This is a genomic window from Microbacterium sp. MPR-TSA4 (genome assembly GCF_058792815.1).
Genome location: NZ_JBXAFF010000017.1, coordinates 1 through 51,559 on the forward strand (window position 1 = coordinate 1; position 51,559 = coordinate 51,559).

At 66.7% G+C, this 51,559-nt stretch carries 57 protein-coding genes and 1 pseudogene; 34 read left to right on the top strand and 24 right to left on the bottom strand.

Annotated elements, in window-relative coordinates; genetic code table 11:
* The first annotated feature begins 303 nt into the window (after positions 1 to 303).
* The 3 genes from AC1Q49_RS08835 to dprA all read left to right on the top strand — a co-directional run bounded on the left by AC1Q49_RS08835 (position 304) and on the right by dprA (position 1,776).
* Positions 304 to 558 carry a hypothetical protein gene (locus AC1Q49_RS08835; RefSeq protein ID WP_492491687.1) on the top strand — a complete coding sequence of 85 codons (255 nt, stop codon included), beginning with the start codon at positions 304 to 306 and terminating at the stop codon, positions 556 to 558.
* A gap of 67 nt (positions 559 to 625) precedes the next feature.
* Entirely contained in the window at positions 626 to 766 is a 141-nt protein-coding gene (locus AC1Q49_RS08840; RefSeq protein WP_269268545.1) for a hypothetical protein, read from the top strand.
* Between the two features lie 71 nt (positions 767 to 837).
* Positions 838 to 1,776, top strand: a complete 939-nt coding sequence (gene dprA / locus AC1Q49_RS08845) for a DNA-processing protein DprA (protein ID WP_492491689.1) — start codon at positions 838 to 840, stop codon at positions 1,774 to 1,776.
* 977 nt (positions 1,777 to 2,753) lie between these two features.
* Here dprA and AC1Q49_RS08850 read toward each other — a convergent pair.
* The 5 genes from AC1Q49_RS08850 to AC1Q49_RS08870 form a co-directional block, all read right to left on the bottom strand.
* The gene (locus AC1Q49_RS08850; RefSeq protein ID WP_454115807.1) at positions 2,754 to 4,028 is read right to left on the bottom strand and encodes a Y-family DNA polymerase; all 1,275 of its coding nucleotides are present in this window, start codon (positions 4,026 to 4,028) and stop codon (positions 2,754 to 2,756) included.
* A gap of 17 nt (positions 4,029 to 4,045) precedes the next feature.
* Entirely contained in the window at positions 4,046 to 4,495 is a 450-nt protein-coding gene (locus AC1Q49_RS08855) for a LexA family protein (protein ID WP_454115808.1), read from the bottom strand.
* 78 nt (positions 4,496 to 4,573) lie between these two features.
* Positions 4,574 to 4,765 carry a hypothetical protein gene (locus AC1Q49_RS08860; RefSeq protein WP_492491692.1) on the bottom strand — a complete coding sequence of 64 codons (192 nt, stop codon included), beginning with the start codon at positions 4,763 to 4,765 and terminating at the stop codon, positions 4,574 to 4,576.
* Between the two features lie 7 nt (positions 4,766 to 4,772).
* A complete protein-coding gene (locus tag AC1Q49_RS08865) occupies positions 4,773 to 6,470 on the bottom strand; it encodes an ATP-binding protein (RefSeq protein ID WP_492491694.1) in 1,698 nt (565 codons plus the stop codon).
* 46 nt (positions 6,471 to 6,516) lie between these two features.
* Positions 6,517 to 7,053, bottom strand: a complete 537-nt coding sequence (locus AC1Q49_RS08870; protein ID WP_269268548.1) for a hypothetical protein — start codon at positions 7,051 to 7,053, stop codon at positions 6,517 to 6,519.
* Positions 7,054 to 7,104: 51 nt separating this feature from the next.
* On the opposite strand from AC1Q49_RS08870, the gene AC1Q49_RS08875 reads away from it, so the two are divergent.
* Entirely contained in the window at positions 7,105 to 7,584 is a 480-nt protein-coding gene (locus tag AC1Q49_RS08875) for a hypothetical protein (RefSeq protein WP_269268549.1), read from the top strand.
* On the opposite strand, the gene AC1Q49_RS08880 is transcribed toward AC1Q49_RS08875, so the two are convergent.
* The gene (locus tag AC1Q49_RS08880; protein WP_269268550.1) at positions 7,581 to 8,060 is read right to left on the bottom strand and encodes a hypothetical protein; all 480 of its coding nucleotides are present in this window, start codon (positions 8,058 to 8,060) and stop codon (positions 7,581 to 7,583) included. The genes AC1Q49_RS08875 and AC1Q49_RS08880 overlap by 4 nt on opposite strands.
* A 146-nt stretch (positions 8,061 to 8,206) precedes the next feature.
* On the bottom strand, positions 8,207 to 8,737 hold the full coding sequence (locus AC1Q49_RS08885) for a helix-turn-helix transcriptional regulator (protein WP_269268551.1): 531 nt from the start codon (positions 8,735 to 8,737) through the stop codon (positions 8,207 to 8,209).
* A 177-nt stretch (positions 8,738 to 8,914) separates the two neighbouring features.
* Here AC1Q49_RS08885 and AC1Q49_RS08890 point away from each other — a divergent pair, with 177 nt between their 5' ends.
* The 5 genes from AC1Q49_RS08890 (at position 8,915) to AC1Q49_RS08910 (ending at position 12,688) form a co-directional block, all read left to right on the top strand.
* Entirely contained in the window at positions 8,915 to 9,148 is a 234-nt protein-coding gene (locus AC1Q49_RS08890; protein ID WP_242085687.1) for a hypothetical protein, read from the top strand.
* A 77-nt stretch (positions 9,149 to 9,225) separates the two neighbouring features.
* Entirely contained in the window at positions 9,226 to 10,875 is a 1,650-nt protein-coding gene (locus AC1Q49_RS08895) for a hypothetical protein (RefSeq protein ID WP_492491698.1), read from the top strand.
* On the top strand, positions 10,868 to 11,686 hold the full coding sequence (locus AC1Q49_RS08900) for a hypothetical protein (RefSeq protein ID WP_242085691.1): 819 nt from the start codon (positions 10,868 to 10,870) through the stop codon (positions 11,684 to 11,686). The genes AC1Q49_RS08895 and AC1Q49_RS08900 overlap by 8 nt, the downstream gene beginning before the upstream one ends.
* A 13-nt stretch (positions 11,687 to 11,699) precedes the next feature.
* Positions 11,700 to 12,359, top strand: a complete 660-nt coding sequence (locus tag AC1Q49_RS08905; RefSeq protein ID WP_242085693.1) for a ParA family protein — start codon at positions 11,700 to 11,702, stop codon at positions 12,357 to 12,359.
* Entirely contained in the window at positions 12,356 to 12,688 is a 333-nt protein-coding gene (locus AC1Q49_RS08910) for a hypothetical protein (RefSeq protein ID WP_492491701.1), read from the top strand. The genes AC1Q49_RS08905 and AC1Q49_RS08910 overlap by 4 nt, the downstream gene beginning before the upstream one ends.
* 259 nt (positions 12,689 to 12,947) lie before the next feature.
* On the opposite strand, the gene AC1Q49_RS08915 is transcribed toward AC1Q49_RS08910, so the two are convergent.
* From AC1Q49_RS08915 to AC1Q49_RS08980, 14 genes are all read right to left on the bottom strand, one after another.
* Positions 12,948 to 13,691 (bottom strand): SOS response-associated peptidase, encoded by a 744-nt coding sequence (locus AC1Q49_RS08915; protein ID WP_269268555.1) that lies wholly within the window; start codon positions 13,689 to 13,691, stop codon positions 12,948 to 12,950.
* 46 nt (positions 13,692 to 13,737) lie between these two features.
* A complete protein-coding gene (locus tag AC1Q49_RS08920) occupies positions 13,738 to 14,172 on the bottom strand; it encodes a ParB family protein (protein WP_269268556.1) in 435 nt (144 codons plus the stop codon).
* Positions 14,169 to 15,170 carry a ParA family protein gene (locus AC1Q49_RS08925; protein ID WP_492491704.1) on the bottom strand — a complete coding sequence of 334 codons (1,002 nt, stop codon included), beginning with the start codon at positions 15,168 to 15,170 and terminating at the stop codon, positions 14,169 to 14,171. Before AC1Q49_RS08925 ends, AC1Q49_RS08920 begins: the two co-directional genes overlap by 4 nt.
* Before the next feature lie 143 nt (positions 15,171 to 15,313).
* Positions 15,314 to 16,240 carry a hypothetical protein gene (locus AC1Q49_RS08930; RefSeq protein WP_492491706.1) on the bottom strand — a complete coding sequence of 309 codons (927 nt, stop codon included), beginning with the start codon at positions 16,238 to 16,240 and terminating at the stop codon, positions 15,314 to 15,316.
* A 956-nt stretch (positions 16,241 to 17,196) separates the two neighbouring features.
* On the bottom strand, positions 17,197 to 17,457 hold the full coding sequence (locus AC1Q49_RS08935) for a hypothetical protein (RefSeq protein ID WP_269268559.1): 261 nt from the start codon (positions 17,455 to 17,457) through the stop codon (positions 17,197 to 17,199).
* Positions 17,458 to 17,544: 87 nt separating this feature from the next.
* Entirely contained in the window at positions 17,545 to 19,662 is a 2,118-nt protein-coding gene (locus tag AC1Q49_RS08940; protein ID WP_269268560.1) for an FtsK/SpoIIIE domain-containing protein, read from the bottom strand.
* Entirely contained in the window at positions 19,662 to 19,949 is a 288-nt protein-coding gene (locus AC1Q49_RS08945; protein ID WP_234058043.1) for a hypothetical protein, read from the bottom strand. Before AC1Q49_RS08945 ends, AC1Q49_RS08940 begins: the two co-directional genes overlap by 1 nt.
* Before the next feature lie 82 nt (positions 19,950 to 20,031).
* Positions 20,032 to 21,312, bottom strand: coding sequence for a M23 family metallopeptidase (locus AC1Q49_RS08950; protein WP_492491709.1), 1,281 nt, complete (start codon positions 21,310 to 21,312; stop codon positions 20,032 to 20,034).
* Entirely contained in the window at positions 21,309 to 23,186 is a 1,878-nt protein-coding gene (locus tag AC1Q49_RS08955; RefSeq protein ID WP_492491711.1) for a hypothetical protein, read from the bottom strand. The genes AC1Q49_RS08950 and AC1Q49_RS08955 overlap by 4 nt, the downstream gene beginning before the upstream one ends.
* Positions 23,187 to 23,287: 101 nt before the next feature.
* Entirely contained in the window at positions 23,288 to 25,798 is a 2,511-nt protein-coding gene (locus AC1Q49_RS08960; RefSeq protein WP_269268563.1) for an ATP-binding protein, read from the bottom strand.
* Positions 25,799 to 25,807: 9 nt separating this feature from the next.
* Positions 25,808 to 26,398 (bottom strand): single stranded DNA-binding domain-containing protein, encoded by a 591-nt coding sequence (locus AC1Q49_RS08965; RefSeq protein ID WP_298744139.1) that lies wholly within the window; start codon positions 26,396 to 26,398, stop codon positions 25,808 to 25,810.
* Positions 26,395 to 26,706 carry a hypothetical protein gene (locus AC1Q49_RS08970; RefSeq protein WP_269268565.1) on the bottom strand — a complete coding sequence of 104 codons (312 nt, stop codon included), beginning with the start codon at positions 26,704 to 26,706 and terminating at the stop codon, positions 26,395 to 26,397. The genes AC1Q49_RS08965 and AC1Q49_RS08970 overlap by 4 nt, the downstream gene beginning before the upstream one ends.
* 27 nt (positions 26,707 to 26,733) lie before the next feature.
* Positions 26,734 to 27,735 carry a conjugal transfer protein gene (locus AC1Q49_RS08975; RefSeq protein WP_269268566.1) on the bottom strand — a complete coding sequence of 334 codons (1,002 nt, stop codon included), beginning with the start codon at positions 27,733 to 27,735 and terminating at the stop codon, positions 26,734 to 26,736.
* Positions 27,732 to 27,977 (bottom strand): hypothetical protein, encoded by a 246-nt coding sequence (locus AC1Q49_RS08980; protein ID WP_269268567.1) that lies wholly within the window; start codon positions 27,975 to 27,977, stop codon positions 27,732 to 27,734. The genes AC1Q49_RS08975 and AC1Q49_RS08980 overlap by 4 nt, the downstream gene beginning before the upstream one ends.
* Before the next feature lie 296 nt (positions 27,978 to 28,273).
* On the opposite strand from AC1Q49_RS08980, the gene AC1Q49_RS08985 reads away from it, so the two are divergent.
* The 25 genes from AC1Q49_RS08985 (at position 28,274) to AC1Q49_RS09105 (ending at position 47,596) form a co-directional block, all read left to right on the top strand.
* Positions 28,274 to 28,966 carry a hypothetical protein gene (locus tag AC1Q49_RS08985; RefSeq protein ID WP_492491715.1) on the top strand — a complete coding sequence of 231 codons (693 nt, stop codon included), beginning with the start codon at positions 28,274 to 28,276 and terminating at the stop codon, positions 28,964 to 28,966.
* Between the two features lie 70 nt (positions 28,967 to 29,036).
* Entirely contained in the window at positions 29,037 to 29,162 is a 126-nt protein-coding gene (locus AC1Q49_RS08990) for a hypothetical protein (protein ID WP_269268569.1), read from the top strand.
* 47 nt (positions 29,163 to 29,209) lie between these two features.
* A complete protein-coding gene (locus AC1Q49_RS08995; RefSeq protein ID WP_269268570.1) occupies positions 29,210 to 29,527 on the top strand; it encodes a winged helix-turn-helix domain-containing protein in 318 nt (105 codons plus the stop codon).
* 235 nt (positions 29,528 to 29,762) lie between these two features.
* Positions 29,763 to 30,464, top strand: a complete 702-nt coding sequence (locus AC1Q49_RS09000) for an SAF domain-containing protein (RefSeq protein ID WP_269268571.1) — start codon at positions 29,763 to 29,765, stop codon at positions 30,462 to 30,464.
* A gap of 3 nt (positions 30,465 to 30,467) precedes the next feature.
* The gene (locus AC1Q49_RS09005) at positions 30,468 to 31,310 is read left to right on the top strand and encodes a hypothetical protein (RefSeq protein WP_492491718.1); all 843 of its coding nucleotides are present in this window, start codon (positions 30,468 to 30,470) and stop codon (positions 31,308 to 31,310) included.
* A gap of 1 nt (position 31,311) precedes the next feature.
* Complete coding sequence (locus AC1Q49_RS09010; protein ID WP_298744130.1) at positions 31,312 to 32,937, top strand: ATPase, T2SS/T4P/T4SS family; 1,626 nt, start codon at positions 31,312 to 31,314, stop codon at positions 32,935 to 32,937.
* Complete coding sequence (locus AC1Q49_RS09015) at positions 32,937 to 33,812, top strand: type II secretion system F family protein (protein ID WP_454115818.1); 876 nt, start codon at positions 32,937 to 32,939, stop codon at positions 33,810 to 33,812. The genes AC1Q49_RS09010 and AC1Q49_RS09015 overlap by 1 nt, the downstream gene beginning before the upstream one ends.
* Positions 33,809 to 34,693 carry a hypothetical protein gene (locus AC1Q49_RS09020; RefSeq protein WP_492491721.1) on the top strand — a complete coding sequence of 295 codons (885 nt, stop codon included), beginning with the start codon at positions 33,809 to 33,811 and terminating at the stop codon, positions 34,691 to 34,693. Before AC1Q49_RS09015 ends, AC1Q49_RS09020 begins: the two co-directional genes overlap by 4 nt.
* 27 nt (positions 34,694 to 34,720) lie before the next feature.
* Positions 34,721 to 34,942 (top strand): hypothetical protein, encoded by a 222-nt coding sequence (locus tag AC1Q49_RS09025; protein WP_242085723.1) that lies wholly within the window; start codon positions 34,721 to 34,723, stop codon positions 34,940 to 34,942.
* A gap of 58 nt (positions 34,943 to 35,000) precedes the next feature.
* Positions 35,001 to 35,348: a hypothetical protein gene (locus AC1Q49_RS09030; protein WP_269268577.1), complete on the top strand. Its 348-nt coding sequence runs from the start codon at positions 35,001 to 35,003 to the stop codon at positions 35,346 to 35,348.
* The gene (locus AC1Q49_RS09035; RefSeq protein WP_492491724.1) at positions 35,330 to 35,785 is read left to right on the top strand and encodes a hypothetical protein; all 456 of its coding nucleotides are present in this window, start codon (positions 35,330 to 35,332) and stop codon (positions 35,783 to 35,785) included. The genes AC1Q49_RS09030 and AC1Q49_RS09035 overlap by 19 nt, the downstream gene beginning before the upstream one ends.
* A 4-nt stretch (positions 35,786 to 35,789) precedes the next feature.
* On the top strand, positions 35,790 to 36,158 hold the full coding sequence (locus AC1Q49_RS09040) for a DUF3060 domain-containing protein (protein ID WP_269268579.1): 369 nt from the start codon (positions 35,790 to 35,792) through the stop codon (positions 36,156 to 36,158).
* Positions 36,159 to 36,167: 9 nt separating this feature from the next.
* Positions 36,168 to 36,830 (top strand): hypothetical protein, encoded by a 663-nt coding sequence (locus tag AC1Q49_RS09045; RefSeq protein ID WP_269268580.1) that lies wholly within the window; start codon positions 36,168 to 36,170, stop codon positions 36,828 to 36,830.
* On the top strand, positions 36,824 to 37,864 hold the full coding sequence (locus tag AC1Q49_RS09050) for a hypothetical protein (RefSeq protein WP_492491726.1): 1,041 nt from the start codon (positions 36,824 to 36,826) through the stop codon (positions 37,862 to 37,864). The genes AC1Q49_RS09045 and AC1Q49_RS09050 overlap by 7 nt, the downstream gene beginning before the upstream one ends.
* A gap of 28 nt (positions 37,865 to 37,892) precedes the next feature.
* Complete coding sequence (locus AC1Q49_RS09055) at positions 37,893 to 40,973, top strand: LysM peptidoglycan-binding domain-containing protein (protein ID WP_269268583.1); 3,081 nt, start codon at positions 37,893 to 37,895, stop codon at positions 40,971 to 40,973.
* Positions 40,970 to 41,536 carry a prepilin peptidase gene (locus AC1Q49_RS09060; RefSeq protein WP_269268585.1) on the top strand — a complete coding sequence of 189 codons (567 nt, stop codon included), beginning with the start codon at positions 40,970 to 40,972 and terminating at the stop codon, positions 41,534 to 41,536. Before AC1Q49_RS09055 ends, AC1Q49_RS09060 begins: the two co-directional genes overlap by 4 nt.
* 142 nt (positions 41,537 to 41,678) lie before the next feature.
* Positions 41,679 to 41,936 carry a hypothetical protein gene (locus AC1Q49_RS09065; protein WP_269268587.1) on the top strand — a complete coding sequence of 86 codons (258 nt, stop codon included), beginning with the start codon at positions 41,679 to 41,681 and terminating at the stop codon, positions 41,934 to 41,936.
* Positions 41,920 to 43,029: a zeta toxin family protein gene (locus AC1Q49_RS09070; RefSeq protein WP_298744108.1), complete on the top strand. Its 1,110-nt coding sequence runs from the start codon at positions 41,920 to 41,922 to the stop codon at positions 43,027 to 43,029. Before AC1Q49_RS09065 ends, AC1Q49_RS09070 begins: the two co-directional genes overlap by 17 nt.
* A gap of 145 nt (positions 43,030 to 43,174) precedes the next feature.
* Positions 43,175 to 44,113, top strand: coding sequence for a sigma-70 RNA polymerase sigma factor region 4 domain-containing protein (locus AC1Q49_RS09075; RefSeq protein WP_269268589.1), 939 nt, complete (start codon positions 43,175 to 43,177; stop codon positions 44,111 to 44,113).
* Positions 44,113 to 44,394, top strand: coding sequence for a hypothetical protein (locus tag AC1Q49_RS09080; RefSeq protein WP_269268590.1), 282 nt, complete (start codon positions 44,113 to 44,115; stop codon positions 44,392 to 44,394). The genes AC1Q49_RS09075 and AC1Q49_RS09080 overlap by 1 nt, the downstream gene beginning before the upstream one ends.
* A gap of 5 nt (positions 44,395 to 44,399) precedes the next feature.
* A complete protein-coding gene (locus AC1Q49_RS09085) occupies positions 44,400 to 44,720 on the top strand; it encodes a hypothetical protein (RefSeq protein WP_269268591.1) in 321 nt (106 codons plus the stop codon).
* A gap of 521 nt (positions 44,721 to 45,241) precedes the next feature.
* Entirely contained in the window at positions 45,242 to 45,781 is a 540-nt protein-coding gene (locus AC1Q49_RS09090; protein ID WP_239281895.1) for a TetR/AcrR family transcriptional regulator, read from the top strand.
* Positions 45,778 to 46,122, top strand: coding sequence for a DMT family transporter (locus AC1Q49_RS09095; protein WP_239281897.1), 345 nt, complete (start codon positions 45,778 to 45,780; stop codon positions 46,120 to 46,122). Before AC1Q49_RS09090 ends, AC1Q49_RS09095 begins: the two co-directional genes overlap by 4 nt.
* Positions 46,122 to 46,442 carry a DMT family transporter gene (locus AC1Q49_RS09100; protein WP_239281899.1) on the top strand — a complete coding sequence of 107 codons (321 nt, stop codon included), beginning with the start codon at positions 46,122 to 46,124 and terminating at the stop codon, positions 46,440 to 46,442. The genes AC1Q49_RS09095 and AC1Q49_RS09100 overlap by 1 nt, the downstream gene beginning before the upstream one ends.
* A 692-nt stretch (positions 46,443 to 47,134) precedes the next feature.
* Entirely contained in the window at positions 47,135 to 47,596 is a 462-nt protein-coding gene (locus AC1Q49_RS09105; protein ID WP_492491731.1) for a hypothetical protein, read from the top strand.
* 74 nt (positions 47,597 to 47,670) lie between these two features.
* Here the strand turns inward: AC1Q49_RS09105 and AC1Q49_RS09110 are convergent.
* The 3 genes and pseudogenes from AC1Q49_RS09110 to AC1Q49_RS09120 all read right to left on the bottom strand — a co-directional run.
* A pseudogene (locus AC1Q49_RS09110) lies at positions 47,671 to 48,301 on the bottom strand (IS5 family transposase); the annotation flags it as partial.
* A 340-nt stretch (positions 48,302 to 48,641) separates the two neighbouring features.
* Complete coding sequence (locus tag AC1Q49_RS09115) at positions 48,642 to 49,724, bottom strand: IS110 family RNA-guided transposase (protein WP_492491733.1); 1,083 nt, start codon at positions 49,722 to 49,724, stop codon at positions 48,642 to 48,644.
* 102 nt (positions 49,725 to 49,826) lie between these two features.
* A complete protein-coding gene (locus AC1Q49_RS09120) occupies positions 49,827 to 51,377 on the bottom strand; it encodes an amidase (RefSeq protein ID WP_492491735.1) in 1,551 nt (516 codons plus the stop codon).
* Positions 51,378 to 51,559: the final 182 nt, after the last annotated feature.

Sequence of the window (51,559 nt, forward strand, 5' to 3'; positions counted from 1 at the left end):
CCCCCACACGTCCCCTCAATGTCCGACCCCCCTACTAGTTTGTAACTGTCAGGGAAACACACCAACAAAGGAGCAACCACCATGGGGATGGACATCTAAGGCAAAGCACCGGCCTCAACCGAGGGTGAGTACTTCCGCAACTCGGTCTGGTGGTGGCATCCGCTCGCGGAATACATCACCCACGCCCACCCCGATCTCGCCGCGGCCTGCACCCTGTGGCACACCAACGACGGAGACGGGCTCGACGCTGATGACGCCGCGGCGCTTGCCGACGCGCTCACCGAGGATCTCAACAACGGCGCCGTGGCTCTCTACGAGGCGGAACGCAGCGTCCAGATCGCAGCCCTGCCACGCGAGACGTGCCAACTGTGTGCCGGGACAGGAACCCGCTCAGACGACATCGGCGTCCAGATGGGCTTCACCGCGCGCGGATGGTGCAACGGCTGCGACGGCCTCGGCGACCGCGAACCGTGGGCAGCGTCCTATGTCTTCGATGTCGCGAACGTCGCCGAGTTCGCGAAGTTCGCCCGCGCCTCGGGCGGCTTCGAGATCTGCTGATCCCACTTCTCGATGTCGGCGTCAACCGCTATACTGTAACTGTCAGGGATACTAACAAGGAGCTAAGATGGCCACCACCACGCAGGACACGATGAGCCAGCACTACGCCGAGCAGTACGGCATCAGCTTCGATCCTGAGTCCTACGATCCGCTCGCCGACCTGTTCGACGGTTCGTTCGGGCGTGACTGGGCGGACCTGCGCCACTGACCCGCTGGATGCGGGGTGCCCACTCCCCCGCACCCAGCTTCCAACCTCCACCACTCCGAGAGGACATCCAGATGAGCACCCTCCTCACCGACACCGACACCGAGTCGCGCGCCGCCTGGTCCGCCATCACCGAGCCCGCAGACACAGTCGCCGTCGCCTTCACGGCCGCCCTGGGTCACTCGGCCGCTCTCACTGAGCTGGAGAACCCGAAGGCCGCCATCCAATCGTTGATCGAGGTCGGCGCCGTTGCCGACCACACCGAAGCGTCCGCCGCGATCCGACGCTGGCTCCCGAGGCTCCAATCCTCCGCAGTGGATCACGCCCTCACCGACGCTGCCCGGGGCGGCATCCAACTGATAGCCCCATCCCAGATCCCGGGGCTGTCTGATCTCGGCGCTCAGGCACCACACCTGATCTGGCTCCGAGGAGACGCCGACGCTCTCACGGGACCGATCAGCAGCAGCGTCGCCATGGTGGGTGCCCGGGCGAGCACCTCTTACGGAGACACGGTCGCTCACAATCTCAGCGAGCACCTGGTCAACAGCGGCGTGACGATCATCAGCGGCGCCGCCTATGGAATCGACGGGGCATCGCACCGCGGCGCGCTGAGCGCTGGCGGGGTCACTGTCGCCTGGTTGGCCGGCGGCACAGACCGCCCCTACCCGGCGGGACACCGCGACCTGATCGAGCACATCGTCGAACGCGGGGGCGCAGTCGCGAGCGAAATGCCGCCCGGGGCAACACCGACACGCTGGCGTTTCCTCGGCCGCAATCGCCTCATCGCGGCATCATCGGCCGCGACCATCGTCGTCGAGGCGGGATACCGTTCCGGCGCTCTGACCACCGCGACCACCGCGGCGACGCTGGGCAGGACGCTCGGCGCTGTCCCCGGACCTGTTACGAGCGCATCATCAACCGGGTGCCACCACCTGATCCGTGAGCACGGGGCAAGCCTCATCACAGAGGCCTCCGACATCCTTGCGCTGATCAGCGGCGAGGCTCGACGGTGAGCAACGCACGCGGGCTGAACTGGTCACAGCGGGTGACCATGCGGATGATCGCGGATGGTCGTTCCCCATCCGGGGGGTCGAGCTTCCTAGACACGACAGGACTTGGCATCCCGGGGGGGACCATCCGCTCCCTGCATCAGCGAGGGCTGATCGAGCCGTACTCGTGGCTGAGTCCCGGCTGGGTGCTGACGAGGGCCGGCGTCGACGCGATCCGTAGCGGCGCGTGCGACGACGAGCCGGGAGTGGAGTAGCCATGGCCTGGACAGGCGGCGCGTATGACACGGCCGGGAAACGGAACTCCTCCAAGACGCATGCGCGCAAAGCGCACCCGTGCGAGTTCTGCGACGCGATCCCTCACGGCAACGGCGGCAGAGTCGCGCACGCCCGACGCCATGTCCGCGACGGTGAAGCCGTTGAGCTCGTGAAGTGGTACTCGATGTCTCCCAGCCCCTCTCGCATCTTCCTCCCCGCGGACGCGCGCGAGCGGATCGCCTGGTTCCTCCAGCAGGGCTACGAGATTGAACCGGTCAGAGGCGTGGCCCGATGACCGTCACGCGCGACTTCAGAGCACCCCGCAATGCCTCGTTCTGGGGGATCGACGCGGTGAAGATCACTTGCGATGGCGCTCCGTGGCCGGAGCAGCCGTGCGAGGCCAACCGGGTTCCCCTCCGTGCTCCCGCCGCCGCCAACGTCCGGGCGCACGCGCGAGCTCAAGGCTGGCGTGTCAACGTTCCCGGTGAAGTGAGAGCTGACGGGCGGCGGCGACGGTTGGACTTCTGTCCGACACACGCCGGAGCTTCGCGCCGGCCTTCGAACAACGACCGAGCGGGCGGGTCATGATCGAGAGGAAGCGCACCGGCTTCAACCGGTATCGCTGGGAGTGCGACGTTCCTGGCTGCCCGTATTCGGGGTCGACCGACACCCTCACTCGCGCCTCCGTCGCCCCTGCAGTGGCACGTCGAACAGAAGCACCCGGGTCACGCGAGCGCGGTGACGAGCTCGTCCCAGTGAGTCGTCGCCCGAGGTGTGAGCATCTCGCGCTTCATCTGCCAGGCGGGCCCCGGACGCAGTCCGGCGTATCCGAGCCCGAGGAGATCACGGCCTTCTCGACGTTGCACCTTCTCGATCAGCTCCGCGATGCCGAGGTCCTCGTGCGGGTGCCGGAACGGGGCGAGCGGTTCGTACACATGAGCGGGGCGTAGGTCGGTGAGCATGATCCCGGCGCGCGCATAGCGTGTGCCGTCCTCGAGTAGGGGAAGCAGTGTATGCGCGGCACGGGTGAGCTCGACAGGGTCGGCGGTCGGTGCCGGCAGCTTGACGAGCACGGAAGGAAAGCTGCGCTGCTCCGAGTAGTGGGAGGTGCCGGCGAAGGCCGTGAGAAGCTTTGCGACCTGCTGGTGCTTGACCAGACGAGCAGACGCCTGCTGCGCGTAGACAGACAGCGCCTGGCGCATCCCTGCGCGCGTGGTGATCTTCTCCGAGAACGAGCGTGACACGATCAGCTGCTCTTTCTTCCCGGTGCGGTCCTCTTCTGCGGCGATCGAGGGGATTCCTCGCAACTCGAGCGCGATCCTCATCACGACGACGTTGAATGCCTTGCGGATCTGGACTGGGTCCGCGGCCGCGAGATCCGCGATCGTCGTGATCCCCATTGCGACGAGCCGCCGCTCGAGGCGGCTCGCGATTCCCCAGATCTCCGAGACGGGCAGCCGCTTCATGAGCGAGAGTCTCCAGTCTGGGCGCGTGCCGGGCCACACGCACACACCATCGAAGACGGGGAGCTTCTTGGCTGTGCGGTTAGAGAGCTTCGCGAGCACGCGAGTCTCGGCGATGCCCACACACACGGGGACGCCGATCAGCCGGCGCACCGTGTCGCGGATGTCACGGCCGAGATCGGCGAGCGCCTGAACGTCGCCGGCGATGCGCGGGCTCACTCGGAGGAACGCTTCGTCGATGCTGTACACCTCGAGATCGGGCGTGAACCTCGCCAGCACCTCCATGGTTCGCCGGCTCATGTCGCCGTAGAGCTCATAATTGGAGCTCAGTGCGGTCAGCTGCAGCCGCTCGGCGTGAGGCTTGAGCTCGAACCACGGCCTGCCCAGGTCGAGTCCGAGCGCCTTGGCCTCACGGGATGACGCGACGATCATTCCATCGTTGTTGCTCAGCACAGCTACAGCCCGTCCCTCGAGCCGCGGCTGGAAGACGCGCTCCCAGCTCACATACGCGGAGTTGACATCGACGTGGGCGAGCATCTAGCACGTTCCCTGCGTCAGCGGGACCGCGCGCGGTTGAGGTGGTGGATGCAGTAGGTGGCTACCCCCCAGATCGTGAGCTCGGAGAGTTCGTCGACGACAATGTCGGGGTGTTCATTGCTCTCCGCGCGGAGGACGATCGCAGCGTCGTCGACGACGAGCCTCTTGATCGTGAGCTCACCATCCAGGACGGCGATGACGACGTCGCCATCCTGCGGTGTTCTCGAACGGTCGACGAGAAGCTCGTCTCCGTCGCTGATACCCGCGTTCGTCATGGAGTGCCCCGCGGCGCGGACGATGAAGGTCGCCGCGTGATCCTCTACGAGCATCTCTGTCAGGTCGATCGGGCCGTCGTAGTAGTCCTGCGCGGGAGAGGGGAACCCCGCGGCGACGGCGACCGGTGCCGCAAGGAGAGTTCTGCCCGGCGAGACCTCACCGACGCGGAACACTTCTACGACCTTTGACATACCGATTCCCTTGCACATTCGTAGTGCTATTCGGATATCGATTGTATGCGGTGGGGTGAGGCCCGCGTGAGCCGACCGCTACTGTGGTTGCTCCCCGGTCAGCTGATGGAAGTGGAGTTCTTCGAACCGTGCGGCGATCGCGTATTGGCGAGAGGCGAGATCGGCGAGATCGGCCTTCCGTCCGATGTCGTCCGTGGTGACCGCCAAGCCGCACAGGGTGTCCCCTTCCGCGCGTTGCTTGAGAGCTTCTTCCCAGTAGTCGAGTGACATCAGGCGCCTAGCGACCGAGAGTGAGCTGCTCGAGCTCGGGGCCGTGGATGAGGATCTCTGTGGCGATGACTCCGCCGTCAGTCTTGCGAGCCAAGCCGTTGCGGGTGAGGTCGGATAGGTAGGTCGAGAAGGTGCCGCCGGAGGTGGAGATCTCCGCGGCCGCGCCGAGGGCTTCACGACTGAGTGGATCGGGATAGGCGTCGATGAGCGCGTCGAGCATGGTGGCTGCGCCGCGGCGCAGAATGCCGCGGTAATGGTCCTGGAGCTCGCTGGGTGTGAGAGGGGCAGGGCGTGCACCGAGGTAATCGAAGCCCGCGTCGGTGAGGGTGTAGCCGGCGGAGTTCTCGTCAACGAATCCTGCGCGTCGGATGTCCGACAGGTAGGTCGACCAGGTGCCGCCGGAGGTCTTGAGATGTGAGACGGTCCCCCATTGGCTCTTGGTGAGGCGAAGCGGCGCCATCTGCGCGAGTGCGACGACCATGCGATGGGCGCCGCTGCGCAGTTTGGTCGTGGAACCAGCCGACGCTGCGGGGTCAACCGCAGACGGCTGCGCGGGCTCCTCGGGGTGCCGATGCGATACGGCCTCGGGGGCTGCCGGAGCAGTCTGTGCGGGTTGAGGCTCGGCCAGAGAATGAACCACGGCGGCGAGTTCGGCGAGCACGTGGCGCAGACCGTCGACGATCTTGGGATCTACGGAAGCCGGGATCTCCACGATGCGCTCAACGACCTTCTCCCGAGGTGGTGCGTTCTTCGCCACGGCGAGCTCGCGGCGAAGGCGGGTGAGCTCGTCACGCAGCTGAGCAACGACGTCATCTTCGGTGGTGCGAGTTGGCGCGAGCGCGGTCGCGAGCGCGGCAAGGTCGACGTCGGCGAGAGTCGTGCGTGCAGGGATGGAGAGATGCTCCCCTACCTGCGGGGTGGTGCCGGCGTCGAAGGTGTGCCGGCGTCGGAACCGGAACTTGATCGGCTCGCCGCGCTCGGGCTGCCAGAGCCAGCACTCGCCTGTCTGCAGCGTGGGGAGTTCGGCGAGGATCGTCTTTGAGTCGGCGTGGATGTCGATCCATGCCTTGATGGCGTCGCGGTCCTGGGGTGCGGTGGTGCGCAGCACGAACAGGTTGTCGATCTGGGTGAGGACGTCCTTGTTGACGGCGGCGCTGCGTTGGGATGCCATCGTGACGCCGAGGCCTTTGAAGCGGCCCTGCTTGACGATGCGCTGCCATGTCTCGACGAGCGCCGCGTTCTCACCGCGGACCTGCTGCGGAAGGTACTCGTGGCATTCCTCGAGGATGAAGTGGGTCGGAGTGCGGTCGGCGCGGCGGTAGAAGCGATCGCCGAAGGCCCGGAGGAAGCGGCGCTGCTCGGCCTTGGTGAACTCGCTCACGTCGAGGATGGCGGACAGCTGGCGGTCGACGAGGAGATCGGCGACGAGCTCGCCGGCAGTCGCGTCGAGAGGGATGTCGCCATGCCGTCCGCCGAGAATCGGGATGGGGAGACCGGGTGAGCGGCCGTCCGCTGACGTGCGCACGCCGTACCAGTCGCCCTTCGGGTCGACGACGATGACCGGCACGCCCACCTGGTGCATCTCCTCGAGGAGAACCACTGCAGCGCTCGTCTTGCCGGCACCCTTCTTGGCGAGGATGCCGTTGGAGCTCGTGATGATGTCGAGGGGCAGGTAGACATCCTCGGCGACGCGCAACCCAGTCATTGCTGCACGCGGGGGTCCAGCGATCGCTGAGAGCGGTTCGATTCGGTCATGGCGTCGTCTTCTCCTTCACCGCCCGCGGCTTCTTGAGCAGCTTCACCCCGAGGAGTTTCTCGAGGGCTTGAACTTCCTCGTCGCGCCAGCGGACTTCCCCTAGCAGCCGAGCACGGAAGGGGCCGGCGCCGACGCCGACCGAACGCGCTGCCTCGAACGCACTCATCGACTTCTTCGTGAGCTGCGTCTGCACCAGGCCGCTTACCTTCTTGCTGGTATCCCAGTCGAGGCGTCCCACGGTGTTTCGCGCAGGCCTTCCCACTGTCTTGGGCTCTCGGTTCTGCTGCGCGGCGATGTAGGCCTCGATCTCGGCCCGGTGGAACACTGCGGTGCCCCGGAACCCCTCGATGCGCATGGGCTTGGGAAACAGAGGGACGCCGGACGGGTTTCCCTTGGCCTCTAGGGCGCGGGAGCGTGTCTGGTACACGCGGACCGTGTCGTGCCGGACGCCGATCATCTTCGCTGCCTGCATGTAGGTCACGAACTCTGGGCGGACGACGTCCTCCAGCGGGATCGTCAGCTCTGAAACCATTCCTGCTCTCCGCTCGATCATTGGAAGGTTAGTAATGCACGAGGATACCAAATGAGCGCGACGCTGCCGGGTGCGATGATGGTCGGCATGTCGATCCCTCGATACGCGTCTGCCGCCCCCGATGGCGTGGTGACCTACGCCAACCCCTTCGTGTTCCTCGCAGAAGATCCCCGTCGTGAAGCCGCCAACGGGGTGACCGGAGATCTGGGCGGTTGGGATGTCTCGGACGGCTTCCGGCTCGCAGAGGACTTCGGGGAGTCTGAGTGGCGCATCTCCGTTCTGCACGACGAGGTGTACGCGGTGCTGCGGAAGTTCCCGGGTCAACGTGGCTACACATTCGATGGCCCTGTGTGGATGCTCGCGGAGATCCCGGTGTCGCTGCGTGATCCTGTTCAGCAATCCCTCGTTCCACACGAGGCCGTCCAAGAGCTGATGTCCAAGGTTGAGCAGCTGCGACGCACCCCGGACTCGCTTCTCACCGCAGTCGGGGTCATCCGGTCAGGGCTGCAGGTCTTAGCAGCGGGTTCCTAGCCGTCGATACTTTCGGATGCAGCCAGCTTCTTGCGCTGGCTGAGGCTGGGACGGTACATCGCGATGCCGTACGGGAAAGCGGGCCCTACCTCTATCAGCCCGGGTAGCCGCTCTGCGTACTCAGCGGCCAGGACGGGCGCGGAGGCGGTGAGCCTGATCCCGACGTCGACGGAGTCGGCGGCCGCGGCCGCGGATGCCAGCAGCAGCTTCTGGAGCCTCTCCCCCGCACCCTTGGCTCGGGGTGCCCGGTTGTGATCGGTGATAGTCCAGTACTCGCTGGTGGCGTGGATCGTCATGGTCGAGGTGCCGTCCTCGAGTACGTAAGTGAGGCGGTGCGACTGCCCACCACGCGTCCTGAGCAGCAGCGCCACCAGGAGCAGCGCCACGGCGACGCACGCGGCGGCCGCGGCGAAGATGACCGGACCGTACTTCACCCCCACTCCGACGAACGCGACCCCGAGAAGAAGAAGGAGCATCGAGAAGACTCTCTGGCCAGCTGTCGTGCTGGAGGTGAACGCCCTCTGCCAGAGAAGAGACCGCAGCACCCATCCGGACTGTCGGAACAGATCTCGAGCCGTGGCGCGCCGGATGCCGGCGGGCGGTTCGGGCAACGGGGAAGGTGTCATTCTTTGGATCTCCGTGCGGCGCGGCGCTGCGCGCGCATCACCTCTACATGCTCGTTCGCGTCTGAGGTGGAGATGGAGAGCAGATGCTCGATCGCAGCGAGTTCTTCGGGCCTCCAAGCCGTTCGCCCCCGAAGACGTTCACCGAGAGTGACGGTGTTCAGCGACAGCTGAGAGGCGAGTCCGCGCAGGGTGGATACGTCGGGTTCGCCTGCGCCCGCTGCCACGGCCTGGCGAAGGCGTGCGGCGAATGTGGCATCCCTGCTGCCGTCTGTCTGTGCGGTGCGGGGTGGCCGGCCTGCCGTCCCGGATCTTCGCGAGCGAGCCTCGATGTAGGCGTCGATCTCGGCCTCATCGAACAACACTGTGCGCCCGTCATAGCCGACAGGATCGGGGAACCTCGCCGGTCCGGGGAGCTTCGAGCGGTCGTTGCTCCGGTAGACGTAGACGGTATTCAGAGAGACGCCCATCTTCTTGGCGATGTCGTCGCTGCTGATCCGCCGGGAGGATCCACCGTGTTGCTGACTCATCGCCACACCGCTTTGCCGTCACCCATTGACTCTCCTGTGGTCTGGTTGGTTGGCGGAGCGATCGCCGCCCCTTTCATGAATGTAACCACGCGCCGTAGACGCCTCTCAGCAGAATCACTTCGCAGACACGCCTGGACAGTCACCTAGTTGCGCATCCTGGTTCCGTAACATGGTTCTATGTCGAACGAGAACGTTGAGATCATCCGCCGGCAGATCGCTGCGGTCGGAGAAGAGATCGCCCGCACGGACGAGCTGCTTGAGAAGCGTGGTCGTCTCGTAGAGGAGGCGCGAGCCGCCGGCATGACGTACCGAGAAGTCGCTCAGCTGCTTGGTATGACAGAGACCGGTCTGCGCAAGACCCAGAAAGCTTTCCGAGCACGGGCTCTGATGCTCGAGGCGAAGGCATCCTGACCTCGCCTCGACGAGCAGCCCGCGAGAGTCGTGAAATCTGCTTGCAAATTGCAATATTCTTTTACTAATATAAGGTCATGGAGGTGACGGGTATGGAGGAGTACGACTACCGCCCGAAGCCCTGGGTGCCGAAAGACGTTCCCACGATCTGGGTCGACCACACAACCGGCCAGGGAGTGACCCAGGACGGCACCTCTGTGCGTCCGGTCATCGGCGACCGACGCAAGAACCCGAACCTGACCGATCTTCTCGATACAGCTGCCAGCTTCGGCGCCAACCGGATCATGCTGACCGGGAAGCGACCCGAGCCTGAGCCTGGCGTCCGCCACTGGCTGTACGTGCAGACACCTCGATGGAAGTCCGGCACACACTGGATCAACAACGGACCTCCCACTGGGCGCTTCGAGCACGAGACCACCGGCTTCAAGATTGAGGTGCGCACGGCCGAGGAATGGTTCGGGGATATCCCACTCTCCCCCGCCCAGGCCCGCAGTGCCTGGGATACGACCGCCGCGATTCTGAAGGCCGCCGACGAGCGGGCGCGGATGTTCAACTCCCCCGCCGCCACTGGCACCAATCTCTGGGCGCTCTCGCTCCCCAAGAACGTCAACCCTGTGCCGGTCTCGTCCGACATCGCTGAGGAGATCCACGCGACCAGCGGCCAACACCACATCGAGCATCTCGTCGCCGGCCCTGATGCCTCTGCTCACGAGGACTGTGTCCCGCTCGTCGACCCAGCCAAGCAGAAGAAGATCAATGAGTTCGCGTACGTCGATGGCCGCTTCATGTACGCGGCGCTGGGTCGTGAGCTCGGTATCGGGCCCGCGCGCCGACTGAACCGCGCCGCCGCCTACCAGCTGATGGAAGAGGATCCCTACGCACGGGCCCGGTTCTACGTCCGTTTCCAGATTCCCACGACGTGGAACCATGTCGGGATCCTCGGGGTTCGACACCAGCGGGTCGAGGACGGGTGGTACTACCCCAACCGGCCGGGAGCTCGCGGAGAGACCTGGGCCGATGCCGCCGAGATCCAGGTAGCCCGCTCCGCGGGATGGGTCGTGGATCCGCAGGAGGCGATCGTCTTCCGGAAGGCCCGGCCTCTCGACACCTTCTTCGAGCGGATCATGCGGGCCCGAGACCGGGTCAATGAGCACCCCGACATGCACCCGATGCTCCGTCGCGCTGTGATGGCCGCGCTCCGCGCGATCGTCCTTCACAGTGTGGGTGCGTTCGCCTCCTCGGGGCGGGATCAGACCCGTGTCGCTACAAGCGCCCTCGAGGTGCCGGCGCAATATCAGGCTCGGATGCAGCGCCAGGGCAAGCTGTTCGTCTACCACGTGCCCAGCGAACGCAACGCCCGCACCGAGTCGTTCTATCACCCGGAGCTCGCCGCGCAGGTGTGGGGTCGAGCGCGAGCTCGTGTTCTCGATGGGCCCAGTGCGCTCGGCTTGCACACGGCCGGCGCTCTCGCCGTCGACCCGACCACACTGCTCGGCATCCAGGGTGACGCCATCTACACCAGTACCCTTCCGGGTTGGTCGCTGCCGGTCGCCAACGGCGGTGGGGACGACGGCAAGACCGGGCGTCTTCGCCTTCAGGGCTACCTCGGTGGTGGATCCTTCCTCACCCCTGAGCGAATCCAGCAGCGTCTGTCGCTCCGGTCGCGAGCGGAGAAGGCCGGTATCGAGGCTGCGCTCGAACGGGACGAGGTGATGGCCGGTGGCTGACGAGCAGCGTTCGGCTCAGGATCTGGTGCGCTTCCTTCGCGGCCGCGGGGTATCGACGTCGGAGATCGCCGCGGAACTGCACCGCTCCCCCAGGATGGTCCGGAAGATCCTCAACGGTGAGACCAGCGGGGCGTTGTACCGGTCGACGCTCGAGGAGCTCGCGACGACCGGCCGCGCGTCAAGCGTCCCTCCCCGTCGACGACTGAAGTCCGGTGGTCTGGTTCCGGTGCGTGCGAAGGCCGGCGCGAAGGCGAAGACGGTCGTTCCCGAGGATCCGGGCGGCACGTACACCGCTGCGCGCCAGGGTGGCGCGATGCAGGCCTCGACGACCTACATGGCGGAGGGCGGCCGTCAGGTGGAGCTTCGGCTGCCTAAGGGGAAGACCGCGAAGGGGCGAGCGCTGGCGGATGCGGAGATCGTCAAGCAGATCCGCAACGCAGCGAAGGGGCAGGCGAAGGAGAACCAGAAGAAGGTCCGGGCGACTTTGACCTTCGCGAACGGGCGGGTGATGGAGGTCAACACGTACAACGCCTCCACCATGCTGCAGCGTGTGAACGAAGCCGGCGGCAGCGCACTGGAGTGGATGCGGGGCGAGTCGAAGAACCGGTATCTGAACCTGGACGTCTCGAAGGAGCCGATCACCGGGGTGACGCTGACCGTGTTCTCGGACGCCAAGACACCCGAATACGAGACGTTCAAGGCACAGGGGCGGCCCCGCAGAGGCAGGGCTCTGAGCCCTGCCGAGGAAGCGCGCGCCGCACAGAAGGCCCGCCTCGAGCAAGGACAACGACGCGGCCGCCGCAGGTCGTGACGAGGAACGAGACATGATGACTGAGAAGAAGACGCCCTTGGAGAACCCGCTCCGGTTGACGGTGGGAAACCTCAAGGGAGGGGTCGCGCGCTCGACGACGTCGATCATGCTCGCGTTGGCCTTGGTGCAGCGCACCGGCCAGCGGGTCCTGCTCGTCGACGCGGACCGAGCGAACGGCACCAGCTTCGAGTGGTCGGAGTACGCCGGCGAGGTCTGGCCCGCCGAGGTGAACGTCGTCTACCTGCCTTCCCAGCTGCTTGGCAAGCGGGTCCGGGAGATGTGGCCCGACGGTCACCTGATCATCGATACCGGCAACGACTCCACGACGCTGCGGCAGGCGCTGATGGTCACCGACCAGCTGCTGATGCCGATCGGCGCGACCCCGTCTGAGGCGACTCGGTTGACACCGACTCTGCAGGCCGCGGCCGAGGTCGCGAGCATCAAGCCGATCGAGCTGTCGATTCTGTTCACTCGCACCAAGCCGAACACCATTAGCTTCCGGGAGGCGTGGGAGCAGCTCAAGCAAATGGAGGGCGACGTTGAAGGGCTGCACGTGCTCGACGTCAACGTGCCCTTCCAGCTGCTCTACTCGCAGGCCTTCGGCACGGCGCCGACCAACCTCGGCGTCTACCCGGAAGTGCTCGACGAGATCCTGACGGGAGGCTCGCGATGACACAGCCCACGTCGAAGACGAAGACGGACTGGAGCGCCGCGTTCAGTAAGCCCGAGACCGCACCCCGGTCGTTGGAGGCCGTCCCCGACGAGGAGACGGAGACCACACCGACTGCATCGAAGCCGTCCAGGCAGGGGAAGCCCCGGGGCCCGTACAACGTCAAGAAGGTGGACAAGAAGGCGGCCACGTTCCGGCTGCCGCCTGATGTGCTCGAGCTGATCGACAACGCTCGCGAAGAGGCCGCGCAGAGCGGGGTTCGTCTGACCAAGGACGACGCCGTCACCGCCGCGATCCGCCACTACTACGGGTCTAGCCGACGTCGTCGCTGACCTTCACGACGCGCCTGCACCCCCCTCTCCGCAGCGCTCATCCCGCGACACTCGCGCATAGTTTCGTATCGAAATCTGCTTGCAATTTGCGTGTATTTTGCTTGCAGGTTTGGCCGCCCGTGTTAGGCTGAGCCGCAGCGTCGATCCGCGCTATGGCGCGGGAGAGATGCGGAGGCTCAGACCAACAGGCCCTCTCCCCCAGGTGCACGTTCACTGCACGATAGGTGCTCGGTTCGGGGGTGGAGCCTGCTTGCATTTTTCAAGCAGGTTTCACGTCTTCGGTGGCGATTGGGTCGAGGATGCTCGGGTCGTGCTTGTCTACGGTGCGACTGTTGTTCAGTCGTCGGTCCACGAGGTGCGTTCGCATCGTTCGGGCGACGGACTCTGAGCTGTGCTCGAGGAGTGCGAGCAGCTCGTCACGGTTGCTGGCGGAGGCGCGCGTGTCGCCGTCGACGGTGAGCGGGGTGGGATCGAGCCAGGCCTCCCACAGGTCTGGTGTGACGAACGCCGGCATGCGGTCGTGGACTTCGCCGGAGGCGTCTCGCGCTTCTCGGGTGACGACGACGAACACGCGAGCGCGAGCGTTGGAGATCTCCGTCGTCCAGGTGAGGCCGGCTGCCGCCAGCAAGCCGTCACCGGTGATCAGGTGGGGCTGCTTGTCGCCGGCGGCGCCGGTCCACTCGATGTAGCCGGGGGCCATGGGCACGAGGCATCGGCTGTGGGAGAACGCGCCCACCCAGAACCGGCTTGTGAGCTTCTCGATACGCGCGTTGATGATCGGGCCGCCCGCTGGCCGGTTGGGCGGCTTGGGCCAGTCCCATCGCGCGAGCGTGAGCTCGCGCTGCTTCCTGTCCTGCTCGCTCGAGGCGATGCGCACGATCGGCGCCGAGGTGGTCGGGGCGATCGAGTAGGTCGGTCGCCAGTCCTCTGCGCGGCCGCCGGCGGCGACGAAGGCGGTGATCAACTCGTTCGTCGTCGAGCTCAGGGCGAATCTGCCGCACATGCTGCGAGGGTATCCCCCGCCGATACACGCTCGCTGGTGCGTGTATTCAGCCGCGCACGGGTCGACCGCGCTGCAGCTGGCCGCTGGCCGCGAACGGCTCCCCGTCGTTGTGCAGCTGCTCACGTCGGATTGACTCGTTCAGCAGCGCGGTCTCGACGAACGCGCTGAAGGACTCGTCTCCTTCGAGGTGCGCGGTCGCCTTGTACGTCGCAACGGCACGGGAGCGGGCATCGGGGTCGATGTACGTGTTGACGCGTGCCTGCTCGCTCTTGGTGGCCGCTGCGGGCTTCCGTGCGGCTTGGGGGCGCCGTGGTGCCGCGGGAGCCTTTGCAGGGCGCTCAGGGGCTGCAGGAGCCGTTTCGGCGGGTGCGGCGGGGGCTGGATCTGTGGTGGGTGCGGGGCGGTTGCGGGCGATCATGCTCTTCGGGTCGACCTTCCGAGGCGCGAGCCCGGTGATGCCGAGGGGGGCGTCGTCGCTCATGCGTGTGTTCCTTCCAGCTCGGGGTGGGATTCGGCGGCGATGAGCCGGTCGTTGATCTCCTGTGCGATCGCTCGAAGATCGCCGGCGACTGAGCCGGCAGTTGAGCTCGTCAGCTGCTTGTTCTTCAACTCACCGCTGCGGATCTTCCACCAGGCGATGCCTGCCTTGGCTTCGTCCTTGGCGCGCACGTCGAGCTCGTAGGCGAGGAGACCGGCGTTACGTGCCTGGCTCGCGACGGCTTCGCTGTGACGAACCGTCCGGTGGAAGACGATGTCTCGGCCGATACCGTTGTCGTCTCCGACGCCGAACATCTCGTCGAGCGCGTGGCGGGCGTCCTTCTCCGCGTTGCGGATGTGCACGGCGCCGTCCTTGCGCGCCGTGGCGGTGCCGACGTCGGTGAGGACGACGCCCAGCAGGTCGATGTCGCGGTTGACGTCGAGGACCTGGTCGATGCGCTCGGCGACCTTGGCGACGCCCTTGATGCTGGACATGTCGGTCTTGCTGGGCACGAGCACCCATCGCGCGGCGGACAGAGCCGCCAGCTGCAGCACGCCGTCTCCCGGCGGGCAGTCGAGGAAGATGAAGTCGTAGTCGCCGGCGACGGGCTCGAGGATCCGTGCGAGGGCGAGCTTGGCGCCCGTGGGGTTGCGTCCCATCTCCGCGCTCAGCGCGGCGGTGACGTTGTGCAGCGCTCCCCCGCCGGCCCATACGTCGAGGTTGGGCCTGACGTCGGTGATCGCCTGGACGGTGCCTCCGAACATCATGGCCTTGGCGAGCGACTCTCCCCCGTCGTTGCGTTCGTCGTCCGAGTAACCGAGGTCGTCCTCGAGGTTCCCCTGCGGGTCCAGGTCGACGAGGAGTACTCGGGCGCCGGCGAGGGCGAAGTATCCACCGACGTTCGAGACGAGGGTCGTCTTCCCGACTCCCCCCTTCAGGCTCTCGATAGCCAGGACTCTGCTGAGCAAGTCGTGGTCGACCACGCGTCCCTGAGCTGCCACTCGCTCATCCTCCAGCGTTAATGACGGGATTCCCGTTGTTGCACGTAATACACGCATTCGCGTGTTTAACGAACATAACGTGTATCCCGTCGTTGACGCAATATCCGGTATCAGCGTGTATCCCGTTTTTACTGTTATTGCCGTTATTGGCGGTTGGCGACCAGGTGGAGCTGCTCGGCGATGGGTGTGGGGAGCGTGGTGGACGGGCTCGCGACACGCGCGTGCTGGCCCTGGAGCTCGACCGTGAGCACATGGGTGCCGTACTCCCAGCGGGCACACTTGCGGGTCGGATCGTGAGACGGGATCCAGCCGGCCTCGACGAGGAGCCGTTCCAGGATCGTGATGTCGCCGACGAGCCCCTGAAGCTCTCTGGACTGCTGGTGCAGGGGGGAGGGGCCGACGAGCGTGGTGACGAGCGTCTTGATCGCGTGGACGCGTGATGCGGTCGATGAGTTCCTGCGTCGGGTGGGGGAGCGGTGGTGCTCTGCGAAGAAGGCCGCGCGAGCTGCTTCCGCGGCCTTGAGCGCTTCTGCCTCCTCGGCCGCCCTGGTCCGGGCCTCGTCGGCGGCGACGGTGCGCGCCTTGACGCGTTCTTCCTGTTCCCGCAGCTGGCGTTCGTGCCGGGTCTCGCCGTGCGTGAAGGCCTGCAGCTTTCCGAGCATCCAGGCGAAGTGCGCGAGCCGATCGCGCTTGTCGGCGTTGTCGAGCGGACGGATCCGTGCGGCGGCGAGTGCGTCGTCGAGCTCGGCGCGCAGCGTCTCGAGCGTGTAGCGGTCAGGCGTGATCCGGTGACGTTCGAGGATGTTGCACAGCTGCCCGATGTGGCGGGCGCCGTAGAGAGCACCCGGCGTGGTGGCGGGCCCGGGGGAGTGCAGGCCGTAGTTGCGAGCGATTCTCCAAGCGAACTCCTGCAGCGCGATCGGGCGAGGCGGCCTCGGGGGCTGGGGGCGAGATCGACTCTTTCGTCTCAGCTTCGGCCGCGGAGCGGCCGTCGCGAGCGGCCCGGGGCGCGCCCGTCTCGCGCGCTGGGGCGCGCGTTGGTGACCATCTCTGATCGTGAGATTCCTCAAGAACTGAACCGCTGCGCGGTAGGTGGAAAATCTCCACAGGCCGGCTGGGTTCGGGGATGGTCATGGCGCGCACGGATGCTGCGGCCTCCTGGTATCCACCGTGCGCGCGCTTGGCCTGCCGACGCTCGGCGGGGGAGAGGTGCCGACCCATGACGACCGTCACGGCGAGGCCGAGCTTCTCCAGTAGCCGCCTGGCGGTGCCGACGGTGCGATCGGACATGCCCAGCTGCCGGGCGACGGACGCATGGGAGGTGGTGACGCCGCGGCCGGTGAGCCGGTCTGCGCACTGCGCGTCCATCTGCGCGACACGCAGCACCGTGTCGGCCGAGATCTTCACCTTCCCGCGCAGCTGTTCACCGCGCGTCGACGCGAGCATGCGACGGACCAGAGCAAGCCATGACGTCGGCGACTGCCAGGCCACAATCCGGCTGTAGGCACCGTCAGCGACGGGCAGAGACCAGGAACGGGACAAGGGAGGCTCCGGCGAAGCTGCCCCAGCCCCTGTGGCCGGCGTAGGCGAGGCAAGGGGGCGCCTCCACCTGTGCACACCAGCGCCACACGGCGACGGCGGGGCAGCCGTGCTAGAGCGATTGCGTGCGGGCCTGCTCAGGCAGGTGCAGATCCCCTCGGGTGCACTAGAAGAAGCCGTCTGAGGGGTCAGACCAGCGAACGACGGGCTCTCAGGCGAAATCTGCTTGCATTTTTCTTGCAAACTGCTTGCAGATTTCGGCTGTGAATGCTGTGCATATATATGTGCTTGAGCTACGATGGGGTCACCTCCTCCAGCGCGGTTGAGGGCACAACAAAAGTCCGGGTTGCCTCCCGGCGAATACGACAAGAGCTGCGACCGGCAAGTCGCGAATCTTGAAGGACTAGTTCGAACTGGACGTCGGCAAACTGATCAGTTCGGAACCACAGAGACCTGGACCCCTCGCTTCGGCGGGGGGTCCACCTTTTTAAGCCGTGTCGATAGGCAACTCCCCGTCGCGTGAGAGCGGGGGCACCCATGGGGGGATGCCCTGGTCTGTGAGCTCGAGATGCTCCACCACCGATTCGAAGAAGAGAGCGGCGGAGAGACCAGAACGGGCGGCGATCGCCTCGAAACGATCCTTGCTGGCTTCTTCTACGGTGTAGGTGAGGGCGACCGGCTTGATCATCGTGCCGCGCTCTCGACGTCGAACCGCACGCCGCGGTCGGTCGGAAGAAACGTCGGTCATGCGTACAGTAAAGCCCAGTACTGGGATTAACTCCATAGGGCGACACCCGCGTGTCGCAATTCTCCTTGCCAGCGGTAGCCACGTAGGTCACGTCGTTTCCGGTGCACGGACGGTGATGGTGCCGTCGGTGGGGAGGGAGAGGGTCCCGGGTTCGCCGGTCTCGTAGTCGCGGTAGGTGAATGCGATGTATCCCTCGTCGAGCTCGTCGTACTCGGCGGATTCGACGAGGCCCCAGCTGTTGGTGTCGGGGTCGATGAGGGCGAGGAGGCCTTGGCGGGCGAGGGTGCCTTCGTCGTCGAGTACTTCTTCCACGACGAGCTCGTCGGGTTGGGTGTAGCCCTGGAAGAGTTCCTCAGTGTCGTCGAGCTCAGGTTCGGCTTCTTCTCGTTGGATGCGCTCGAGCTCGGCAATGCGCTTCGCGACTGTGTCGTCGTCGAGGCCGGTGAAGACGCCGGCAGCCTTCCGCTGGATCTCGGCCGCGCGGCCGGCTTCGACGATCCGGGCCGCCATGTAGTCGTTGTAGTCCGGGACGCCCTCAACCCCGGTCCCGTCCAGGTCGGCCTGGTCTTCGGGATCGACGACGGCCATCAGCTGGTGGATGGTCTGCTTCGGCGTGATCTGCTCGACCAGTTTCAGGTCGTCAGGGAACACCCAGTTCTCGGGGTGCTCGGCTTCGGTCTGGTAAGGGTCGGGAGTCCAGTACGCCTGGATCTCGACGGGAGTGCCGTGGTCGTCGTACGCGATGCCTCGGCCCTTGGCGTTGACGGGTACGGTGACGCCGATGGAGTACGAGTTCCACATCATCTGAGCACCGTCGGGGGAGAGGCGTCCGAACGAGGCACGGAACCCGAAGTTGTCGCGCATGTCACCGGTCAGGAACTCCGCGTCAGGGCGCTGCAGGCCCAGGAGGGCGTGCATGCGCACCTTTCGGGCGAGGGACATGAAATCGCTGATCTCCTCGAGCACGGGAGGCTGTGTGCCGGGGCCCTTGGGCTTCACGGTGCGATACCAGCGGGTGACGGCGTTCTTGAACGTCTTGAACTCGTCGATGGGGAACAGCACGGGGGTGAAGTCCTCGAGGCGGACGCGCCCGCTCTCGTAGTCCTCGAAGCGCTGCTGCATGGTGCGGAACACCTCGTGGGCAACTCGAGCCTGGTGGTCGATGCGGCCGGCGATGAGGCGCACGTTGGGCCAGGAACGTAGGCCGAGCAGCTCGATGCGCTTGCCGTCGATGCCCCAGATCTCCCACCCCTGTGCGGCGAGGTACTGGATGATGCCGAGCATTGCGACGGTCTTGCCGGCGCCGGTCTTCCCGGTGATCAGGCCGTGCGGGTCGCGCTTGGGCCGCCAGTAGATGGTGTTTCCGTCTTCGTCGACGGCAAACGGTACTTTGAGGTCGTCGTACGTCGCGAGCGGGTCGACCGTGGCCGGTGCGATGTTGGGGTTGAAGATGACCCCAGACAGGTCCGGGCGCACTTCGAAGCGGACGGTGTCGTGTTGCAGGTCCCAGAACGCCCGCCACCGGCCGTCGAGCACCGCGGAGATCTGCGACTCGATGCGCGCACGCAAGGCGCTCGAGGACAGGCGGGGGGTGACTTCGTAGCGGACGGTGATCTCGCGCAGCTTTTCGTCGACGAACTTGGGGTTCGCTTTCGCGTCGCCGCCGAACGTCTTCGCGATCACCGTGTTCACACGCTCGATCTGGGCGTCCTTGCTGGTGTCCTCGACCACGGGGTTCACGCTCAGCTGGAACCACCCTTTGCGGGGCTTGTGCTTGCCGAGCTTGTACCGGGTGTCGAACGCCCGCTCCACGACCCGTTTGGTCTCCCCGAGGATCTCGGGGAACGACTCGTCGGAGACAGGGTTGTAACGCACCAGGACGCGCGTAGGACGCCCGAACCATCCTCCCCGCCATCGAGAGGCCACTAGGTGCTCTCTGGCGGGCGCAGGCCACCCCAGAGCGCCGTAGATCCGCAGCAGGCACAGATCGACCGCCTCCTGTCGCCGAGTGGACCTCACATGCGTGGTGATGACGGCCGCGGCGATCAGTACTGCGGCTGTGCCTGCGAGCACGAGAAGGCCTGTGGGCACCTCGAGGATCACGCCAACACCGACGAGCACGAGCCCGGCGGCCAGCAGCGACCCGACTGCCAGGATGGGCGGGTTGGTGCGGGGGAGTGAGGTGATCGCGGTCCGGGAGGACATCAGCGGCCCCCGGACTTCTCTTCGCGGGCGGCGTGGTGTCTCTTGATAGCCCACGCGCCGAGGGTGAGCAGCCCCACCAGGAGCCCGGCCAGGATCACGACTCGGGCGAGATCCAGACCGATGCCGTCGGCGATCGGGATCAGCACGTTCTCGTCGACGAGCAGGTGAGCCTGCAGGAGCGCACCGCGCACGTCGGGGAGAAAGGAAGCGAGGATCCCCGGACCCAGCAGGAACAACAGGATGGGGAGGGTGAGGATCAGCATCGTGCGGTCATCGTCGGTGTTCATGTGGTGCTCCCTGCTGCGCGTATGCGCGTTCACTCCATAAGGGGTCTGGTCTGGGTCGAGGAGTCGACAAACCTGTTGGCGCTCATAGCCGTTTGCACCAGTCGTCCGGGCACACTTCGATTCCCCACAGGCGCATGAACTGCTCGGGGTCGACGAAGTTCTGATGCTCGGGTCGGGTCGCCGGAGCCATCCGTGTCTCGTTCTGGGAGAGGGTGAGCTGCGCGACCTGCGGGTTGGTGTTGTCGGCGACGTTGATGCGCAGGTCGAGGTGACACCCTCCGCTGGGAGGGACGTTCCCGACCTTTCCGATCTGCTGTCCCGCTACCACCTGGTCGCCGACGTCGACGAGCCGATCCGACTTGTACATGTGGAGGTAGGACACGACGAACCCATCGGCGTGCTTGATCGAGAGCCACAGGGCGCTGCTGAGCGTGACCGTGCCGGGAAGGATGGCGTAGACGGGTGCGCCACAGTTGCCCGGCCAGTTCTGCAGGTCGATCGCGGCATGCCAGGTCGAGGCCCCCTCGACGTCGATGTCGCGGGGCCCGTACCCGCTGGTCATCTGGTACGGCTGGTCGAGGGGGAGGGCCATTTCGCCGCTGATCGTCCCCGTGCCGCATCCGGAGGCGATCCCGCCGCCGAGGGCGCTGATCAGCTGCTCCGCCCCGGCTTCCCACTTGTCGTACGCGTCGGGGTAGGCGCTGACCTGGACGGTTTGCGCGGCAACCCCCGGTGCCATGCGCTCCCACCCGTCGATGTCGAGCAGGCCGCGCGGTGAGCCACCGTTCGGGCCGTCGGCGCCGCCGAAGAACGCGCGGATCGAGTAGTCGAGGTTCATCCGTTCCTCGACGGATCCCCATCCGGCGCGCTGCTGGAAGGGATTGAGGCTGTCATGGTCGCTGCCCACAGCGTCGTGGTCGTAGGTGAGCGACTCGGGGACGCTGCTGTTGGCGTACATCCGCAGCACCGACTCCTGCAGAGCCGTCATCAACGCGACCTTCACGCCCTTGTCGGAGATCCCCAGTTGACGGCCGACGGTGATGATCGCCGTGGCGATCGCCAACTGCTTGCTGCTCAGCGTCACGGTGCCGCTACCGCGAGGGATCTCCAGGGAGTCCGGGGCGGTCGTAGAGGATGATGCCGAGGCCGCCGTGCCCGTCCTCGCTGGCGCGGGTGCGGGGGAGTTCGTCGCGGAGATAGTCGGCCGGGTGGAGGCGATCTCCGCGGGAACGCACCCGCTCGCCCCGCTGCCGGCGGCCGCGGCTGAGGAGGACAGCGCGCCCATCGCGACGACGACGAACCCGCCGAGCCCCAGAACGAGGGCTACGACGAGCGTGGCGGCGATGAGAGCGAGCTTCTTCATCGTGATGCGAGCTCCTTCGGCCGGAATGCCTCGAGCTCACGACGCCGTGCTTCCGCACGCGGGGACACCGCAGCAGGCCGCGGAGGCAACAACGATACGTCGTGCACCGGAGCTGCGGGGCGTCGACGGGCGGTTGCGACGCCGTTGTTATCGACCTCGATCCGACTCGGCGACTCCTGGACCTTCACCACCTTCAGCTCGCCGAGATCTGCGCCACCCTTCGTAGCGCGGTCGGCTCCAGCTCGTGCTGCCTTCCCGGCAACACCCTTGGCCACCTCTACCCCTGCTGCCGTGGCGGCGCCGGCGACACCGCCGCTGGCGGCACCCTTGGCGACGTTGACGGTGACTCGTCCCGCCGAGATCGCCTTCTTGGCGGCAGAGCCCCCGTGAGGACGTCCGCCCGGGCTACCGGTAGGGACTGATCCCGACCCGGTCGAGGCGCCGCTGCCACTGGTGAGTGCGGGGCGTGACGGTGCTGTGCGCTGCGGGTCGGGGACCTGTCGCAGCACCATCGGGTCGGGTTCGGGGAGGGCGGCAGCCGGCTTTTCCGCGGGCAGCTTCTTCCCGTCCTTGTGGAACAAGTCGTATGCGTTCTTGGCCATGCTGGTGACCGCGCCCATCTTCAAGAGGGCGTTGGCGTCCTTGGGTCCGCTCTTCATTCCCAGACCAAGGCGGCTCAGCGGTCCGGCGGCCATCCGGCCGGCCTTGAGCGTCGCGCGTCGTGCCCGCCAGATCAGCACCACCATGATGATCAGCAGGATCGACAGCAGGAACATGCGGAAGTTGTGCGGGATCCCGCCACTTGCCGTCATGATCCAGGTAGTCAGCTTGAGGTAGAGCGAGAGCAAGCAGGTCATCACGATCAGGCTGATGAGCCCCATGATCGAGTCGCTGATTGATCGCCACAGCGGCTCGCGGTTGACCGGGAGGATCGCGAGGTAGACGAGGAACATCGACTTCACCGCGGCGACCAGGAAGAAGAACACCGACACCATCAGCAGGGCGGTGATTGCCAGAGCGAACAGCAGCAGCGTGGCCACGCCGCCGGCATTGACGAACGCGAACATGATGTTCAGCCCGCCAGGGTTGTCCGATACGGACTTCGCGAAGTCGGGCAGGCAGCTATCGAAGTTGGCGTACGCGCCGGAGAAGATTCCGGTGATCGGATCGGATGCGCTCATGGCCTGCGTGTAGGGCTCCTGGCAGTTGTCGGGGAGCACCATGCCGTAGGAGATCACCTGGTGAGGGATGCGGATGAACACGTCCACGAGCTGTGAGGTCACAGCTGCCGACATCGTGTCGACGTCGGTGGAGGTCTGCGTGTCGTCGACGACGATCGCGCCGGCCAGCGATCCACCCCACTCCTGCGCCTTGTCGAGCATCCCTCCGGTGGCCGTCAGCGTTGCGACCGGGTTGGCGAGGATGCCCACCGCGAGCACGGACATCACCAGCGCGATGACGATCTCCCAGATGCCCGCGGATGTCTTACCGAACAGGATCGCTGCGCCTCCCACGAGTGCCGCGATGGTCAGCGCGAACGGGATCCAACCAATGCCGGACAGCTCGCCCTGCATCCAAGTGGCGAGCGCGTTGAATGGCGTCGCCAGCCAGGAGACCCACTCGAAGGACAGCATGAAGCTGAACAGCCAGATGATCGCCGTGGTGATGTAGTACTGGATCATCCAGACCAGCTGCACGATGAAGTTGGCTATCACCTTCCCCGGCGACCAGATATCGCCGGCGTTGACGTTGATCGTCGCGAACCGTTCGATGGGCACGCCGTGGCTGTCGGTGAACTCCGTGCCCTCCGGGAGAAGCCAGGAGGCGTGCGCTGCCTGAGCTGCGACGACGTTGAAGTAGACCAGCAGCAGCACCGTGAGGAGGATCCGGGCTTTCCACGGGTGTAGATGCGCCCACACGCGCGCTCGGAGAGCCCACGACGAGAGCGTGTGGAACGAGGAGGCGTAGAAGGAGATCACCGGGACTCCACTGGGGTCGAGGGCGTGGACATGACCGCCTGGCGCCGCTCTGGTCTGGCCGGAAGGGTCTTGCGGAACTTGCCGTAGCGGCCGCGGATGTCACGCATGATTCCTTCGCCGCGACGTTCCGGTGCGACCTGACGGTCCGCCCCCATCGGGCTGAGGTTCTGGGTCACCTCGCGGACGGTGTCGACAGTTACCGGGAGGCCGAGCCATTCCAGGGCGCGTCGTGCGAGCTTCTCGTCGGTTTGGCGCATCACGAACCTGATCTTGATCAGGCCGCGGGTCACCTCGTCGCCGAAGTCGGCAGGATCATGAGAGCCCACGGCGGCGGCCGCGCCGTGCTTGCGGCCGTCGCGGAAGAACGTCTGCAGCTCGGCCTCACCGTCACGGCTCGCGGTGATGTGATGGGCCTCGTCGAACACCGCCAGGGCGAGACGGTAGATGTCCATGAAGCACGCCTCACGGGTCAGCTGGGTGAGCACCGCGTACATCGCGCGCCCGAACTTCTTCTCCAGCGGCAGCTGCTTGAACAGGTGCTCCTTCTCCACCTCCGCGCGATCCGGCAAGGGCAGCCCGCGGGTGGTGAAGACGATGGCGTCTGCACTCAGATCCAGCGCAGGGATGGTCTCGTCGAACAGGACCTTGCCGAAGTCTTTGGTCGCTACGACGCGGATCAGGTGGAGCAGCTCGGTGGCGATCGTGTTGTCGGTGAGCTCGGCGAGGTGAGTCATCAGCGAGCCAAGGCTGGTGATCCCGTTCTTGGCCATGTACTCGGCCTCCAACAGCCGGGACAGCTCGACTCCGCGAGGTTCGACGGGATCGACGTTCAGCATCAGCGCGAACAGGGACTGCACCATGCGCGCGCCCTTATCCGGGCCGAGGACACGAATCGGGTCCAAGGACCACTCTGGTTCGAGGATGTCGACGACTCGCGCCTGCGCGCCCGTCAGGGACTGGGCGAAAGTCGCATACTCGCGCGCGTTCGTGCGGTCGATGGCGACAATGCGGCCGCCGCGGTCCAGAACGTCGCCGGCGATCGTCTTCAGCAGGACGCTCTTTCCGCCGCCGAGCTCCGAAACGACGCCGAAGGATCCCGACGAGTCGGCGCGGATGTTGCCGTGCAGATCGATCAGGATCGGCGTGTGGCGGCCGGTGGTGATGTTGTCCCCGAGGCGGATGCCACGGTCGTCACCGAGGAAGCAGCTCACGATGGGAAGACCGGAGGCGAACTCTCTGCCGGTGGTGATCTGTGCAAGATCCCGCACGATCCTCGAGGTGGGGGTCCCCGGCTGCATTGCCCACCACAGCTCCTCCTGACCGCCGAGCGGCGCCTCCAGGAGGAAGTCGCTGGCCTTGTAGTCCGCCGCAACGTAACGCGCCCGTGCCTGGGCGATGTCTGCCGTCTCCCCGCCGACGGCGAAGATGACCGTGGCCTCGACCTCGACCTCCTTGTCGGAGGCGTTCAAAGAGGCGTGGTAGGCGGCCAGCGTCTCCCCGATCTCGACGAGATCCGAGCCGCTGCCGGTGATCGCATTGGTGCCTGACTGCTGCTGCACCTGGTCGATGAGCTGCTCTTCGGCGCGCTTGTTGCGGCGCTTGACCGCCTCAGCCGGGGTCACCGTCAGACGAATCGCCCAATCGACGTCGACCTCGTACTGTTCGACTCGGCTGATCCACTCCACGCCGGGCATCAACCAGCCACCCTTGGGGCCGGCGACGACAGCCTGCATCACCTGGTAGCTGGGCTCCTCCGAGTAGGGGCTCTGCACCTTGAGGTAGCGCCGGTTGAACGGGAGGAACCTCTTGAGCTCGCTGGGGGAGAGGTCGGATTGGCCTCCCTCGTCCAGCCATGGCCGCGGCATCGCAGTTGGCAGCTGGGTGGCCGGGACCTCGTCGATCCCTGCTGCTTCATCGGGTGCGGCGCCGTCGGCGACCAGGCCGCGGTGCTGCGAGCGCAGCGCGATCCAAACCTGCTCGGCGACGGTGGCCGGGCGGGCGTGGAAGCCGGCAGGGATGCGGTGCTCGAGCTGTGTCGCAGCGGCCATCGCCGCAGTGACCTCAGCTTTGGTGGGGACGCTGCGGGGCAACGCCAACTGCTCGCGGAACTGGTCGAACCCGGCGCGCCATGCCGCGCGGGAGCGGGTGCGCCAGTTGCCTGCCGCGAGAGGGATCGACAGCCAGTAGACGCGCTCTCCGAGGGAGATCTCCTCGAGGGAGTCCAGTGTCAGGGCGCACTCCTCAGCCCATGCGGGAGCATCGCGGATGTCGACGCCGGCGAGCATCTTGTCAACGATGTCCACGGGATCCGTGGCGGCGCAGTACCCCAGAAGGAGAGCCTCGCCACGCAGCGACTGGAACAGGGCCTGATGCTGCGAGAGAACCAGCTGCAGCATCTCATCGGTGCCGAGGCCATGCGGGAGCCCTTGGAGTCGCCAAGTCGCCCAGATCGTCCCGGTGCGAGTCCAGGTGAGGTTGCCGGCGAATGCGGCGGCGGGGATCTGCATCACAGTCTCCTAGTTGCTGGTCGAGTGGATCTGAGCGAGCAGCCGCTCCACCCCGGTCTCGGGGCGGTGCGACGCGGCCGCCGCTGCGGCAGTGGGCGCCATGTCGCGGCGTTGACGGCGGGGCTGCGGGGCGGGCGCCGGGGTCGCCTTCCTCGCCGGTTCTGCGGCGAGCGGGGAGGGAACAGGTCGCCGCGCCGGCCGGGGGGAGAGCACCTGGGTGGCGCCACCTGCGGCGTGCGGTTGCGCGAGCCGGATGGTCTGCCCCTGGTACTTCCCCCCGAACGGCTTGAACATCGCCGCCGCTCCATCGAGGAACGCGAACAGCAGATTGCGTCGCGTCATCGGTATTCGCCCCACCAGCCAGGTGGCGGCGAAAGCGACCCCTGCGGTCACGAGGAGGTCAAGAAGGATCTCGCCAGTGCTCCACAGCAGCCCGCGGGTGACCAGCATCACCAGCAGCACCGCCCCGCCCACCCCGACCTGGGTGAGGGTGTACGGGCCGCCGGGAATGCGGCTGCCGTCGTTCATCCGGCCGATCATCTTGGGGAATCGGCGGGACCGCGTGTAGAAGCGGGCGATCTCCTCCTGCGGCACGGTCACACCGCCGGGGCGGTCAGCTCCGGAATCCCCCAGACGCCGGCAGCGTCAGCGGTGAGCTGCACCGCGGGCGATGCCGGGGCCGAGTTGACCTCGGTGTTGAGCCGGTCGGAGAAGAGCTGGATGCCGCCGTTGACGAGCATCACGACCACCGCGGCCGCCAGGCCGGTGACGATGATCTTGCCCCACTTGAGGTTGGTCATGATGGCGACACCGATCACGACGATGATGGCGAGGAAGATGACCGCGGCCTGCGCGACCGTCGTCCACGTGCCGAAGAGGCCGATGAGCCAGTCGGAGAGAGATTCCATTAGTGCTGTTCCTTTCGGGGTGCCCGCTCAGTGCGAGGGGGTCGGGGTGGGTGTGGCGGGTTTGGAGGTCGCTCCCTTCGAGCGCTCCTGTGGTGCGAGATCGACCGAGGTCGTCTCCCAGCGCCCATCCCTCGCGGTGAGGGTGAGGGCGTAGGTCGTGGTCAGCCGCTGACCGGTCGCGCTGGACACGTCCGCGGTGGCGAAGACGTGCACCACGTCACCGTTGGCGGGACTGTCCGATGGAGTGCGATCGCTGCGCACGTCGGTGACCTTGAGCTCCTGATACGGCGCCGGGTCGATCGCGGTGATGGTGGAGCCCGGCGAGATCACCCGGGTGATGTCACCGGAACCGGCGAGATACGCGCCCAGGAACGACTCCACTGTCGTGCGTGCAGAGGTGTTCGGCGACACCGTCTTCGTGTACGACAGCTGCACGGTCGATGCGTCATGAGCAGGCGCCGCCACCGGAGTGGGCAGAGCAAGGACCGTCATGCCGGCATCGCTGACTCGAACCGCGACCGAGAAGTACCTGCGCGGCCAGAACGTCGTGCCCTGGTCGGAGGTCATGTCGTACTCTTCGACGTTCGCGGCGACCACGACGGAGACGGTCCCCGCGTCCTCGATCGGGTCAATCGACACGACACTGAGATCTCGGTACGCCCACGCCTGCTCGCTGAGCAACGATGTCGCCGAGTCGTCGATGTAGTCCAACAGGGCACCCGGCTGCTGTCGGGTAGCCCCCAGCCACGCACCGACGAATGACGTCGCGTACGCGCCCGCCTCCTGTTGCTGCACCGTCAGCCCGGTCTGAGCGGCGACCACGGCCGCCGCAGGCTTGGAAGGAGGCAGCAGCAGCTGCATCCCCAGCGCCAGCACCCCACACGCGAGCCCCAAGTAGAGCAGCCCCGTCACGGCCTTCTGTGACAGCGAGCGCCCGTGCGACCAGCTGCTTCCCTGTGCAGCCGGCTGCGCGACCGGCGCGGCGGCGTCCGGGCCGGCGGACGCCGCCGCAGTCTTGCGGAACTTCATGATGCCTCCTCGGCGACGCCGCCATTGAGGCGGAGGAACTTGGATGCCGCGTCCTGGTAGCGGTCGGAGTTCAAAAACGCCAGTGCCCGCTGACGGGTGGTGGGGGAGAACAGCTCCTCATGCAGGTCCAGGGCGATGTCCTGCCCCTCGTCGAACACGCCCAGCACGGTCGCGTTGTCCTGGAGCTGCGCCAACAGATCGGCGCCGATGACCGCGTCGTCCTGGCCCTCACGTGAGCTCATCTCGCTCTCCTCGTTCCTGTGGTCTGCGAGAGGCGGTTCAGCCCCCTCACCTACAAGGGGTGGGCGCAGAGAGGCGAAGTGGACAAACTCGCCAGATTTCTTTCACGGCTCCCCGATACACGCCCTCGCGCCGCGCAATTCCGGGGAAATACGTGCTCACCGAGTTGCGGAAGATCCCGTCGGCACCAACTCCGATACACGCTCGGGTACACATCGCGTGAGGACCGTCGGGTGGGAACACAACCCTCAACCCGGGAGTCCCCATGTCGCTCACCAGCACGCGGCCGGCGCCGCTGATGACCCGCTTGAACACTGAATGGACCACGCTGATCGCTGAGAAGGAGCACCAGTTCGGTTCCCTCGGAACTGCCACCTCGGCAGCCATCCTCAAGAGGATCCGCGCCAGCAAGAACACCGCTCAGGACGCAGTCCTCTACGAACTCGTCACCCTCGCGCACGGTGGTGACCGCACAGCCGAGCGGGTCCTCCTCCAGGCGTTGATCCCCGCCGCGCAGCGCATGGCACACCGGGTGCGCTCCCTCGACGACTTCGACCGTCACGATCGCGTCGGGTACGCGATCGGCGCCGCGTGGGAATCCATCCAGCGCTACAAGCTCCACCTGCGCGGCCGCGTCATGGCGAACCTCACCATGAACATGCTCGGCATCCTCGCCCCCGAGAAGAGCGCCAACGATCGAATCATCGCCGACCGCACCACACCCGTCGCAACCGACGTACTCGAGGCAGAGGCAGGAGCCTGGGTGACGCCGGAGCCGACCCCCGAAGAGCGCCTCGCCGAGCTGTTCACCTGGGCGCTGGACAACAACCTCGTCACCACCGAGGAAGTCGCCCTGCTGTCACGCACGGCCCTCAGCGATGAGAAGCACGCCGCGATCGCCGAAGACCTCGGCCTCAGCATCGCTTGCCTCCGCAAGCGCGCCGACCGTATCCGCGCCCGCATCGCAGGCGCCGTCCGGGACGGACTGTGAGATGAGTTCGGAGTACCGTCGCCACGCATGGGATCGAGCGCACGACTTCGCCGCCCAGCACCCACTCTGCGTGACACCTGAGCAGTTCGCTGACGAGTACGAGGCGCTGATCGAAGACCTCAGCTGCGAGATCCGATACCCCGACCTGCCAGACCCGACCCCCGCAGAGTTCGCCGACTCATCCATGTACTGGTGACACCCACCTCCTGGGGGGCGGCGATCAGGCCTGGCACAATGGCGTGCATGCCCGAGCATGCCCCCGAGCTCGTCGACGACCTGGTCAAGACGATTGGACTATCACCATCCCGCGCCGGCATCATCCGGATCACGTACCAACATGGCCACGTCACCGCCGGGCAGCTCATGGAGCAGCTCGGCATCGCCCGCAGCACTTTGACTCATCACATCCAGCCTCTTGTGGAAGCCGGCGTCCTGATCGCCGAGACCGATCCCTCCCGCGCGGGGACCGCGTCCGGGTACAACCGGATCCTCTGGAGGGTCGACCACGACGTCCTGCAGCAGCTGCTCAGAGGCGTGTCGCTGACGCTCACCGGAGAGTGACCGCACCTCTTCCCCGACATGATCAGCCTGTCCCCCGAATGGGGGACAGGCTGATCTGATCAACCAGATTGTTAATCACATCACCCACCTCTAAGCCTTCGATGATCATCGCAAGCTGTTATTGTGTCCCCCACAGACTCAGGGGCGGGAGGCTCGAGCAATCGGGCCGATGAATCTGTCGACTCAGCTGGAAAGCTCCCACCCCTTGTAGGTAGACACCTGCGAAAGGACGACGGTGAGCACAGCAACCAGCACCGCCCCGGCCGAGCCCAAATCGGACAAGACCCGCGCCCGCGGACAAGACGCCAGCAGCCAGGCCGCGATCACCCCCGTGCGCACCCGCCGGTCGGGTATCTGGCTCGCCGCAGCGATCGTGCTCATCCTGATCGGCGCGATCGGCGGCGCATTCCTCTATACGACCGCCAGCAACACACAGCAGGTCTTCGTCTCCGCGCACACCATCGAGCGGGGAGACACCATCGAGCGCGACGACCTGACGACGATCGCCCTCGCCGCCGGGCAGACCACCGCCGCCATCCCCGTCGCTCGCGCGGACGAGGTTCTCGGCAAGATCGCCGCCAACGACATCGCCGCCGGCGGCATGATCACCGACAGCGACCTCACCACCAGCCTCCCCGTCCCCTCCGGCCAGGCGCTCGTCGGCCTCGAGCTCAAGAGCAGCCAACTGCCCGCGCAGACTCTCGTCGCCGGAGACGAGGTGGTCATCGTTCCGGTGGCCACACAAGCAGCCACCGGCGGAATCACCACTGTCGACCCCTCCACCACCGTCCAAGGCACCGTGTCACAGGTGCGGGCCTCCACCAGCACCACCGGCACCGTCATCGTCGACGTCTATGTCGAGGCCCGGTCCGCCGCCAACGTCGCCAGCCAGGCAGCCGCCGGTGCCGTCGCCATCTACCTCGCACCCGGAGACTGACCCGTGGCCGTCATCACGCTCACAAGCGTCAGCGGATCCCCAGGGGTCAGCACCGCCGCCCTCGCCCTCGGTGTCCACTGGCCACGCCCCGTCGTTGTCATCGAAGCCGACACGAACGCCGTCACCAGCGCCATGCCCGGATTCTTCCGATCCAACCTGCTCCCTGAGCTCGGCGGCATCGACAAGCTGCAACTCGCCTACAGCCGCGGCGTCCTCACCCCTGAGGACCTCCTCGACCCCGAACGGTTCCTCGCGATCGCCGTGCACGAACTGCCCCCGATCAAGGCTGCCCCCATCCCCACCATCCCCGCCGGCCACAAGCTCTGGATCGTCCCCGGGTTCTTCCACCTCGGGATCGCCGACGGGGTCAGCGGACTCTGGGTCCGGCTCCCCGAACTGCTCCGCTCCCTCTCCGAAGCCGGCATCGACGTCATCATCGACCTCGGCCGCCTCGGACGAGACGACGTTCGCCTTCCCCTGATCGATACCTCAGACCGCGTCCTGATCTGCGCGAACTCCACGATGGTCGACCTGAACCGTCTATACCGCCGCCTCGAAGGAACAGACCTGACCCAACGCGTCGGCGTGAGCGTCGGGAACGCAGAGAAGTTCCTCCTCCTCCTCAACGAAGCGCCAGCCGAGCAGATCCCGGCATCCGACTTCGCCTCCAACACTCTTCCCGTCCTCGCGACACTCCCGTTCGACACTCAAGGGGCCGCGACCTTCTCGGTGGGGCGCCCGGACCCCAAGCCCAACCGCAACGCGTACAGGCAGAAGATCCGCAGCGTCATCGCAGGGCTGGGCACCATCATCGGATACAGCGACCTCGATCGGAGCGCCAGCTGACATGAGCGACGAATCCGTCCCCGAGGTGCAGATCAGCACCCGCCCCTTCCTGGGCGACATGCTGACCGCACCCTCACCGCAGACCAACCCGCGCGGCAACGCTGCGGCAGAGAACCCGCACCTGTTCGCCGCGGCCACCGGCCGCACCCACTTGCACCGCGTCACCGAAGATGAACGCCCTCTGCCACCTGAACCCACCGCCGAAGTGCTTCCCGACAACTACCAGATGCCCACACCGCCTGCGCCGACGACCCGGCGCGCGGCGAGCGTCGCGCCGGCCACCGTCGTGGAGCCCTTCCTCGAGGACGTCGACTGGACCGTTGTCGACACCCTCACCAAGCAACTCACGCTGAACGAAGACGGAGCCGGCCGCACCCGCGCCGAGTTCGACGTCGCGACCGCCCCCGCCGGTCCGGACACCCCGTTCGAAGAGCAGTCGCTGGGAGAGATGACCCGGATGGTCGATCGCCACGCGGAATGGCGGGTGGTCAACCTCGGGAGCGACAACGAGTGGAGCCCCCGCAAACGCGCCCAACACGTCCAGGCCGTCTTCGACAACGTCTTCCGATACGGGCGGCTGCAGCAGTACCTGCGCGAACCCGACGTGGAGGACGTCAGCGTCGTCGGCCACGACAACGTCATGGTTACCAAGACCACGGGCCGCCGCGAACAGCGCCCCGCCCTGGCAGAACACGGCGCCGACCTCGAGCAGATGGTGTCCGACATCGCATCCTGGCGTGGACGCAACTTCTCCCGTCCCGGCGGGCACCTCGACCTAGACATCGGAGGAGCCCGGCTCTCCGCCACCGGCGTCCCCAACACCAGTGTCCCCAACCTCACCATCCGCAAGCACAACCTCGTCGACGTGGATCTCGACGACCTGGTCGGCAAGAACACGCTCACCGCGAAGATGAGAACCTTCCTCACACTCGCCGCCCGAGCCAACTGCTCCGCGCTCATCGCCGGATACCCCGGAACCGGAAAGACCACCTTCCTCCGCGCATGGATGGCGACCGTCCCCTGGGAAGAGAAGATCGTCACCATCGAAACCGAACGCGAGCTCTACCTGAACAAGGGGCCCCGCCACTCGCAGGTGCAGGACCTCCAGTACAGCCCCGCAATGTTCGCCGGCAGCGACGTGACCGCCTCCTACAGCCTCGCCGACGCGTTCTACGAATCCCTGCGCTCCTCCGCCCAGCGCATCCTGTTCGGCGAGATGCGCGGTCCCGAATCCGGGTGGGCGATGAAGGCCATGCAGGCCGGACGCGGATCCGTGTCCACCATCCACGCCCGCAGCGCCGACGACGCCATCCACCGCTTCGCCGACATGCTCATGAGCGAGTACGGACTCGCGACCGACACCGTCCCGCTCCGCCAGATCCTGCGCAGCATCGACATCATCATCTACCTCGACTTCATCGAGAACCCCGACGGCACCCGCACCCGCATCGTGTCCGAAGTCGCCGAGGTCGTACCCAACGACCGAGGCGAACCCATGGCGTCGAAGCTTTTCCAGTGGGACTGGGACCACGACACCTACGTCGAACCCGAGAAGCCCAGCAACCTCAAGCTGCTGCCCATGCTCGCCCGCGCCAGCCGCGTCAACGGAATCCCCTGGGAGTTCTGATGATCCTTCCCGCAGCAATCGCCGGAGCCATCCTGCTCGCCGGCATCGTGATGGTCGTCGCCTACTTCCGCCCCGCACCGGAGAAAGCACCCAAGCGCGCCAAGACGCAGGCCACCCTCGCCCAGCGGTGGCGTCGCGTCAGCCGTCCAACCCGGACGCGGCTGCTCATCGGCGCCGCCGTCGGCCTCGTGGCTGCCCTGTTCACCGGGATCCCGCTACTCCTGGTCGTCATCCCCGCCGCGATCGTCGGTCTCCCGCTGCTCCTCGGCAAGCAGGACACCCGCGAACAGCAGCTCATCCTGGCGCTGGAAGCCTGGGCCCGTTCGCTGGCCTCCACCGCCGAAACCGGCAAGTACACCCTCCGCGAGGTCATCGGCATCACCCGAGGCGCAACCCCGCCGCTGCTCCGCTCCGCCGTCGACCGTCTGCACGCCCGCATGTCCACCTCATGGTCGGCAGCCGAAGCCTTCAAAGCCTTCGCTGACGAGCTCGACAGCGCCTACGTCGACGAGGTCACGATCTACCTGATCCAAGCCGCCCAGTTCAACAGCGGCGGCCTCGCCCGCGCGCTCTCCGGCGTCGCCGACACGCTCGCCGTCCAAGCCAAGCAGCGCATGGAGATCTTCAACGAGCGTGAGAAGCCGCGACGGACCATGCAGATCATGACCGGCATCGTCGGTATCGTCCTCGCCGGCCTGGTCGTGTTCTCCCAGACCCCCACCATCGCCTTCTACCGCACCCCGGTCGGGCAGATCGCGCTCCTGGTGATCATCGGCATCTTCGTCCTCATCCTCGTCTGGGCGAAGTCGCAGACCAGAGTCCGCCCCGAGCCGCGGATCGTTCTCAGCTCCACCGCCGCGGAGGTCGAACGATGAACCCGCTACTCCTCGCCACCATCCCCGGCCTGATCGCCGGAGCCGGCCTGGCACTGCTTCTCCTGAACTACGCCCCCCGCACCATCCGCGCCGGGGACGCGCTCACCCGACTCGGGGAAGTGTCCATCCCCAACGCGACACCCGCCAAAGCTCTCGCCGGCTGGGACAAGGCCGGCGCCTGGGTTTCACGGCGCGCCCCCGGCATCCCCTTCTTCACCGCGCCGACCGCAGAGCTCGACCTCCTCGAGATCCCCGTCGCGCAGTTCTACGCCGACAAGCTGAAGATGGGGGCGATCGGGTTCTGCATCCCGCTCGGCTTCGCAGCCCTCCTTCAAATCGCCGGCCTCAGCTTTCCGCTGCCGCTGCTGTTCTGCCCCATCCTCGCGTTCGTGTTCTGGATCATCCCCGACTCGAGCGTGCGCACCAAAGCAAAAGAAGCCCGCCGCGAGTTCACCCGGTTCGTGACCGTCTACTTGCAGCTGGTCGCCGTCGCTCTCCTCGGCAACACCACCGCCGACGCTGCGCTGATGTCCGCAGCATCCGTCTCCGACTCCTGGGTCTTCCGCCGCATCCGCCGCGAGTACCAAGCCGCCGAGCTCACTCGCACCAGCAAATGGGATGCCCTCGAGCGGCTCGGAGTCAGCGTCGGAGTACCCGCCCTGATCGACATGGCCAGAACGATGCGTCTCTCCGAAGCACGCGTCGGCCTCCGAGAGCAGCTGCTCCCCGCCTGCGACATGCTCCGTGCGCAAGTCGCAGCCAGCGACAAAGATGCTGCCGAGAGGGTCACCAGCAAGATGGACATCCCCGTCTTCTGCACCCTCATCCCGATCATGGCCCTCATGATCGTTCCCTCCGTCCTCCAACTGACCACCCTCTGAGCACCACCCACACCGAAAGGAACACCAATGAGCACCATCAGCGACAAGGTCACAAAGGCGGTCATCGTCACCCAGGCCCGGGTCCGTGACGGCATCGACCGCCTCACCGACGAGCCCGAATCGGGACTCGACGACGCAGCCTGGAAAGCGATCTGGATCACCGTCGGCGGCGCAGCGGCGATCGCGATCGCGACCATGCTGTTCACCTGGGGTCAGGGCTACATCCAGGACCGCCTCAACGGGTTCTGATCGCACGATGCGCAACTGGCTCCGACGCACCAGCAGGACGCTGGCCAAAGAAGACGGGATGGCCTCCACGCCCGTCCTCGCCTTCTTCAGCGTCCTGCTGGTGCTGCTGGGCCTCCAGCTGGGCACCTGGTATCTCGGCAACGACGCGGCCAACGTCGCCACACAAGCGGCCTACACCGTCGCTCGCGCCTACGAATCCGACTCCGCCGCCGGCATCGCCAGCGCTAACCAACTGCTCGACGGAACCGGCTTCCTCACCGGGACGAACGTCACCATCAACCGCACCGTAGACACAGTGACCGTCACCGTCACCGGCCAGCCCGTCTCCCTCATACCAGGGCTCACCCTCCCGGCCATCGAGCGCACCCTCACCGGGCCGATCGAACGATGGGTGCCGGCACCATGAAGACGATCCGCCGCATGATCCACGATGAGTCCGGAGATCTCGACGACCTCCCTGGCTGGACCATCCTCGCCCTAGCTGCAGTGACACTCATCGGACTGATCGTCTGGGTTGGCCGCGGCGGCGCCGCAGCCAACACCGTTCAAGCCGCCGCCTACGCCGCCGCCCGAGACGCATCCATCTCCCGGACCGTGGAAGAAGCCGTACCTCACGCGCAAGCCGCTGCCACCTCAGCCCTTGGCGGCAACGTCACCTGCATCAACCTCGACGTCGAGATTGGCGGCAACGGCCTCACCACCGGCATCGGCCAAACAGGCACCGTCACCGCCACCGTGACCTGCACGATCGCGACCTCCGACATCTCCTTCCCAGGAGTACCCGGCTCGGTCACGATCACCAAGACTGCCAGCAGCCCCGTCGACCCCTACCGAGAGAGGTGATCCAATGAAGTTCGTCCCCATGTGGCTCGGCTTCTTCGTCGCGCTCATCTTCATCGCCGGAATCGTCGTCGACGGGCAAGGCAAGACTCAGACCTTCCAACAAGCACTCACCGTCGCCCAATCAGCAGCCCGAGCAGGAACCAACGCAGCGACCGGCACCTCCGTCAATGGCGACGCCTTCGACCTTTCCATCCCCGCAGCCGTTTCGGCCGCAGAGAACTACATCACCGCAGCCGGCGCCACCGGCACCGTCACCGTCAACGGCAACGAGGTCTTCGTCACCGTCGACATGGCATACACCCCACGTATCCTCTGGATGATCGGACCCCTCCCGGTCCAGGCCACCGGATCCGCCGCACTCATCGACGACTAGGAACCACGCATGAAGACCACCAAGACGACCGCCACGATCACCCTCCTGGTCGCGGCCGCCATCGCGATGGCTGCCTGCACCCCGACCACGCCGACCGACCCCACAGGTAGCGCCACAGCCTCACCGACCACCTCGGAGTCCCCGAGCCCGACCGCAACTGCAGGTGCGGCTCCTGTTCAGGATCCGGTCCCAGCACCGACGACTCAGCAAGAAGCCATCACCTCGGCGACGAAGGCAATTGAGAACTACCTAGTTGCCTCGTTCGCTGTGGACGAGAATCCCGACTTGGGCGTGGAGTACCTAAGAGGATTCCTCGTTCAGGGTGGTGCGGAGCAGAAGGTCATCAGTGACACGGTGGCCCACAACCTCGAGAACGGCTGGCACAAGACCGGAAGCCCCACCACCTGGACGACTAACGACGCCATGTCCTATGCCTCGCAGACGACCAACGCAGCGACGGGGGAAAAGTTCGAGTTTGGAGCTGCAATCATCTACGGCTGCGGAGATAACTCGGGCTGGGACATCGAGGTCCCAGCAGGCCAGACCCCTCCTGCGATCCAGAAGGGTTCTTTCCCGCGCCAGTGGACCATGGTCTACGAGCAGAACGAGCACATCTGGCTGGTCCAGGAGTCGGTGTCTCTGACGGGCAAGGACGGTGCGCCGACATGCTAATCGGGCGGCAACAGCTCAGATACTTCGCATCGGCCGTCGCGCTCGCCCTTCTGGTCTGCGCGGCTCTGTTGATTCATCCGCTGTCGGCCTCGGCGAACTCTTGCTGGATCGACGAAGAGGGCCACCAGCAGTGTGATATCGAGATCGAGCAACCGGGCAACCCGGGCTCTGGTGATGGAACGACCGGTCCAGTTGGCTTCACGCCTGGACCGTCGACATGTGTGTGGAACGGTGGGACTTTCGGTGGCGACCGGTTCGGAAACGGAGGGACCCTCTACGAGGCACAGGAGGTCCCTTGCTCGACCGGCTCCAACTGGTGGTCCAACTCGCAACAGTGTTATTGGACCCTCGACGACCCGCAGCGGCCCGCGCCGAACGGTAAGAGCCCGAACGTGGGCGCGTACTACTACTGCGCTCCCTATGTCCCTCCAGGCGAGACCTCCAACGCGTTCCTCGTTTCTGCGTGGCAGGACGCTCCGCCTCCCGGGATCAGCAGATACACGCCTGCCCAAGCGGCGGGAATGCTGGTGCGAACTTTCACGCTGGAGCCGATCACGATCGGCATGGCACCTGAGAGCAAGGTCCACTCCGATGATCCGATCGGCACCGCCGCGTATCGGCGCACGTGGGTCGGGATCCCTGCGTGGCTGTGGGTTGATGGCACTTCGGAGAGCACCTGGGGGCCGCTGTCTCGTACCGCGACGTACGGGGGAGTGACCGTGACCGCGACGGCTGGTGTTCGCTCGCTGACGTGGTCGTCGGGTGACGGCCAGACCATCAACTGCGGCGTAGGTACGCCCTTCAACGCTGCAGCCATGGCCGATCAGCTGGCTGTCGATTCACCGACCTGCGGATTCCGTTACCAGCGGACCTCCGGCTCTGGCACCTTCACCGTGTCCGCGTCGACCTCCTGGGTCGTCGAATGGACCGGCGGAGGGGAGAGCGGGAACATCGCGATGCCCATGACCACCTCGACAGCCCAGGTGCGCGTGGGCGAGCTCCAGTCTGTCAACACCGCCAACTACGGTGACTGAACAGCCTGGCTGACCGAAAGGCGACGACGTGACGAAACTGTTGCGAGGTCTTGGCGCCCTGATCGTGATCGGCGCGATCCTCGTCGGCGTGCCCGTCCTCCTCATCCTGATCGCGGGGAACCCGCTGCCCACCTCGGCGCAGTGGCAGGCGATCTTCTCCCTCACGCCCGACTACGGATACGTGATCCTGACGACGAAAGTGCTGCCGCTGCTGTGCTGGCTCGCGTGGTTGGCATTCGCGGGCCCGCTGCTCTTGGAGATCGGCGCCGGAGTTTCGGGGCGTCAGACCCGGAAGAGAGTCGGTGCGTTCCGAGGGCAACAGCGCCTGGCCGCATCCCTCGTCGCAGCGGTCGCGGTGATGCTTACCGGGTTCGGGGCGTTGGGTGGTGCGGCTACGCCCGCGGTCGCCGCGGAGCCGATCCACGCGTCGGCCACGACCTGGTCGCAGGCTGAACCTGCCCTCCTCGAGCAGGCCGTGCAGGTATCGGCGCCGGCCGCGCCCGCCGTCGCGTCGACGCAGGACGCCGCGCCGGTCATCACGAACGTCACCATCGACCACAACGTCGTTCGCGGAGACACCCTCTGGGATCTGGCGGAGAAGTACTACGGAGATGGGCAGCGTTTCCCGGAGATCTTCGAAGCGAATCGCGGGGTCACTCAGGCGGACGGGCGCGCACTGAGCGACCCGAACCTGATCATCACCGGGTGGACGCTGGCCGTCCCGAACGTCCAGGTGGAGGAGGCCCCACCGGCACCGACACCCGACCCGCCGGCTCCGGCAACTCCGGACGACTCTGTCACTGGATCCACCGGGGCCGGGGGCGCCGGCGTCGATGGTTCCGGCGGCGCCGGATCCGGAGGTGCAGGAGGATCGAGTGGCGCTGTTGGCGGTACGACAGAAGATCAGGGCGTCCAGCAGGAGACGCACTCGGCCGATCTGCCCGCCGCGCAGGACGAGTCGACCACCGGCGATGCCCGGCAGGATGACGGCGCCGATGCAGATTACTCGGTTCCTCTCGCGACGGTCGGGGGAGCAGTGGGGCTGCTCGTCGCGGGCCTACTCGCCGCGCTTGGGGCGAGGCGACTACGGCAGCGACGTAAGCGTCTCGCGGGTGAACGAATCGCGATGCCCAGCCAAGCTGCGGCAGACCTTGAACTCGAGCTGCGTCTGGTCGAGAACCCCATCGGCGTCGAAGACATCGACAATGCGCTACGAGGACTGCAGGCCTGGGCCGAGGACACTGGCGCAGCGCTCCCCGAACTCCTCGCCGTTCGCCTGGCCGACGATGAGATCGCCATCTACCTGACCGAGCCCGCAGATTTGCCGGAGCCTTTCGAGGCGGCGCACCCCGACCGCACGGCTTGGGTCGTGCGCCCTGGGCGGGCGCAGCCGCCGATGCGGCCGACCGTGTCGCCATACCCCGCACTCACCACGATCGGTACGGATGACGCCGGCGGCGTTCTCCTCCTCGATCTCGAGCAGATCGGTTCGCTGAACGTCGTCGGTGACGAAGAGACCGCTCGAGGTGTTCTCACCGCGATCGCCGTCGAGCTCGCCGTGAACCCCTGGTCTGATCAGATCCAGGTGACCCTCGTCGGGATGCCTCACGGGCTCGCCCGCGATCTCGGACGGTTCCGCGTGCAGCACGTCGACGACGTTCCGGCTCTGATCCGCAACCTTCGGGCCGACATGGAGGATCGTCGCTCTGCGCTGAACTCGTACGACGTCGACGACGTCCACCAGGCGCGGGTCAAGGCCACAGACCTGGAGTCGTGGGCGCCGCACATCGTCATCCTCGGCAATGAGCCGCCTGAGGCACAACGGAGTGAGCTCGCCGAGCTCGTCGCGCATATGCCACGGCTGGGCATCGCCACGGTCGCGAGCGGCGAATCGATCGAGGCGGGTTCCACGGTCGTCATCACCGACCGCACCACCGCCGAATACCGCTCTGGGGGACAACTCCCACCGCTCCCATTCCATCCCCAGCTGCTCGCTGGCGAGGAGCTCGAGCTGATCCAGAACCTCTTCGACACCACAGCTCAGGAATCGCACGTCGCCGATCTGGCAGCGGAGAACGTCATCGACGAGCGAGCTCTCCTCGACGACGACAGCGACGCCACCGCCGAGACCGCACCCGAGATTCCGGCAGACGAAGCAGAGGCCGAAGCCACGGAGGCGCCCGACGTCGAGATGCCGGCAGCTGAGGAAGCCCTCCCAGAGCTCGTCGAAGACGAGGAGGCGAGCACACCTCAGCCCGCCGAGCCCGCTGCCTCGGTCGAGATCTCCGACGCGGACATCGAGCCGACGACCGTAGCCGCCGAGACAGAGGTCGCGCCGCCCCTCGTGGTCAGCGCACCCGACTGGCCTGCGCCTTACGTACGCATGCTCGGGCCCGTTGACGTCCTGAATGTTCCGGAGAAGCTCCCCGGCCGCGGTGCGGAGATGATGGCCTACCTGCTACTGCACGGCGGGCAGGTGCCCGGGGCGCAGCTGCACAAGGCATTCTGGCCGGACAAGGTCGATCCGGATGCCAACAACGCTCGCCAGCTCGCGAAGCACCTTCGAAACGTCATGGGCGCAGACCCCGACGGGCACAAGCTCCTCCCCGAGGGGCGCAAGGAAGTCGGCTTCCTCATCCACCCCGCCATTCGAAGCGATTGGGACGACTTCCGCTCCCTGATCGGCGCCGACCTAAAGACCACGCCCAACGAGGACCTGATCGCAGCGATCCGGCTGGTCCGCGGCCAGCCCTTAACTCCGCCTACGAATCGGCGGGGATGGTGGGTCTGGCGCGCACCGGCCGAGGAGGCGATGATCGCTGCAATCCTGGATGCTGCCGACGAACTCGCGCACCGTGCGCTCCGGCGAGGAGAGTTCGACCAGGCTCGCTTCGCCGCACGCATCGCCCAGTCGGCCGACCCACTCAATGAGGCCGGCTGGCGCCTCGAGCTGGAGGCCGCCATGCGCGCCGGCAGCGCCGCCGAGTTCTCCCGCGTCATCGACGAGCTCTACGCCCGTCCCGGGGGAGGAGATCCCGACTATGAGCTCGATGAGGCCACCCAGCAGCTGATCGACTCCGCGCCCGCCAAGCTCGTCGAATCCCGATGACCGTGACCGAAGAGGCGACGGTTGCGCACTCGCGCAGCCCGTTCCGCGAGTATGTCGGAGCCGCCATCGGCGGCACACTTCTCGCTGTTCTCGCCCTCGTCGGCGTCACGGGATACCCATGGATCGCCCTGGCCAGCTTCACCGCTGCCGGCGTTGTGATCGCGCTCGTCGACATCCGTACGAGGCGGTTGCCTAACCGGTACACAGGCCCGTACGCCCTTGCAGGCGCCCTGCAGGCGGCCGCGGTCAGCATCGTGGCCGCGGACCCGTGGATCCTCATCGTTTCTATCGCCGCAGCCGCAACGGTGTTCCTCGCCTATGCGTTGATGGGCATGGCGGGGTGGTTCGGGTTCGGAGACGCGAAGTTCGCAGGCGCGGTCGCGCTGTTCGCCAGTGTCTTCGCGGGGTGGTTCGCCATCTACCTGGTCCCGCTTGCCGTGCTGCTCAGCGCTGGCGAACGGCTCGCGCGCATCGCCGCCGGACGAGGGCGCACCGCACACGCGCATGGCCCTGCGATCGCTGCCGCGGCGCTGGTCGTCACCGCGGCGGGGATTCTGACCTGACTTTGTCGACCGGCCACTGTCCCTTCCACCCCTTGTAGGTGGAAGGGATTGCGATGACCCACACGGCGAACCTTTACGAATATAACCGGCCCTGGCGTATGCTGGGGGTATGGAGATGACGGTTGAGAGGGAGGTGATCAGGATGACCACCACTCCGCTCGAGCTCACGCGGCAGTACAGCGACGGCGAGATCTCGCGCGCCGACCTCATTGCCGCGCTGCGGGCTTTCCCCTTCGTCGCGCGCGAGCGCATCGCCCCACCCTTCGACGACCCTGCAGTGACCACGCGGGGATCGTTCGAGGAGATCGGTACGGCGCTTGCCTGCGACTTCATCGACGACGACCTCTACGAGGAGATCGCCGATGCCGTGACGGAGGCCAACGGTGGACGCATCCCCTGATCGCCAGGTCGATTTCGACGCCCGAAAGAAGCTGCTCGAGCAGCTGGGTGCGCCGGGCGGACCGCTTGCCGCGGACACCTCAAGCTCCACCGTCCACAACGCCGGCTGGTTCCGGGACGGCATCCGGCCCTCAGCAGAGCGGCGAGCAGCTCACCGTGAGATTCGTACCGCGTTCCGCGCCCAGAGGCCCAACGTCAAGCGAGACCGACGTGCGATCGTCTTGGCCGGTCCTCCCGGTGCAGGGAAGTCCTCGGCGCGAGCGAAGTTGATCGCCGATCTCGGGTCATCCGAACAGGACTGGCGGGATCTGAACGCCGACGACTTCAAGGATCATCTGCTCCTGCGCGCCCAGCGAGACGGGACGCTCGACCACGAGCTCGCCCCGCCGGGAACCGAGGTGCTCTCGCCTCGAGAACGCGCCTCCCTCGTGCACGAAGAATCTTCGCTGCTCATGAAGCAGGAGCGAGACCGGGCCGTCCTCCGAGGCGAGAACGTGATCCTCGACGGCACCCTCGCGAACGAGAGAAAAGCATTCGAAACGCTGCGGATGCTGCAGGAGAACGGGTACGCGGTCGACCTCGTCGTCGTCGATGGGCCGAAGGCCGTGACGCAAGCCCGTGCCGAATACCGGTGGCGGACCGAATACCTAGCCAGCCTGAAACCAGATGCCACCGAGGTGGAACGGCTCGGCGGCCGTGCCGTGCCGCCAGGATTCAGCGACGGCCTCTACGAACAGGACGACCAGTCCATCTGCGCCGGCATCGCGAAAAGAGTCGCTGACGCCAACGCGAACGTCGTCAGCTTCCAGCGGTACACCGTTCAGCAGCCCGAGGCGGCCCCCGAGCTCGTCGAGAAATACGCCGGCAAGCGTGAAGATGGGCGCTGGTCGCGCAAATGGACCCTCCGCAGAACGCCGGCGGCCACCGCACCGACGTCTCACCGTGCTACACCGGTTGCTCTCTCCTTGAGTTCAACTGACGAGCAGCCCGGATCTGCGCAGAGCGGATCAGGCGAGGTCTGGGTCGCGCCGCATCAGCGCAACGGCCGCGATGTCGACGGGTTCTACCGGCGCCGCCCTCAGCCCCGCAACTGAGCTCGTCGCGCCCCTCGTGCCGGCAACTTGTCGACTTTCCCCCCGCACGCCCACCCCTTGTAGGTAGGAGGGATCGTCCCTCTGGTTGCATCGGCATCATGGAGGGCTTACATTCATAAATGTAAGCAACTTTGAGGGGTGAAGGATGGATAGGACGAAGCTCTGCCCGCCCGATCACAAGCACGGCATCACGCCGACCTGCTACCGGGTGCACAAGTGCGGATGCGCGGAATGCCGCGCCGCGAACACGACTCGCTGCTATGAGCGGAAGAAGCTCATCGCCTATGGCAGGTACGACTGCGGCATGTCGTCGACGGCGCCCGTCAAGGTCCACATCGGGGTTCTTCTCCGACACGGCATGACGGTGAAGGCGATCGCCGCAGCTGCCGGCGTGAGCGCCGACACCGTCCGCGCGATCTGGTTCGGTAGCAAGAACAAGGGCAGCCGAGGCCGCGGCGCATCTCCTTCACGCATCCATCGCTCTACTGCTGAGAAGCTCCTCGCCGTCGTCCCAGACCTGACCTCTCTTCCTCCGGCTGCGAAGGTTTCGTCGAGAGGTATGCGCCGCCGCGTCGAGGCCCTTGGGACGCTCGGGTGGGCGCAGACCCGGCTGGCGAGGATGCTCGACATCAGCCAATCGAGGATGGCGAGGATCCTCACCAGCAAGACCGATATCCCTGCCGAACTCCACAACGCCGCAGCGTCGTTGTACGAGCGGCTGTGGCGCGTACACCCCCCTCACGAAAGCCGGTACGACAGGGCCGTCTACACCGGCGCGCTCGAGTACGCGCGAGCCCATCGATGGCTTCCGCCTATGGCCTGGGACGACATCGACACCGACGACGAACCTGCCGTCGTTGACGAGGAGCCCGTCGTCGACGAGGTCGCGATCGACCTCGCCCTGCGCGGTGAACGCGTACGGCTCACCCGCGAAGAGCGACACGTCGCGATTCATTTGGCGCGCGAACGCGGATACAGCCTCGAGGAAACGGCTCAGCTGCTCGACATCACCTCGAGAACCGTGCTGCGTGTGCTCCATGTGACCGAGCTCTCCACAGCACCTGAAATGCAGCTGGCAGCCTGATGAGCAAGATCCTCGACATGCTCGAGCGCGTGCAGCACGGCACGCCGGCGGGATTCCTCGACGGGTGCAAGAGCCGTGGGGGATGCCCCAACCACGGCTCGCGCACTCTCGCGACGTGCGCGGAAGCAGCCCGGGCGCGCCAACGCCACTATGTACTCTCCAAGCTCGACCCGAGCGTCGAGATCACTCGCCCCATGATCCGACTCGCTCGCCGCGCCGATCTGGAAGGCGTCCTCGCGATCGTTGCCGCGGACCGCCAGATGGAAGGGCAAGCCCGATGAGCAGGATGCTGCGCAGAGCTCGGACCGCGTACACCGTGTATCTCAAGCGGCCGGAAGACGCTCTCGTCGAACCGCCACCCCTCCTCGTAGGCGCCGACCACGTCGTCAGCTCGGGGATGCCGCGGCGGTTGCTGCCGAAGCTGCTCGGGTTCGCCGATCCCGCCAGCGGCATCATCGGAACCTGGGCGCGCGAGATCGCGGCGGATCCCACCGCTGCAGTCGGGACGCGCCCGGTGCTGCTCGTCGACGGACGCGTATGGCGGCATCCTGGGATCGTCGACGTCGTCACCGTGCGTGCCCCCGCGCCACAGTGGAGCACCCAGTGAGCTCCGCCAACCCGCCCGCCTTCGAGCACTTCTACGTTCCCGGCGGATCTGGTCGTTGGGGTTGTGGATGCGGCGCGCGGGGCCGCGCCGCCAAGGGGGCCGGCGGAGAATCTGCTGGCTACGACTCCCACATTCACCGTGTCCTCAAGGCCGCACGCTCCGTCGCTGACTCCCCGGAACGGGCAACCTGATGCGGTTGGAGTCGCCGTCAAGGCGCTCACGAATCCTACGTGTCTGAGACCTCCTGCACACTACGATCCGAAGAGAGGAGGAAGTCCCCTATGGCTGTCACCGTCTGGTGCAAGTGCTCTGTTCCAGTGAGCAATCTGAACGGTGCCCAGTTGTGGTGCAAGCAATGAGAGCGACGGTGGCCACAGCTTGATCTGCACCGAGGCCGTCAACGGCGTCCCGTAAGGGGATCCCTAAACGGGCAGTTCCGTTATCGAGCCCGGCGGGGCAGCAGCTCTCCGCTATGAACATGCCGGAGGCGCGCTTAACCAACCGGATGGTAAAGTAGATGCATGGCATCGAACTCGCGTGAAGAGATCCTCGCGCACGCTCTCGACATCATCCGTGGCGGTGGGGCGATCTCGTTCGACTCGGTGGCGCAGTCTTCCGGGCTGTCCAAACCGGGTCTGATGTATCACTTCCGAACGAAGGAAGCGCTCATGCTCGGCCTTGTCGATCACGTCGCCGACGAGTGGCAGCGCGAGATGGACGCCCGGCTCACATCCCCGTTCCAGGGCTCGACAATGCGCGAGCGAGCGGGCATCTACGTCGAGGCCTGCGTCACCCGTGAACCCGACCCTGCCGACATCGTGATGCTCACCGACCCCCGCCTGCGCCAAGAGCTCACCGCCCGGTGGGCGGAGCGGATCTCGACCTGGTTCGTGGGCCTCGAGCAGCTGGCGCTCCCTGAGCGCGGATACATCACAGCTGTTCGGCTGCTCGCGGACGGCGCCTGGTTCGCCGGCGCCACAGGCATCAACATCCCCACACCCGACGAACGGGCCGTGATCCTCGCGGCTGCGTATGAACTCCTCTCGAAAGTCGAAGCATGAAGAAGTGGCTCTTCCTCGTCGGCGCGATCCTCAGCGAGGCCGCCGGCTCCCTCTCCCTGAAGGCGGCACTCGACCACCCCGCCTGGTACGCACTCGTGGCAGCCGGATTCATCAGCGCCTTCCTGTTCCTCTCCCTCACTCTGCGGCAGGGGATGGCGCTCGGCGTCGCATACGGGATCTGGGGCGCCTCCGGTGTCGCACTCACCGCCATCCTGTCCGCGGTCATCTTCGGTGAAGCACTCACCCCCGTGATGCTGGGCGGGATCGCGCTGATCATCCTCGGCGTCCTCACCATCGAGCTCGGCTCCCAACGAGCCGCCAAGAAGCGAGAGGCACTCTGATGGCCTGGCTGTTCCTCATCGGCGCGATCCTCTTCGAAGTCGCCGGCACCCTCGCACTGCGCATGGCCACACACGGCAAGAAGATCTGGATCGCCGGCGTCGCGATCGGCTACCTCGCCGCCTTCGCATTCCTGTCCCTCACCCTGAGCGCCGGAATGGGCCTCGGCGTTGCCTACGGCATCTGGGCAGCATCCGGCGTCGCCCTCACCGCCATCCTCAGCAAACTGCTCTTCGACGAACCCTTCACCTGGATCATGGCCGCCGGCATCGCCCTCGTCGTCGGCGGAGTCCTCCTCGTCGAACTCGGCGCCACACACTAACCACGCGAACCGGACGGGCCCCTGCAACAAGTTCGGAGCGGGATCCCGAACTGCGTCCCTGTCGAGGACCCGCTGCTTCGATCAGGCGCGCATGTTCGCCCATCGAGCGGCGCCCGCAAGCCGATCCGTAAACGGGCAGTGCACGTTAGCGGGGTGTGACCGGCGGGCAGCGCTGTGCCTCAGCGGCGATTGCTTGAGCGCGTGCGCTCACCAGTCGCGGTCGCCTCAAAGGCGACCGCGACAAACGCGAGGAATAGCGCTGTCGGCTGGGATGAGTTGGAGCCCGTCGCGCAAACTGCGTAGCCACCTCGCCGCGAGCGGGGGCCGTTGACCTCGCACCCAGGGGTCGCCCTGTAGTTCCTCGGCGAACCAGGCGGTTTTGGGTCGTACCGTCCCCACTGAACGACTTTTGCCGCGACGTCCGCCCCGATTTCAACTTGCCTCTGGCGGCTCGTCGCGGCTTGAAGGTGCTGAATCCGGCGTGCCACCCACGTCGCAACAGCGTTGTCCTGCTCGGGCAGTTCGGCAAGGAGCCGAGGAAGAAGTAACGCGTACTCAAGTTCGTTCGGCGCCCACCAGCCCGCGATCGGTGCTCGTGCAGCTGCGCGCGTCGCTCGCTCGAGCGTGTCAAAGAAGACCCCGTCGTGGGCCGGAGAACGGGCTTGTCGCCCTCGGTCGGCTATCCTCGCCGTATGGGGAAGATGAGTCCGCGTGGTGTAGCGGTGGCGCTGTTCGCGAGCGTGATCGGGCTCGCGGCCACCGGGTGTAGCGACGCGAGCACAGACGGATTGCCCACGCAGGCGTGTCGATCCGCCGCCGAGACCGCCGTTGCGGCCGAGGAACAGCTCTACGACACTCACCCGCTGTGGGATGCAGAAGTACCAGGGGTGGACGCATCACCTGAGGAACAAGCCGCCTACGACGCGCTCGCCGCCGATGAGGAAGCCCAGTGGGAGGCGATCTACGCGCCGGTCTACGCTGACTGCACCAGCCCCGCTGACTGGTGGGCGGCGGCGAAGGAGTACCCGCTCCTCGGTGGTGTCACCGACGCCGAGTTCCTTGACCCGGCTAGCCTTACGAACTGGTGCACTGGCAACGAGGGTCAGCCCGCGTGCACGGGCGTTGAGGAGTGGCTCGCGACCAATCCGAGCTGACCTCTGGCTTTACCAAACTCCGGCGGGAGTATGGTGCCAGCGTGGACGAGCTCGCGGAGTGGAGGGAGCGTCGGCAGGTGGGACCGGATCGCGCGTGAGGAATACGCCTTGTCGCCGCGGACCGCGTCCGGGCGGGTGCGGGGCCGGCCGGTGTCGCGGCCGACCCGCAGCTGCGCCATCAGCGGCAGGAACATCGGCGAGTCCCCCGCCTGCCCGGGAGTGATCAGTGTCACCAGAGGGAGCCCGTTGCCGTCCACGAGCTGGTGGATCTTCGTCGACAGACCGCCTCGGGAGCGGCCGATGCCGTGATCAGGCGGCTCGATCTGCGGATTCGTGCAATTCGATCCAGCCCCCTGTGAGGCGGGTCGTGTTCGTCGCGTGCTGATGCGCGCGGGCGATCGTGGAGTCCACCGACAACGACCAGTCGATCATCCCCGCCGCGTCCGCTGCGGCGGTGACCTTCGCCAGCACCCGGTCCCAAGTGCCGTCCGACGCCATCCGGCGATGCCAGGACCACACCGTCTGCCACGGCCCGAACACCGCTGGCAGATCCCGCCACGCGATCCCCGTCCGATACCGGTACACGATCCCCTCCACCATCGTCCGAGCGTCGGAGAACTTCCGCCCCGGTCGGCCCGTGGGACGCGGCAGCATCCCCTCGATCAACGACCACTGAGCATCAGAGAGCATCTGAAACCGCGACAGCCCTCGAGACTCTCAGCCGCAGCCCCCAACCTTTGTCAGACACGCCCTGATATGGGGTGGGGTTTTGTCAAGGGGCAGGGGTGAGCGGACGCCGTGCCCGTCGGCTGCGGCGTCCGCTCGTTCCGGTCGTCTCGGGTGGTGACGCGCGTGTCGTGTTCGACGCGTTGTCACTCTGATATGCGCGGGTTGGTTACCGCATGACGGCTTGTTCGGCGGGGGCGTTCACGCGAATCTAGAGATCGAGCGTGACCCGCTCGGCGGGTTGCTCATAGGGCGTGTCGCGAGTCGCCCGGGACGCTGCCGTCACCACTGTCGGCGACCGGAAGCTCCAGGGGGGCGGTCAGGTCATGACGGCCAGGGACCAGCACCAGCCGGCGAGCTCGCGAGCGATCGCGGCGTTGGCGACGACGGTGCGCTTCCCGCGGGCTTGGAAGCGCAACCAGCGGTGGTGGAGGCGCTGATTGCCCGCGTGCCCTCGGGCTCGCGCGGCGGCGCTGGCGCGGTCCCAGCGGGCGCGCATGATCGGCGAGGCGGGCCGGTAGGCGGGACGGTGATGCCAGGCCGCCTCGATCAAGAGCCGGCGGGCGTGACCGTTGCCGGTCTTGGTGATCCCGCCCAACGCCCGCGACGCCCCGGACGAGGTCTCCGACGGGGTCAGGCCCACGCACGCGCCGATGCGGTGCCCGTCCAGGCGGGTCCAGTCACCGATCTCGACAGCGAGAGCGAACCCGGTCAGGGTGGAGACCCCGCGCAGGCAGCAGAGCCGATCCACGACCGGCGTGAACTCGCCGTCGGCGGCCATGCCCGCGATCGCGGTATCGAGCCGGTCACGGCGGTCGACGGCCTGGATCATGGCGTCGTAAGCGGCGTCGAACGCGGCCTGCAGCCCGGACAGCTCGAACCGCTGAGACCGCAGCCAGCCGTCGTGCGCGACGGTCCACGTCTTCCCGCCCGAGTACTGGATGCCCTGCCGCAGCAGCAGCTTGCTGACCCGATGCCGCGCCGACATGAGGTCGCCGCGGGCATCCTCACGAGCACGCACCAGATCCCGGGCGGACTCCGCTTCGACGCTCGGGACGGTCACCTCGACGATCTCACCGAGCCGCAGCAGCCGGGCCAGATGAACCGCGTCACGCGCGTCGGTCTTCACTCGATCGCCCACCGGGCGCTGCAACTTCGACGGCGCCGCCACCACCGCGCGCACGCCCGCCGCCCGCAACGCGCGGGCCAGCCCGAACCCCGTCGGACCCGCCTCGTAGGTCGCCGCGACCGGCCCCGGCAGGCCCGTCACCCACGCGACGACCTCATCCTGATCGGAGCCCATGCGTCGCTGCACGAGCTCCCCGGTCCGTTCATCGATCGCCGCCGCGACCGTGCTCCGCGCGTGCACATCCAGCCCGACGCTCGTACGCTCTGTAATCAACTGGGGCCTCCCTCACATATGTGGCTCGGCAAGCCGGAACACCCCGGCTCGCAACCCACGGTCTATGCGAGAGGAGGCCCCAGGCTCAACACCCCATAGCGTCTAGCCGAGCTGGCGCGGCACGGCCCGCCCGGGCTCGGCGGCCGAGTACGCGTAGGCGTACGCGAGCAGCTGGACCTCTGACCACGGACGGCCGACGAAGATCAGCGAGAACGGGCGCCCCGAAGCGTATCGCCCTGCGGGCACGACGACGGCGGGAAGGCCCGCGATGTTGACTTCCGACACGGTGGTCGCTGAGATGGCGCCGCCGTGGAGGTCGCCGATCGGCGCGTACTGCTGCGGGAAGACGAGGGCGTCGAGGCGGTGCGAGGTCATGATCTTCTCGAAGATCCGCAGGTGCTCTGCGCGCAGTCGGGCGAACGCGCTGAGGTCGGGCGGTCTCGTTGGGTCGCGCAGCGATGCGCGGAGGCCCGGAAGGTGCATGTAGACGTTCAGCGGACCGCCCTGCCCGAACAGGGGCACGCCGGTGGCCGCCTCGAGGTCTGCCAGGCTGTGCACGGCCGCGTACGGGCCGAGTGCGCGCAGGTAACGGTCGAGTTCGTAGGCGTGGTCTTCGGTGCCGCGCGCGTCGTAGCCGTCGACGGGCATCGCCAGGTTCGCGAATCCCGAGCCGGCGAATGGGTCTGGCACCACCTCGGACCCCTGCGCCGCGATGGCGGCGATCGCGGCGTCGTACAGTCGCTGCGTCTCGGGGGTCAGCGCGTCGGTGCGCCATCCCGGCCCGTACAGGCCAAGCCGGGTGCCGCGCAGCGCCACAGGCGAGAGCCGCGACGTGTACCCGCCGGGTGGGATGCGGCCCGCAACTGCGCGGGTCGTGGGGTCGTGGGGGGAACAGCCGGCGATGACGTCGAGCACCAGCGCTGCGTCTTCGACTGTCGTGGTCATCGGACCCAGCACGTCACGGGTGGAGGCGGCCTGCGGCATGCCACCGGTGTTCGGCACGAGGCCGAATGTCGGCTTGACCGCGACCAGGCTCTGCGCGGCCGCGGGGTTCTGGATCGACCCGCCCGTCTCCTCGCCGATCCCGGCGACCGCGAAACCCGCGGCGACCGCGGTCGCGGTGCCGGTCGACGAGCCACCGGGAGCCCACCGGCGGTCGAGGGCGTTGAACGTTCCCCCGTGGACGCTGTCGTTCGCGTTGTCGCCGCTGCCGGCGAACATCGGCAGGTTCGTCTTGCCGACGATGACGGCCCCGGCATCCCGCAGCCGCCGCACGATCGCGGCATCCCGCACGGGGAGGAGCTCAACGCCGCCGGCCTCGGGCCACACCCCGCTCCAGGCCGCCGACGTGCGCAGCCCCGCCGTGTCGATCGAGGCCTTGACGACGATCGGCACGCCGTCAAGGGGACCGCGTCGCCACCCCTGGGCCAGGCGCTGGTCAGCGGCGCGCGCCGCATGGAGCGCGCGCGGGTTGAGCAGCACGAAGGCGTTGTAGACCGGGTCGTGTCGCCGGATGCGGTCGGTGAATGCTTGGAGGATCTCGACCGCGGTGATCTCGCCAGCGCGGAGCGCGGCATCGGCCTGCGTGATCGTGAAGGACGTCGGGTCGGTCGGAGTGCTCGCGCCGGCGCTCCCGGCAGCCGAGACGGACATCAGGGCAGGAGTGGCGAACGGTGCGGCGCTAACCTCCGTCATCGCCGGAGACCGCGTCGCGCCGTCGCGACCACTGCGGATGGCATGATCCTCCAGCCCGGGGTGATCGTGCGCCGTCGCGTACCGGGTGAGGGGATCATCGGGCGAGGTATCCGCCGTCAACGTCGTATCCAGTGCCGGTA

Bases quoted from the DNA above. Each gene is read 5' to 3' on its own strand.
- AC1Q49_RS08840 (WP_269268545.1), top strand. From the start codon at position 626: ATGGCCACCACCACGCAGGACACGATGAGCCAGCACTACGCCGAGCAG.
- dprA (WP_492491689.1), top strand. From the start codon at position 838: ATGAGCACCCTCCTCACCGACACCGACACCGAGTCGCGCGCCGCCTGG.
- AC1Q49_RS08850 (WP_454115807.1), bottom strand. From the start codon at position 4,028: ATGCTCGCCCACGTCGATGTCAACTCCGCGTATGTGAGCTGGGAGCGC.
- AC1Q49_RS08855 (WP_454115808.1), bottom strand. From the start codon at position 4,495: ATGTCAAAGGTCGTAGAAGTGTTCCGCGTCGGTGAGGTCTCGCCGGGC.
- AC1Q49_RS08860 (WP_492491692.1), bottom strand. From the start codon at position 4,765: ATGTCACTCGACTACTGGGAAGAAGCTCTCAAGCAACGCGCGGAAGGG.
- AC1Q49_RS08865 (WP_492491694.1), bottom strand. From the start codon at position 6,470: ATGACTGGGTTGCGCGTCGCCGAGGATGTCTACCTGCCCCTCGACATC.
- AC1Q49_RS08870 (WP_269268548.1), bottom strand. From the start codon at position 7,053: ATGGTTTCAGAGCTGACGATCCCGCTGGAGGACGTCGTCCGCCCAGAG.
- AC1Q49_RS08875 (WP_269268549.1), top strand. From the start codon at position 7,105: ATGAGCGCGACGCTGCCGGGTGCGATGATGGTCGGCATGTCGATCCCT.
- AC1Q49_RS08880 (WP_269268550.1), bottom strand. From the start codon at position 8,060: ATGCTCCTTCTTCTTCTCGGGGTCGCGTTCGTCGGAGTGGGGGTGAAG.
- AC1Q49_RS08885 (WP_269268551.1), bottom strand. From the start codon at position 8,737: ATGAGTCAGCAACACGGTGGATCCTCCCGGCGGATCAGCAGCGACGAC.
- AC1Q49_RS08890 (WP_242085687.1), top strand. From the start codon at position 8,915: ATGTCGAACGAGAACGTTGAGATCATCCGCCGGCAGATCGCTGCGGTC.
- AC1Q49_RS08895 (WP_492491698.1), top strand. From the start codon at position 9,226: ATGGAGGTGACGGGTATGGAGGAGTACGACTACCGCCCGAAGCCCTGG.
- AC1Q49_RS08905 (WP_242085693.1), top strand. From the start codon at position 11,700: ATGATGACTGAGAAGAAGACGCCCTTGGAGAACCCGCTCCGGTTGACG.
- AC1Q49_RS08910 (WP_492491701.1), top strand. From the start codon at position 12,356: ATGACACAGCCCACGTCGAAGACGAAGACGGACTGGAGCGCCGCGTTC.
- AC1Q49_RS08915 (WP_269268555.1), bottom strand. From the start codon at position 13,691: ATGTGCGGCAGATTCGCCCTGAGCTCGACGACGAACGAGTTGATCACC.
- AC1Q49_RS08920 (WP_269268556.1), bottom strand. From the start codon at position 14,172: ATGAGCGACGACGCCCCCCTCGGCATCACCGGGCTCGCGCCTCGGAAG.
- AC1Q49_RS08935 (WP_269268559.1), bottom strand. From the start codon at position 17,457: ATGACCGACGTTTCTTCCGACCGACCGCGGCGTGCGGTTCGACGTCGA.
- AC1Q49_RS08940 (WP_269268560.1), bottom strand. From the start codon at position 19,662: ATGTCCTCCCGGACCGCGATCACCTCACTCCCCCGCACCAACCCGCCC.
- AC1Q49_RS08945 (WP_234058043.1), bottom strand. From the start codon at position 19,949: ATGAACACCGACGATGACCGCACGATGCTGATCCTCACCCTCCCCATC.
- AC1Q49_RS08950 (WP_492491709.1), bottom strand. From the start codon at position 21,312: ATGAAGAAGCTCGCTCTCATCGCCGCCACGCTCGTCGTAGCCCTCGTT.
- AC1Q49_RS08960 (WP_269268563.1), bottom strand. From the start codon at position 25,798: ATGCAGATCCCCGCCGCCGCATTCGCCGGCAACCTCACCTGGACTCGC.
- AC1Q49_RS08970 (WP_269268565.1), bottom strand. From the start codon at position 26,706: ATGGAATCTCTCTCCGACTGGCTCATCGGCCTCTTCGGCACGTGGACG.
- AC1Q49_RS08975 (WP_269268566.1), bottom strand. From the start codon at position 27,735: ATGAAGTTCCGCAAGACTGCGGCGGCGTCCGCCGGCCCGGACGCCGCC.
- AC1Q49_RS08980 (WP_269268567.1), bottom strand. From the start codon at position 27,977: ATGAGCTCACGTGAGGGCCAGGACGACGCGGTCATCGGCGCCGATCTG.
- AC1Q49_RS08985 (WP_492491715.1), top strand. From the start codon at position 28,274: ATGACCCGCTTGAACACTGAATGGACCACGCTGATCGCTGAGAAGGAG.
- AC1Q49_RS08995 (WP_269268570.1), top strand. From the start codon at position 29,210: ATGCCCGAGCATGCCCCCGAGCTCGTCGACGACCTGGTCAAGACGATT.
- AC1Q49_RS09010 (WP_298744130.1), top strand. From the start codon at position 31,312: ATGAGCGACGAATCCGTCCCCGAGGTGCAGATCAGCACCCGCCCCTTC.
- AC1Q49_RS09015 (WP_454115818.1), top strand. From the start codon at position 32,937: ATGATCCTTCCCGCAGCAATCGCCGGAGCCATCCTGCTCGCCGGCATC.
- AC1Q49_RS09020 (WP_492491721.1), top strand. From the start codon at position 33,809: ATGAACCCGCTACTCCTCGCCACCATCCCCGGCCTGATCGCCGGAGCC.
- AC1Q49_RS09025 (WP_242085723.1), top strand. From the start codon at position 34,721: ATGAGCACCATCAGCGACAAGGTCACAAAGGCGGTCATCGTCACCCAG.
- AC1Q49_RS09030 (WP_269268577.1), top strand. From the start codon at position 35,001: ATGGCCTCCACGCCCGTCCTCGCCTTCTTCAGCGTCCTGCTGGTGCTG.
- AC1Q49_RS09035 (WP_492491724.1), top strand. From the start codon at position 35,330: ATGGGTGCCGGCACCATGAAGACGATCCGCCGCATGATCCACGATGAG.
- AC1Q49_RS09040 (WP_269268579.1), top strand. From the start codon at position 35,790: ATGAAGTTCGTCCCCATGTGGCTCGGCTTCTTCGTCGCGCTCATCTTC.
- AC1Q49_RS09045 (WP_269268580.1), top strand. From the start codon at position 36,168: ATGAAGACCACCAAGACGACCGCCACGATCACCCTCCTGGTCGCGGCC.
- AC1Q49_RS09050 (WP_492491726.1), top strand. From the start codon at position 36,824: ATGCTAATCGGGCGGCAACAGCTCAGATACTTCGCATCGGCCGTCGCG.
- AC1Q49_RS09060 (WP_269268585.1), top strand. From the start codon at position 40,970: ATGACCGTGACCGAAGAGGCGACGGTTGCGCACTCGCGCAGCCCGTTC.
- AC1Q49_RS09065 (WP_269268587.1), top strand. From the start codon at position 41,679: ATGACCACCACTCCGCTCGAGCTCACGCGGCAGTACAGCGACGGCGAG.
- AC1Q49_RS09075 (WP_269268589.1), top strand. From the start codon at position 43,175: ATGGATAGGACGAAGCTCTGCCCGCCCGATCACAAGCACGGCATCACG.
- AC1Q49_RS09080 (WP_269268590.1), top strand. From the start codon at position 44,113: ATGAGCAAGATCCTCGACATGCTCGAGCGCGTGCAGCACGGCACGCCG.
- AC1Q49_RS09085 (WP_269268591.1), top strand. From the start codon at position 44,400: ATGCTGCGCAGAGCTCGGACCGCGTACACCGTGTATCTCAAGCGGCCG.
- AC1Q49_RS09090 (WP_239281895.1), top strand. From the start codon at position 45,242: ATGGCATCGAACTCGCGTGAAGAGATCCTCGCGCACGCTCTCGACATC.
- AC1Q49_RS09095 (WP_239281897.1), top strand. From the start codon at position 45,778: ATGAAGAAGTGGCTCTTCCTCGTCGGCGCGATCCTCAGCGAGGCCGCC.
- AC1Q49_RS09100 (WP_239281899.1), top strand. From the start codon at position 46,122: ATGGCCTGGCTGTTCCTCATCGGCGCGATCCTCTTCGAAGTCGCCGGC.
- AC1Q49_RS09105 (WP_492491731.1), top strand. From the start codon at position 47,135: ATGGGGAAGATGAGTCCGCGTGGTGTAGCGGTGGCGCTGTTCGCGAGC.
- AC1Q49_RS09120 (WP_492491735.1), bottom strand. From the start codon at position 51,377: ATGTCCGTCTCGGCTGCCGGGAGCGCCGGCGCGAGCACTCCGACCGAC.